Below are 56070 nucleotides of genomic sequence, written 5' to 3' on the forward strand. Positions count from 1 at the left end.
CGCCCTGTGCGGTCTCGCCCTGATTGCCGCCGCCGCCCTCCCGATGGCCGCAGCCCCCGCCACCGCAGCACCCGCCCCGTCCCAGACCGTTTCGGCCGAGGCAGCTGCCGCGACCAAGCCGGTACCGAAGCTCGGCTTCTCGACGCAGACCGTCAGGACGCTGAACATCGACTTCCAGTACCAGCAGACCGGCTACTGGTGCGGGCCGGCCGCGACCCGGATCGCGCTCTCGGCCCGGATCTCGCCGCCGAGCCAGCAGCAGTTGGCCAACGAACTGCCGACCACGACCAACGGAACCGACTGGATCGGCCAGGTCACCCGCGTGCTCAACAACCACGTCGGCACCGGCTGGTACGAGACGAAGGAGATGCCGAACGACCCGCCCACCCAGGCGCAGCGTGACCTGCTCTGGCGGGACGTCGTCCTCGACATCAACAACAACTACCCGATCGTCGCCAACATCGTTGCTCCGGCCAGCAACCACCCGCCGGGCTACCCGAACTACACGATCTACCACTACTTCACGGTGATCGGGTACGACGACAGCGACCAGACCGTACTGATCGCGGACCCGGCCGGGTTCGCGCCGACCGCGACGTACTGGCTGACCTTCAACCAGCTCGCCACGCTCATCCCGCCGAAGGGCTACTCAGCCTGACTGCGCTGTCCCTCGTCACGGCGAGATACCTTGTTCGCCGTGACGAGGGAACCGCGGTTGGAGATCGAGTACTGCACCCAGTGCCGGTGGCTGATGCGGGCGGCCTGGACCGCTCAGGAGCTGCTGACCACGTTCCCCCAGGAGCTGGGGGAGGTGGCGCTGGTCCCAGGGGCCGGTGGGGTGTTCGACATCGGCTTGGACGGGGAGCTGCTGTGGTCGCGGAAGGCGGAGGGCGGGTTCGCCGAGATTCCGCTGCTCAAGCAGATGGTGCGGGACCGGATCGCCCCGGACCGCAAGCTCGGCCACTCCGACCGCAAGCCCGCTGGTGACGCGGGTCATGGGATGTGAATTTGTGAACGGTCGACCGGCCTTGCGACAATAGATCGGTTATGACTACCTCCCTTCCCCTTGTGTTCGATGAGCCGCGCCGCGCCAAGAAGCCGCCGCGGCACCTGGCCGACCTCACGGGGGAGGAGCGCCGTACTGCGGTTGCCGCGCTGGGTGAGCCCGCGTTCCGGGCCAACCAGCTGTCCAACCACTACTTCTCCCGGCTGGTGTCCGACCCGGCCGAGATGACCGACCTGCCGGCCGCGACCCGCGACAAGCTGGTCGCCGACCTGATGCCGCCGCTGCTGACCCGCGTCCGCGACCTCGAGTGCGACAACGGCGAGACCCGCAAGACGCTGTGGAAGCTGCTCGACGGCTCGCTGGTCGAGTCCGTCCTGATGCGGTATCCGGGCCGCGTGACAATGTGCGTGTCCTCGCAGGCCGGTTGCGGGATGGCGTGCCCGTTCTGCGCGACCGGCCAGGGCGGACTGACGCGGAACATGTCGACCGCGGAGATCGTCGAGCAGGTCGTCGACGGTGCGCGGGCGCTGGCGCGCGGCGAGGTCGCCGGCGGGCCGGGCCGGGTCAGCAACATCGTGTTCATGGGTATGGGCGAGCCGATGGCCAACTACAAGGCCGTGATGGGCGCCGTACGCCGCTTCACCGATCCGTCGCCGGAGGGGCTGGGGATCTCGGCTCGCGGTGTGACGGTGTCGACGGTCGGGCTCGTGCCGCGGATCAACCAGCTCGCGACCGAAGGGATCCCGGTCACGCTCGCGCTGTCGCTGCACGCGCCGGACGACGAGCTGCGCGACGAGCTGGTGCCGATCAACAACCGCTGGAAGGTCGACGAGGTCCTCGACGCGGCCTGGGGGTATGCGCGGCAGACCAAGCGGCGGGTCTCGATCGAGTACGCGATGATCCGCGACATCAACGACCACGCCTGGCGGGCCGACCTGCTCGCGGAGAAGCTCAACGCGCGCGGCGACTGGGGCTGGGTGCACGTCAACCTGATCCCGCTGAACCCGACCCCCGGCTCGAAGTGGACCGCCTCGGACCCGGCCGACGAGCGCGAGTTCGTCCGCCGCCTCGAGGCCGCCGGCATCCCCACCACCGTCCGCGACACCCGCGGCCAGGAAATCGACGGCGCCTGCGGCCAACTCGCCGCCGCAAGCAAGTGACCGAGCCCGCGGACTTCACCCGCGTCCGCTGGCGCGAGGGGTACGCGATACCTGAGGTGGACGAGTTCCTCGACATCGCCAGCGGCTGGCTCACCAACCGCTAGGCCGTCGTCAGGACCTTCGCCAGGGCCGTGGGCTGGGAGAACATCGGCCAGTGACCGGTGGGCAGTTCGACGAGTTCCCAGTGTGGTGACTTGAGCTGCTCGGCCACGTCGGACGACGGTGTCGCGCCGTCCATCAGGCACTTGAGGTACGTCGTGGGCAGCTCGCTGAGGGGGCGGACCAGGTGCGCCGGCTCGGTGATGGAGCGGCCGGGATGCGGCGTACCGCGCTCCAAGATCATCGCGATCTCCTCGTTGGAGAGGTCTTGGCCGACGTAGTCCTCGGCGGTGAGCGGCGGCCAGTACCCACCGGACGACTCCAGCTGGTCCTGGACCCACGCCTGCCCCTCGGCCGACCAGCCGTCGACGAACGACTTCCCGTCGGTCGGGATGTTCGAGTCGACGTACACCACCCGCCGCAGCCGATCGCCGATCCGCCCCGCCGCCTGACCGACCGGTATCCCGGAATAGCTGTGCCCCACGAGCACGACGTCGCTCAGGTCCTGCGACTCGATCACAGCCACGATGTCGTCGACATGCTGCTGCTGACCGGCGTCTTCGTCCCGCCGCTCAGCCAGCCCGCTCAACGTCACGGGATAAACGTCCTGCCCCTCGGCCCGCAGTACAGCGGCCACCTCGTCCCACGCCCACGCACCCAGCCACGCCCCCGGCACCAACACGAAGTTTGTCATGCCGCGCACGCTAAACCCCACCACCGACAAACTGGAGGGGCGGCCAACATCGACGCTCGTGGGTTCTACCGGCGCCTCGGCTTCGAGGAGGAGGACGTGAAGTTGACCAAGCGGGTGGATGGGATGATCGAGGGGTGAAGATCCTTTCGATTCAGTCGGCTGTTGCGTATGGGCATGTGGGGAACTCGGCGGCTGTGTTTCCGTTGCAGCGGATCGGGGTCGAGGTGCTGCCGGTTTATACGGTGAACTTCTCGAACCACACCGGGTACGGGGCGTGGCGTGGGCCGATGATCAGCCCGGACGACGTACGCGAGGTTCTGCTGGGGATCGAGGACCGCGGTGTCCTTCCGCAGATCGACGTGGTGCTCTCGGGCTACCAGGGCGGCGAGGGGATCGCCGACGTGATCCTCGAGACCGTGCAAAAGGTGAAGGCGGCCAATCCGACCGCTGTGTACTCCTGCGACCCGGTGATGGGCAACGCCAAGTCCGGATGCTTCGTCGCGCCCGCCATTCCGGTGCTGTTGCGCGACCGGGTGGTTCCGGCGGCCGACATCATCACGCCGAACCAGTTCGAGCTGGGCTTCCTGACCGACACCGAGCCGGACACGCTCGAGTCCACGCTGGCCTCGGTGGAGCTGGTGCGGGCGACCGGCCCGCGTACGGTGCTGGTCACCAGCGTCGAGCGCCCCGACCGCGAGGACGGCACGATCGAGATGCTCGCCGTCGACGACAGCGGTGCATGGATCGTGCAGACGCCGCACATCCCGATGAAGGCGAACGGCTCCGGAGACGTGACGGCCGCGCTCTTCACGGCGCACTACCGGAGTACGGGCGATCTCGCAGAGGCTCTCGCACGTACGACGTCGAGCGTCTTCGACCTGCTCACCCGCACCCACGAGTCCGGCGAGCGCGAGCTGCAGCTGGTCGAGTCGCAGGACGCGTACGCCAACCCGCAGATGCAGTTCAAGCCACAGCGAGTCAGCTGACCAGACCGGCAGCCTCGTCGATGGTCTCCACGAGGTGGATCGGCATGGCGTGGTCAGCTGCCAGAGCCTGCAGGAGCGGCCAGACGGGCAGCTCGGTGGTCCAGTAGTCGGTGCCAACCAGGATCAGCGGGATCTGGGTCGCCGCATCACCGTAGTAGTTCGGGGTCACGGCCTGGAAGATCTCCTGGACGGTGCCGGCGGCGCCGGTCAGGTAGACGATGCCGCCGTGCGCCCGGCCGAGGAGAACGTCCTCGCGCTGGGCGTTCGAGAAGTACTTCGCGATCGCCGACGCGAACACGTTCGGCGGCTCGTGGCCGTAGAACCAGGTCGGGATCGACACCCCGCCGTCGCCGGGGAAGCGGGAGCGGACGTTCATGCCGGCGGTCGCCCACGCGCCGATCGACGGGCGGAAGGACGGTACGGCGGCCAGCTCCGCGAGAGCAGCATCGACGGCGGCATCGTCGTACGACGCCAGCGAGGCGCCGAGGTTGGCGGCCTCCATCGCGCCCGGGCCGCCGCCGGTGACGACCATGCGGCCCGCGCGGGAGAGCGCACGGCCGAGCAGTACGGCGGAGCGGTAGTCGGCGGTGCCCCGCAGTACGCCGTGGCCGCCCATCACGCCGACCCAGGGCTTGTCGTCGGGTAGTTCGGTGAGGGCGTCTGCGATGGCGTGGTCGTGAAGGGCAGCGGCCAGGGTGCGGCTGGTGTCACCCTTCTCGTCCTGCTGGCGGGACCAGGCGTAGATGCGGGCGTCCGGCGTGGCGTCGTATCCCTGCTCGAGGCCGGCGTACAGCTCGTCGGCGTCGTACAGGCGCCCGCGGTACGCGTCGAAGGGGAGCGCCGGGATCGCCGGGAACACCAGTCCGCCGCCGTCGCGGACCCAGGCGTCCGCCTTCTCCTCCAGCACGCAGCCGAGGAACACCGAGCCCATCGGCTTCAGCCCGGTGATCTCCGCAGTACGCCGGGTCAGGTCCACCGACTGCACCCGCCAACCGGTCATCGCGGTGGCCCCAGCCGCCAGCAGACGGTCGAAATGCTCCAGGGACTCGATGTCCACATGCGGGATGCTCGGCAACGTCACGGAGAGAACGGTAATAGACGTGCACTATGACATGAGGTAATGGTTGGACCATGACACACGCGCGGACACATGCGGAGCTCTGGGAGCGTCACAAGGCCGTCATGCCGGCTTGGCTCGCGTTGTACTACGAGGAGCCGATCGAGATCGTGGAAGGTTCCGGCCGCCGGGTCACCGACGGTGAGGGCAACACGTACCTCGATTTCTTCGCCGGCATCCTGACCAACGCGATCGGGTACGACATCGCGGAGATCTCGGACGCGGTGCGTGAGCAGCTCGGCACCGGCATCGCGCACACCTCGACGGTGTACCTGATCCGGAAGCAGATCGAGCTGGCCGAGCAGATCGCCGAGCTGTCCGGGATCCCGGACGCGAAGGTGTTCTTCGCCAACTCCGGCACCGAGGCGAACGAGACGGCCCTGCTGCTCGCCACCCAGAACCGCCGCTCCAACCAGGTGCTGGCGATGCGGAACTCGTACCACGGCCGCGCGTTCGGCACGGTCGCGATCACCGGCAACCGCGGCTGGTCCGCGAGCAGCCTGTCGCCGGTGAACGTGCAGTACGTGCAAGGCGCGTACCGGTACCGCAGCCCGTTCCGCGATCTGTCCGACGCTGACTACATCAAGGTCTGCGTCGACGACCTGCGCAACGTCATCGAGACCACGACCTCCGGCGACGTCGCCTGCCTGATCGCGGAGCCGATCCAGGGTGTCGGCGGGTTCTCGTCACCTCCGGACGGGCTGTACGCCGCCTTCAAGGAGGTGCTGGACGAGTACGGGATCCTCTTCATCTCCGACGAAGTACAGACCGGATGGGGCCGGACCGGTGACCACTTCTGGGGCATCCAGGCGCACGACGTCGTACCGGATGCGATGACGTTCGCGAAGGGACTCGGCAACGGGTTCGCGATCGGCGGCGTGGTCGCCAAGGCCGAGCTGATGGACAGCGTCAAGGCGAACTCGCTGTCCACGTTCGGCGGCAACCCGATCTCGACCAGCGCGGCGAAGGCGACGATCGACTACCTGCTCGACAAGGACCTGCAGGCGAACGCGGCCAAGCGCGGCGCCCAACTCGTCGACGGTCTGCGCGGGATCTCCGACGAGTTCCCCGAGCTGGGCGACGTCCGCGGCAAGGGCCTGATGCTCGCCGCCGAGATCATCAAGCCGGACGACAACACCCCCGACGCCGCCAGCACCGCCAAACTCCAGCAGGAGACCAAGAACCGCGGCCTCCTGGTCGGCAAGGGCGGCCTCTACGGCAACGTCCTCCGCATGGCACCCCCCATGACCCTCACCGAAGAGGAAGCCGCCGAAGCACTGGAAATCATCCGCGACTCCTTCAACACCCTCCGCTGAAGACGACTGAAGGCCCCTCGCACAAGCGAGGGGCCTTCAGTGTGTTCTAGAGCGGGGCTTCCGCCGAGGTAGCTGCCTCTGCGGCAGACGGTGGCGGGGCGCCGGTTACCTTGCGGCGGCGGCGGGAGCGGCCCTCGAGGTACTTGGCCAGGAGCGACAGCAGCGAGCACAGGCCGATGTAGATGACCGCGGTGACGATGTACGTCGGGATGTACGGGAAGCCGTACGTCAACCGGCCGCCCATCTGCTTCGCGACGTACAACAGCTCGCCGTAGGTGATGATGAAGCCGAGCGCGGTGTCCTTCAGCAGCACGACCAACTGGCTGACGATCGCCGGCAGCATCGCACTGATGGCCTGCGGCAACAACACCAGCCGGACCACCTGGTTCTTCCGCAGACCCATCGCGTACGCCGCCTCGCGCTGACCCTTGGGTACGGCGGCGATGCCGGCGCGGAAGATCTCCGCGAGGACCGAGCCGTTGTAGAGCGTCAGACCGAAGACGACCGCCCAGAACGGGCCGAGGCCGAGGTTGAACTGGATGTTGCCGAAGTAGAAGTAGAACATCAGGATCAGCAGCGGGATGGCGCGGAACAGCTCGACGATCAGCGTCGCCGGCGTCCGGAGCCACTTGCGGTCACTGATCCGCGCGGCGGCGAACACCGCACCGAAGAGCATCGCCAGTACGGCGGCCAGGCCGGCCGCCTTCAGCGTGTTCAGCAGGCCGTCGAACAGTTGCCGCTGGATCGACGAGTACTGGAACTGACGCCACAGCCGTCCTTCGAACTGGCCGTAGATGTACATCCGGTGGATCAGCCAGGCGATCACGCCGGCCAGCACCACCAGCACGATGATGTTGGAGATACGGTTCCGGAGCTTCGCGCGCGGCCCGGGGGTCTCGTACAGGACTGAGCTCATCAGGCCACCGCCGTCCGTCGTTCGGCCCACCGTTGCAGGAAGATCAGCGGCACGATCAGGATCAGGAACCCGATCGTGATCCACATCAGCGTGAGCAGCTGGTTCTCACCGCGCTCGGACATCGCGGCCGGGATCGCGCCGGCCTCGGCGACGGAGAAGCCGGCCGCGATCGTGGTGTTCTTCAGCAACGCGATCAGCACGCTCATCAACGGCGGGATGATCGCGCGGAAGGCCTGCGGCAGTACGACGATCGTGAGCACCTGGAAGAACGACATGCCGACCGCGCGCGCTGCCTCGGACTGGCCCGGTGAGATCGTGTTGACACCCGACCGGACCACCTCGCAGATGAACGCCGACGTGTAGATCGTCAGCGCGCCGACCGCGGTCCAGTACGGGTTCGGCAGGGACAGGTGCATCTTGGCGGCGCCGAAGAACAGGAACGCGAAGACCAGCGTGAGCGGCGTGTTCCGCAGGACGTTGACGTAGCCGGTGCCGACGCCGCGGAGCGCGGGCACCGGGGACACCCGGAACGCTCCCAGGATGGTGCCGAGTACCAGACTGAGCACACCGGACACCACGAACAGCCTGATGGTCAGCCAGAAACCGTCCCGGAACAGCGGCCAGTTGTCGGTGAGGACCGAGAACATCGCGACCTTCCTCTTGCCTTGCAGCTAAACGACAGCTAACGACAGCTAACGACTCATAACGACACAGCCCGGCCGCGGCGCCCGTCCAGGACGCCGCGGCCGGCTGCGGGATCAGTACTTCTCGAGCGGCGGCGGGGTCGAGTCCGAACCCGACTTGCCGAGCGTCTCGTCGTAGATCGCCTTCCAGGTGCCGTCGGAGGCCGACGTCTCCAGGATCGAGTTCACCTTGTCGCGCAGCGCCTTGTCGGCCAGCGGCAGGCCGATGCCGTACTTCTCGGTGCTGAACGGCTTGCCGACGACCCGCAGCTGGTCGGGCGCGCTGGCCGCGTAGCCCTTGAGGATGGCGTCGTCGGTGGTGAGCGCGTCGACCTTCTGGTCGAGCAGCTGCGAGACACACTCGGAGTACGTCTTGAACTCGGAGATGTTGCTGGCCTCGGTGAGGCCCTCGTCCTTGACCCGCTGGATCGGGGTCGAACCGGTCGCCGAGCACACCTTCTTGCCCTTCAGCGCGGTCTTGCCGGCGTCCATCGAGGTGTCGTCCTTGCGGACCAGCAGGTCCTGACCGGCGATGAAGTACGGACCGGCGAAGGACACCTGCTTCTTGCGCTTGTCGGTGATCGAGTACGTACCGACGTAGTAGTTGATCTCACCGCCGGCGATCGCGGTCTCCCGGTTCGCCGAGGGGATCTCCTTGTACTCGATCTTGTCCGGGTCGAGGCCGAGGCCGGCCGAGACCATCCGCGCGACCTCGATGTCGAAGCCGCAGCGCTTGCCGTTAGCGTCCTTGTAGCCGAGGTTCGGCTGGTCGGCCTTGACGCCGACGGTCAGCTTGCCGGCCGACTTGATCTTGGTGAAGGTCGGGCTGCCGGCCACGTCCACGCCGCTCGCGGTGGTGAACTTGTGCAGCTCGCCGCAGGAGTCGGTGGCGTTGCCGCCACCGCCACCGCTGGCGGCGGGCTCGTCCTTGCCACAGGCAACAGCGGTCAGCGCGAGCGCTCCGACGCCGAGAGTGGCGACGAGGTTGCGCATTCTCATGATCTGGTTCCCCTTCGTTGGTTACTACAGCTACAGCCGCGGGCGGGAGCTCAGTGCTTCAGGATCTTGCCGAGGAAGTCCTGGGCCCGCCGGGAGGTCGGGTTGGTGAAGAAGGTCTCCGGGTCGGCCTGCTCGACGATCTCGCCGTCGGCCATGAACACCACCCGGTTCGCCGCGGTGCGGGCGAAACCCATCTCGTGCGTGACCACGACCATCGTCATGCCCTGCTTGGCCAGATCGATCATCACCTCGAGGACCTCCTGGATCATCTCCGGGTCGAGCGCCGAGGTGGGCTCGTCGAAGAGGATGACCTTGGGGTCCATGGCCAGCGCCCGCGCGATCGCGACGCGCTGCTGCTGGCCGCCGGACAGCTGAGCCGGGTACTTCGAGGCCTGGTTGGCCACCCCCACCCGCTCCAGCAGCTCCAACGCCCGCTTCTCGGCCTGCTTCGGGTCGGTCTTGCGGACCTTCAGCGGGCCGAGGGTGACGTTCTGCAGGATCGTCTTGTGCGCGAACAGGTTGAACGACTGGAACACCATGCCGACGTCGGCACGCAGCCTGGCCAGGGACTTGCCCTCGCTGGGCAGCGGTTCGCCGTCCAGCCGGATCTCGCCCGTGTCGATCGGTTCCAGCCGGTTGATCGCGCGGCAGAGCGTTGATTTTCCGGACCCGGACGGGCCGATCACGACGACGACCTCGCCCTTGGCGATGGACAGGTTGATGTCCTTCAGGACGTGCAGCTCGCCGAAGTGTTTGTTGACACCGGACAGATCCACCAGCCCGGTTTTCGTCAGAGTGCCGGAATCGCTCATGGCCAGAACCTACTGGAGCCGGGGGTGCGGTCGCAGGCCCGGGTGGTACCCCCTTGGTAACGATCTGCAATATACCGGCGCTGACCGTAGCCGGGTGATCACGGACTGCTGGCGATTGTTCGTTTGTGAGCGACCCGGCCGCTCAGGTGACGATTCCGTACTCGCGGATCTTCCGATAGATCGTCGCGCGTGACATTCCCAACGCGGCCGCGGCGGCCTTCTTGTCCCCGTCGTACGTCGACAGCGCGTCGACGACCGCGTCCCGTTCGAGGGCCTCGATCGGGGTCAACTGCCGGCGCGTGGTGGCCCTGCACTCGGGCGGCAGGTCCGCGAGCTCGACCACTCCGGAGCGGCGTCGCCTGGCGACCGCGGTGAGGACGGCGCGCAGGTGGGAGATGTTTCCCGACCACGGCAAGCGCATCAGCTGGTTCATCGTGGCAGTGGAGAAGGTGAGGCCGCTGATGCCTGCCTTCGCCAGCAACGACCGGACCAGGGCCGGAACATCCTCGACGTGATGCCGCAGCGGCGGCACTTCGACGGTCCGGGGGAAGAACGCCAATAGCTCGTCGGCGATCTCGGACCGGTCGGCGGGCAACGTCAGCGCGACCCAGGCGTCCCCGGCGATCGCGCCGTCACGGACGTTCTGCAGCAACTCGGTCAGCCCGTCGAGGACCTCGCGGGTCAGCAGATGAGCCCGCCGGATGATCAGGTCGGCGCCGGAATCCAGCTCGGCGCGTGCCTCGGTCAGCAGGTCGTCGCCCATCGCCTCGGGATCGAGTACGACGAGGCGACGCTCGGGCGCCACATGCCGGCGTACCGCACGCAGCATGGAGAGCTTGCCCGTCCCCGGTTCGCCGTCGGCGATCAGCCACTCGGACCGGCTGCACGCCTCCAGCAGCTCCTGCGTGACGTGCTGCCAGACAGCACTCGTCCCCGTCGTCCCGGGAATCAACGGCGCCCGGGCGATCTGAGGACTGCGGACCGGAGCCCGTTGCTCCTTGATCTGGATGACGCCGCCGGCCAAGGTGTCGCCGAGGAAGGTCGGGCGATAGGCCAGTCGCGCGGTGGTCCCGCTGGGTAGATCGGTAATGAATACAAGCGGTTTGGTCCCGCCGCGGGCATCCCGCGTGCGGTCGATGAGTGCCGCCTGGTCGATGGCGTCGAACCGTGCCTGTGCGTAGGCGTTCATCATGAACACCTCGTCGCCGAGCGCCAGCACCGGACCGCCGCTGTGCCGGCAGGCCGCGTAGTAGTCGCTCAGCAAGGCGTGGTCCAGCGCGTTCGCTTCCTCGACGACCCGTTCGTGGATCCGCCGCGCGGCGAGCTTGGCGAACGACAGCAGGATCGTGTTCGAGTTCTTCGCCTGCGTCGTGATGTCGAGTACGCCGAGCAGCCCGCCGGTGACGGGATGCGTGATCGTCGCGCCGGCGCACGAGAACATCCGCAGCTTCCCGTTGTAATGCTCGGCTCCGTCGATCTGGATCGGTCCGCCCACCTCGAGCGCGGTACCGATCCCGTTCGTGCCGACGGTGGACTCGACGTACTGGAATCCGGGTGCGAGGTCGACCGAATCCAGTCGCCGGAGCAGCGACGGATCGCCGCCGCGACGGTCGAGGACGACACCCTTGGCGTCGGTCAGGATGATGCAGACCGGCTCGTTGTGGAGCTCCGACGACAGTGCGTCGATGACCGGCCGGGCCGCCCGGATCAAGGTGGTCTCGCGGTCGATCCGGTCGAAGTACTTCGGAGCGGGGCGGTCGACGTCGACCTGTGACGCCTGTGAGCGCTCCCACGACACTCGGATCGGATCCCGGACCGGCTGTGCAGCGCCCATAGCGGTCTCCTTCACGTCCGTCACCAGCGGAACTTCGACCAACGGTAGCTCGCTCGGCTGTGACCGCCATCTCACATTGAGACACGGAGACGTCCATCAGGCGGCTTTCATCTCCTATCAACCCCGATGATGGAGGCCCACATTGAGCAGGCAGAGTCTCACCAAGGCCCACGCCAAGATCACTGAGCTGTCCTGGGAACCGACGTTCGCGACCCCCGCGACCCGGTTCGGCACCGACTACACGTTCGAGAAGGCGCCGAAGAAGGACCCGCTGAAGCAGATCATGCGGTCCTACTTCCCGATGGAGGAAGAGAAGGACAACCGCGTGTACGGCGCCATGGACGGCGCCATCCGCGGCAACATGTTCCGCCAGGTCCAGCAGCGCTGGCTGGAGTGGCAGAAGCTGTTCCTCAGCATCATCCCGTTCCCGGAGATCTCCGCGGCCCGGGCGATGCCGATGGCGATCGACGCCGTACCGAACCCGGAGATCCACAACGGGCTCGCGGTGCAGATGATCGACGAGGTCAGGCACTCGACGATCCAGATGAACCTCAAGCGCCTGTACATGAACAACTACATCGACCCGGCCGGTTTCGACATGACCGAGAAGGCGTTCGCGAACAACTACGCGGGCACCATCGGCCGGCAGTTCGGTGAAGGGTTCATCACCGGTGACGCGATCACCGCGGCGAACATCTACCTGACCGTCGTCGCCGAGACCGCCTTCACCAACACGCTGTTCGTGGCGATGCCGGACGAGGCCGCGGCCAACGGCGACTACCTGTTGCCGACGGTCTTCCACTCGGTCCAGTCCGACGAGTCGCGGCACATCAGCAACGGGTACTCGATCCTGCTGATGGCGCTGGCCGACGAGCGCAACCGGCCGCTGCTGGAGCGCGACCTGCGGTACGCGTGGTGGAACAACCACTGCGTCGTCGACGCCGCCATCGGCACGTTCATCGAGTACGGCACGAAGGACCGCCGCAAGGACCGGGAGTCGTACGCCGAGATGTGGCGCCGGTGGATCTACGACGACTACTACCGCAGCTACCTGCTGCCGCTGGAGAAGTACGGCCTCACGATTCCGCACGACCTGGTCGAGGAAGCGTGGAACCGGATCACCAACAAGGGCTACGTGCACGAGGTCGCGCGGTTCTTCGCCACCGGCTGGCCGGTGAACTACTGGCGGATCGACGCGATGACCGACAAGGACTTCGAGTGGTTCGAGGAGAAGTACCCAGGCTGGTACTCGAAGTACGGCAAGTGGTGGGAGAACTACAACCGGCTCGCGTACCCCGGCAAGAACAAGCCGATCGCGTTCGAAGAGGTCGGTTACCAGTACCCGCACCGATGCTGGACCTGCATGGTGCCGGCGCTGATCCGCGAGGACATGGTCACCGAGAAGGTCGACGACCAGTGGCGCACGTACTGCTCGGAGACCTGCTACTGGACCGACGCGGTCGCGTTCCGCGGTGAGTACGACGGCCGGCCGACCCCGAACATGGGCCGCCTGACCGGCTTCCGCGAGTGGGAGACCCTGCACCACAACAAGGACCTGGCCGACATCGTGCAGGACCTCGGGTACGTACGCGACGACGGCAAGACGCTGATCGGCCAGCCGCATCTGGACCTGGACGACCCGAAGAAGATGTGGACCCTCGACGACGTCCGCGGCAACACGTTCATGAGCCCGAACGTGCTGCTCAACGAGATGTCCGACGCCGAGCGCGAGGCCCACATCGCGGCCTACAAGGCCAACGGAACTGCCTCGACCCACACGGCAGCCTGAGGAGGACCCGGTGGCCGACAAGCACCGTATCCAGTTCGAACCGGTCGGCATCGAGATGGAGGTCGGCGAGGAGGAGAAGATCCTCGACGCCGCGTTCCGGCAGGGGATCCATCTGATGCACGGCTGCCGGGAAGGGCAGTGCTCGGCATGCAAGTCGTACCTGCTCGAGGGTGACATCCAGATGGAGCGCTACTCGACGTTCGCCTGCAACGACGCGGAAGTGGCCGAGGGTTACGTGCTGCTCTGCAAGTCGCACGCGTACAGCGACTGCACGATCGAGTTGCTCAACTACGACGAGGAGGAGCTGCTCGGCGGCATCCCGATCCGGACCGTCGGCACGCGGGTCGCGGCGATCGAACCGGTCACCCGCGACATCGTGTCGCTGCGGCTCGAACCCGCCGAGCAGTTCGACTTCAAGCCGGGGCAGTACGTCGACATCACCATCCCCGGCACCGACGAACACCGCTCGTTCTCGATGGCGACGACCCAGTCGACACCGGGTGAGATCGAGTTCCTGATCAAGAAGTACCCGGGCGGCCGGTTCTCCGCCCTGCTCGACGGCGAGCTCGCGGTCGGCGACGAGCTGTCGCTGACCGGGCCGTACGGCTCGTCGACGCTGAAGGACGGCCACGTGCTGCCGGTCGTCTGCGTGGCCGGCGGGGCGGGGATGGCGCCCATCCTGTCGATCCTGCGGCACCTGAAGGAGACCGGCAGCACGCGTCCGGTCCGGTTCTACTACGGCGCGCGGACGGCGGCCGACCTGTTCTACCTGGAGGCGATCAAGGAGCTCGGTGCGGACCTGACCGGGTTCGAGTTCATCGCCTGCCTGTCCGAGTCGGCTCAGGACTCAGACGGGCTCCAGGTGGAGGAGGGCAACGTCACCGAGATCGTCGAACGGCGCGAGGCCGAGCTGCACCGCAGCGAGGTCTACCTGTGCGGTCCGCCGCCGATGGTCGACGCCGCCCTTGCGTTGCTGGAGGCAAGCAACGTGCCGAAGGACCAGGTCTTCTACGACAAGTTCACCAGCCCAGCTACCGATGGAGCCTGAGATGACCGAAACCACACAGACGAAACAGCGCAGTTTCCCGAGCATAGAGTTCACCGACTCCGAGGCCGGCGCGCTGGAGTTCCCGAGCTCGCAGAGCCGGTCGTACAACTACTACAAGCCGGCCAAGCTGCGGGCGACGATGTACGAGGACGTCACGGTCGACGTCCAGCCCGACCCTGACCGGCACCTGAGCCAGGGCTGGATCTACGGCTTCGGCAACGGCCCCGGCGGCTACCCGAAGGAGTGGACCGCCGCGAAGTCCTCGAACTGGCACGCGTTCCTCGACCCGAACGAGGAGTGGAACCAGACGATCTACCGGAACAACTCCGCGGTCGTCCGCCAGGTCGACCTCGGCCTGCAGAACGCCAAGCGGGCCAGGGCGTACGACGCCTGGAACCCGGCCTGGCTGAAGTTCGTCGAGCGCAACCTCGGCGCCTGGATGCACGCCGAGAACGGGCTCGCGCTGCACGTCTTCACCAGCATCCAGCGCTCCGGCCCGACGAACATGATCAACACCGCGGTCGCGGTGAACGCCGCGCACAAGATGCGGTTCGCCCAGGACCTCGCGCTGTTCAACCTCGACCTGTCCGAGGCCGACGTACCGTTCGACGGCTCGGCGCACAAGGAGGTCTGGCAGAGCGCGCCGGAGTGGCAGCCGACGCGTGAGGTGGTCGAGCGGCTGACCGCCGTCGGCGACTGGTGCGAGCTGTTGTTCGCCACCAACATCGTGTTCGAGCAGCTGGTCGGGTCGTTGTTCCGGACCGAGCTGGTGATGCAGATCGCGGCCCGCAACGGCGACTACATCACGCCGACGATCGTCGGCACCGGCGAGCACGACTACGACCGCGACCTGTCCTACAGCCGCAACCTGTTCCGGCTGCTGACCCGGGACGCGGAGTTCGGCGAGAGCAACAAGGTGCTGTTCGGCGAGTGGCTCGCCCTTTGGGTGCCGCGCTGCCTCGACGCCGCGCACGCCCTGCAGCCGATCTGGTCGCAGCCGGCCGACAAGTCGGTCACGTTCGCGGACAGCCTGGACGCGGCCAAGCAGAAGTTCCGTTCCCTGCTCGAGGACCTCGGGCTCGACACTCCGAAGGAGCTGGACCAGTGAGCATGCAGTTCGGATCTGAAGCCGAGTTCTCCAACAAGACCGGCGTGACCCTGATGAACACCCCGATCGGCCGCGTCGTCGCGCAGGTGATGGGCGCGAAGGACGGGGTCGAGCTGACGGAGTACCCGTCGATGATCCGCGTCGACGGGACCGGGCTGCTCGACTTCGACTACGCGGAGCTGTCCGACGCGCTCGGGATGGAGTTCGACGGGTCGGTGTTCGAGGAGATCTCCTCGACGCACTACGGCCGGATGGTGCACCTGGACGACAAGACCATCCTGTTCGCGAGCCCCGAGGACGCCGCCGAGTACATCGGCTTCGACCTCACCACGAAGTGAGCGCGCATGTACGAGAAGAACGGTGAGAAGTACTACATCTGCGACGCGCACATCGCGTTGTGGGACGCGCGCCCGGAGAACCAGCGCAACATCCACGGCAAGCAGTTCATCGACTGCTTCTACGACTACCACAAGAACCTCAGCCCGGCCGAGGTCGTGTGGGACTACGACACCTACACGTACTACGGCGAGCAGCGCCTGCTGAAGGACCTCTTCGAGGACGGGTACGTCGATCACGCGATCTTCCAGCCCGCGATCCTGAGCGACTTCTACAAGCGCGGTTTCGGCCAGACCGAGGACGCCCTGGCGTTGACCAAGGCGCACCCGGACAAGCTGACCTACAACCACGCGTGGGACCCGCGCCACGAAGAGGCCGGGCTCGAGCAGCTCCGCAAGGACGCCGACCGGATGGGCCTGAAGGGCGTCAAGCTCTACACGGCCGAGTGGAACGGCGACTCCCGCGGGTACAAGCTCGACAGCAAGTGGTCGCGGCGCTATCTCGAGGAGTGCCTGAAGCTCGGTATCAAGAACATCCACGTGCACAAAGGCCCCACCATCAGGCCCTTGGACCGGGACGCCTTCGACGTCGCTGACATCGACCAGGTGGCGACCGACTACACCGAGCTGAACTTCATCGTCGAGCACGTCGGCCTGCCCCGGCTCGAGGACTTCTGCTGGATCGCCACCCAGGAGCCCAACGTGTACGGCGGTCTCGCGGTCGCGATGCCGTTCATCCACAGCCGGCCCGGGTACTTCGCGCAGATCATCGGCGAGCTCCTCTACTGGATCGGCGAGGACCGGATCCTGTTCTCCTCCGACTACGCGCTCTGGACGCCGAAGTGGCTGATCGAGCAGTTCGTCGACTTCCAGATCCCGGCGGACCAGACCGAGTACGCGCCGATCACGGTCGAGCAGAAGAAGAAGATCCTCGGCCTCAACGCGGCGAGCCTGTACGGGCTCGACGTACCGGCGGAGCTGCGGCTGTCCGAGGCTGTGGCGTCATGATCGCGGTCGCCGCGTCGCCGGCACAGTCGCCGGAACTGGAAGCCGACATCACGGCGGCGCTGGCGACCGTCGTGGATCCCGAGCTGGACCAGCCGATCACCGAGCTGGGCTTCGTTCGGTCGGTGCTGATCGACGACGACGGCGTGACCGTCCACCTGCGGTTGCCGACGTCGTTCTGTGCCCCGAACTTCGCCTACCTGATGGCATCCGACGCAGGTGATGCCCTGCGTCGGGTGCCGGGCGTGGGCACGGTGACCGTACTGCTCGACGATCACCACGACTCGGACAAGATCAACGCCGGCCTGGCCGCGAACGCGGGCTACGTCGGCACCTTCGGCAACGAGGCCGATCAGGACCTCGACGAACTGCGTCGTACGTTCCAGCGCAAGGCGCACACCGCGGCGATGGAGCGGTGCGTGATGGCCCTGCTCCGATCCACCGGCAAGACCATCGAACAGATGCCGGGACTCACGCTCTGGCACCTGCCCGGCGGTCCGCAGAAGGACGCACTGCTTCGCCGGCGGACCGACATCGGGCTCGGGATCCGGCCGGAGGATCTCGTGCTGGTCGACGACGACGGCGTACCCGTCCCGCCGGACGCGGCGCCGATGCGACTGCGGTTCGCCAAGGCCGTCCGGATCTCGGTCGAGGGCAACGCGCACTTCTGCCGTGGCCTGCTGACGACCCGGTACGACGACGACGAGCCGCTGGCAACCCGGATCACCAACACGAGGAGGACCCGATGAAGGCCGTACAGGTCGTCGGCTATCACAGCAAGCTTCAACTGGCCGATGTTCAGGAGCCGAAGATCACCGGGCCGCTCGACGTCGTCGTGCGGATCGGCGGCGCCGGGGTGTGCCGGACCGACCTGCACATCCTCGAAGGACAGTGGGCCGAGAAGAGCGGCGTACTGCTGCCGTACACGATCGGGCACGAGAACGCAGGCTGGGTGCACGCGATCGGCGACGCCGTCACGAACGTTGCCGTCGGCGACAAAGTGATCCTGCACCCGTTGATCACCTGCGGACTCTGCCGGGCCTGCCGGTCCGGCGACGACGTGCACTGCGAGGCGTCGGCGTTCCCCGGCATCGACACCGACGGCGGGTACGCCGAATACCTGCGGACGACGGCACGCAGCGTCGTCAAGATCGACGACTCGCTGGAGCCCGCGGACGTCGCGGCCCTCGCAGACGCGGGGCTGACGGCGTACCACGCGGCGGCGAAGGCGGCGCGCTCCCTCCGGCCGGGCGCTGTCTGCGTGATCATCGGCGCCGGCGGACTCGGCCACATCGGCATCCAGGTGATGAAGGCGATCTCGGCCGCGACCCTGGTCGTCGTCGATCGCAATCAGGCCGCGGTAGACCTGGCCGTCGAGATCGGCGCCGACCACGGAATCGTTGCCGATGGCACCCATGTGGAACAGGTCCGGGCGCTGACCGGACGGCACGGCGCGGAAGCGGTGATCGACTTCGTCGGCGAGGGCGGTGCCACCGCCGACGGGATCGAGATGCTGCGCCGGGCCGGCAACTACTACGTCGTCGGCTACGGCGAGAACCTCGACGTACCGACCATCGACATGATCTCCACCGAGATCAACTTCATCGGCAACCTGGTCGGGTCGTACAACGACCTGCAGGACCTGATGGAGCTCGCGGCGCAGGGCAAGGTCGCGCTGCACACCACGAAGTACCCGCTGGAGGAGTTCCAGCAAGCCCTCGACGACCTCGACCGCGGCAAGGTCCGCGGCCGGGCAATCCTCATCCCCTAACACTTCTCTGGCAGGAGGCAGACCATGGCGAAGGAACTGCGGTTCAACACCGACGCCCGGCGGTTGCTCGAATCCGGTGTGAACGCGCTGGCCGATGCGATCAAGGTGACGCTCGGCCCCAAGGGCCGCAACGCGGTGCTGGAGAAGCTGACCGGCCCGCCGACGATCACGAACGACGGCGTCACGATCGCCCGCGAGATCCAGCTGCGCGAACCCTTCGCGAACATGGGCGCCCAGCTGGTCAAGGAAGTCGCGATGAAGACCAACGGCGTGGTCGGCGACGGCACCACCACGGCCACCGTGCTGGCCCAGGCGATGGTCCGCGAGGGCCTGCGCGAGGTCGATGCGGGCGCCAACCCGATGCGGGTACGCCGCGGCATCGAGCGGACCGTCCCGGTCGTGGTCGAGGCGTTGCGCAGCTGTGCCGTCGAGGTCCGCGGCCGCGAGCAACTGCAGCACATCGCGACTCTGGCGGCCAGTGACGACGAGGTGATCGGCACGGTGATCGCGGACGCGGTCGACTGGGTCGGCCGCAACGGCGTCGTCACCACCGAGGAGTCGGACACGCTCGGGATGTCGGTGGAGGTTGTCGACGGCATCGAGTTCGACCACGGGTACGTGTCGGCGTACATGGTCACGGACCGGGAGCGGATGGAGACCGTCTACGACCGCCCGCTGATCCTGCTGACCAACAAGAAGATCACGCAGGTGCAGGAGATCATGCCGACCCTCGAGGTGGCGCAGCGCGCGGACCGTCCGCTCGTGGTGCTCGCCGAGGAGGTCGACGGGCCGGCGCTGCAACTGCTTGTCGGCGGCAACATGCACAACACGATGCGGTCGGTCGTCGTCCGGGCGCCCGGGTTCGGACACCGGCGGATCGCCGAGCTGGAGGATCTGGCGACCGCGCTCGGCGGTGCGGTGATCGCGAAGGACACCGGGCTCGACCTCACCGACGTGACCCGCGAGCACCTCGGCACCTGCGACCGGATCACGATCACCGAGGACACCACCACGATCGTCGGTGGGCACGGGGACGCGTCGCTGGTGGAGGCGCGGATCTCCCAGCTGGAGAAGCAGTTCGAGCGGGCCAAGATCGACGCCGACCAGGACAGCCTGCAACTACGGATGGCGCGGCTGGCCGGCAAGGTCGCGGTGATCCGGGTCGGCGGCGCGACGAGTGTCGAGCTGAAGGAACGGATGCTGCGCGTCGAGGACTCGCTGGCCGCGACCCGCGCCGCTCTGGAGGAAGGCATCGTCGCCGGCGGCGGGACTGTACTGGTCCAGGCCCAGGCTGCTTTGTCCGAGCTGGAGCTGAGCGGCGACGAGGCGATCGGTCGCGAGGTCGTACGACGGGCGCTGCCGGAGCCGCTGCGCTGGATCGCGATCAACGCCGGGTACGACGGCGACGAGGTCGTGGCACAGGTCGCGTCGTTGCCGGCGGGGCACGGTTTCAACGCGCTGACCGGTCGGTACGGCGATCTCGTCGAGGACGCCGTGATCGATCCGCTCAAGGTCACTCGCGCGGCGCTGGAGAGCGCGGCCTCGATCGCCGCACTGATCCTCACCACCGAGACCGCGGTCGTCGAGGAGATCATCGGCAACCCCGGCGCGATCATGGCGCCCGGCTTCGGTGATCTCGCCGAGGGCATGGTCCGTCCGTCGAACATCTATTGAGGAGCCGGCGATGAACCGACGGCACCAACTCCTGGAGACCTTCCTGCACCGAGTTCTCGGCGTACCCCTGGACGAGGTGCACGGGGAAGCGCTCCTGCTCGAGTACGGGTTGAGTGATCGGCTCGAGGAGCTGATCGACGCGGCGCTCGGGTATCCGGCCCGGGACCCGTTCGGGGAGCCGATCGAGCCCAAGGTACGGGTGTGATCGAGCCGACCGCGCCACAGCTCGCCACCGCGGCCAGGACTTTCGGCCTGTTGCTGGCGCCGGTCCGACTGCACCTGGTCGCGTTGGCGAGCTGTGGTGAGTACGACGTCGGCACGCTGGCCGCCCGGGTGGGTGTCAGCGTGCCGACGGCGAGCCAGCACCTGGCCAAGCTCCGCCTGGCCGGGCTGGTCAGCGCACGACGCGAGGGACGGCGGCAGTTCTACACCGTCGACGACCCCCACGTCGTGGCCCTCGTCGAGCAGATCTTCGAGCATGTCGCGCCAGACGGCACGCTCGCACCTGACCCGCCCCGACGAGCGCTCAGTGGTTGGATCGGCCGCAGCAGCCGCCGGCTGCGAGTGCCTTCGCCGCGGGCGGCGCCTTGACGGCCGCTTCGACGTCGGCCAGCATCCGCTCGCGTTGCGCGGGGGAGATGACCCGGCCGCGGGTGACCACGGTGTGGATCTTGCGGCTGTTGCGGATGTCGGTCAGCGGGTCGGCATCCAGCACGACCAGGTCGGCGATCTTCCGCGGTTCGACCGAGCCGAGGTCCTTTGTCAGTCCCAGGAACTTGGCCGGCTCGACGGTTGCGGCGTACAGGGCCTGACGCGGCGTGGCTCCGGCACCGACCAGGTGCTCGAGCTCGTCGTGCAGTGCGAACCCCGGCACGGAATACGGCGTACCGGTGTCGGTTCCGGCCAGGATCGGGACGTCGTGGGCGAGCAGTTCACCCACGAATCGTTGCCGCCACGCCCACATCTGCCGCTGATGCGAGATCTCTTCAGCGGTCCGGTTGGGGGTGTACAGGGTCTGGATCGCGTAGTTGTAGACGTCGATCTCGTCGGAATTCATGTACTTGGCCAGTGCGGGATCGAGTTGCGTGTAGTCGGGTTGGTCGAGGACGTTGTGCATGGTCAGTGTCGGTGTGACCCGGGTCCGGTTCCGTCGGAGTGTGCCGAACACGTCGGCGGCCCGGGCCGGGCTGTACGTGTTCGCGGCGATCCACTCGATCGGGTGCATCTGCCGGAACCAGCTGTTGTAGTCCCCTTTCTGCACGGTGATCGCGAGGACCATCCGCCGTACCTCGGACTCGCGGGTGGAGACCGCGAGCCCGATCGAGTGGATGTGCTCGATGCTGCGTTGCCCGGCGTTGCTGACCTCCTTCGTGGTCAGCTGGTCCGGTCCGTGGCCGTGAACGGTCAGGCCGACCTTGCGGGCCTCGTCGATGAGGCCGGCGTACGCCGCCCGGCTCAGCCGCGAGTACGCCTTGACGAAGTCGGCGCCTTCGGCGTGCACCCGGCGTACGGCGGCCCGGGCGGACTGCTCGTCGCCGGCGACGATGACCGGGGTCAGGTTCGGGTCCCACAGGGTCGGGTCGCCGTCGATGATCTTGCTGCCGACCACCATCCGCGGCCCCAGGAGAGTGCCGGCGGCGATCCGGTCGCGCCACTCGTACAAGATCGGGTCCGTGCCGGCCATCTCGCGGACCGTGGTCAGCCCGTTCGCGAGGTACAGCGGCGGCGAGACGTGCTCGTCGCCGAGGCTGTGGACGTGCATGTCGGCGAGACCGGGGATGACGTACTTGCCGGTGAGGTCGATCGTCGTTGCGTTGTCGGGGATCGGGAGGCGGCCGACGGCGACGATGCGTTCGCCGCTGATCAGGACGGTCTGGTTGCGATCGCGGCGACCGGTGGCGACGTCGATGACGGTGACATTGGTGAGCGCGGTGATCTTGCTTGGTTTGACCACGGCCGAGGCGGTGGTCGTGGTGAAGCTACCTCCCGCGAGGACAGCGGCTCCGGCGGCGGTACGGGCGAGGAACTGACGGCGAGAACTGTTCATGCCCCTCACTATTGTTCTGCGCGCCGGTCGGCACACGGGTCGCAGCCCGCCGGTCCCAGGTAGGGATTTGTCTACCCCGGCACGTACTCTTGGTGGCTGTTATGCGTACTTATGAGGTCCGCACTTACGGGTGCCAGATGAATGTCCATGACTCCGAGCGGTTGCGCGGGCTGCTGGAGGATGCGGGCTATGTCCGCGCGCCCGAGGGTGACGAGGCCGATGTGGTCGTCTTCAACACCTGCGCGGTCCGGGAGAACGCCGACAACAAGCTGTACGGGAATCTCGGCCACCTGGCGCCGGTGAAGGCCCGTAAGCCGGGGATGCAGATCGCCGTCGGCGGGTGTCTGGCGCAGAAGGACAAGGCGTCGATCGTTCGCAAAGCCCCCTGGGTGGACGTCGTGTTCGGCACCCACAACATCGGCTCGCTGCCGGTGCTGCTGGAGCGGGCCCGGGTGGCCGAGGAGTCCCAGGTCGAGATCCTGGAGTCGCTCGACGTCTTCCCGTCGACGCTCCCGACGCGGCGCGAATCGGCGTACTCCGCCTGGGTCTCGGTCAGCGTCGGATGCAACAACACCTGCACGTTCTGCATCGTCCCGTCGCTGCGCGGCCGTGAGAAGGACCGCCGGCCCGGTGACGTGCTCGCCGAGGTCGAGGCGCTGGTCGCCGAGGGCGTGCTCGAGGTGACGCTGCTCGGTCAGAACGTGAACTCGTACGGCGTGGAGTTCGGCGACCGGTTCGCGTTCGGCAAGCTGCTGCGCGCGTGCGGGGAGATCGACGGGCTGGAGCGCGTGCGGTTCACCTCGCCGCACCCGCGGGACTTCACCGCGGACGTGATCGAGGCGATGGCCGAGACGCCGAACGTGATGCCCTCGCTGCACATGCCGCTGCAGTCCGGGTCGGACACGGTGCTGAAGGCGATGCGTCGTTCGTACCGCCGCGACCGCTACCTTCGCATCATCGAAGACGTGCGGGCTGCGATGCCGGATGCGGCGATCACGACCGACATCATCGTCGGTTTCCCGGGGGAGACCGAAGAGGACTTCCAGGGCACGCTCGACGTGGTCCGGCAGGCGCGGTTCGCGGGCGCGTTCACCTTCCAGTACTCGAAGCGTCCTGGTACGCCGGCCGAGTCGATGGAGGACCAGGTCCCGCGCGACGTCGTACAGGATCGGTACGAGCGGCTCGTCGCGCTGCAGGACGAGATGGCGTGGGACGAGAACAAGAAGATTGTCGGCCGGACCGTCGAGGTGCTCGTCGCGGAGGGGGAGGGGCGCAAGGACGCCAGCACCCACCGGCTCAGCGGCCGTGCCCGCGACAACCGGCTCGTCCACTTCGCGCTGCCGGCGGAGGTCGAGAAGCCGCGGCCGGGCGACGTTGTGACGGTCGAGGTCACGTACGCCGCGCCCCATCACCTGAACGCGGACGTGTTCGGCGAAGTACGTCGTACTCGCGCCGGCGACGCGTGGCAGCGCGCGCAGGACGCGCCTCCTGCTGCGCCCGGCGTGATGCTCGGGATGCCGACCGTCGGTGCCAAGCCGCTCGAGCCCGCGACGAACGGCTGCCAGGTCGGATGACGGAAACCCCCGCCCCGCAGGATCCTCCGGTCGCCACCCTCTCCTCGCTCCTTCCGCCCGGCGCCGAGCCGTTCGCGTTCGGCCGCGACGCGGACGTGTACCACGTGGACGACCAATGGGTGCTGCGGCGCTACCGCGACGGGCACCCGGTTCGCGACGAGGCCGACTTCATGCGGCACGTCGCGAAGTACGGGTACCCGGTCCCCGCCGTCCGCGAGATCGAAGGCGCGGACATGATCGTCCAGCGCCTCGACGGCCTGACGCTCGGCGACGCCGCGATCGCCGGCGACCTCACCGCGACCGAGATCGGAACGATCCACGCCGACCTCCACCGCCAATTGCAGGCAATCCCGGCCCCGAGCGGTACGCCCGGCCTCGTCGTCGTCCACGGCGACCTGCACCCACTCAACGTGATGGCCACCGCCGCCGGCCCGGTCGTCATCGACTGGCGCAACGCCCGCGAAGGCCTCGCCGAGTTCGACGTGGCACTGACCGCAATCATCTTCGCCCAGGTCGTCTTCGACCCGGCATACGCCGACCTCGCCGCCCTACTCCGCGAGGCCCTGGGCGTCTACCTAGCCGCCTCCATCGACCCCACCCCCGGCCTCCCCGCCGCCCTCGACTACCGCGGCAACAACCCGACCCTGACACCGGCGGAACTATCCCTCCTCCCCGCCCAGGAAAAGCTGATCCGGTCGTATCTGCGCTAACGACAGGAGGTAGTCGCCTCCGAGGCGCCGCGGCAGCCTGGTGCACGCTCACCGATCGTGGCCCGGGCGCACTACCTCCTGTCGTTAGCGGTCAGGCGTTGAGGAATTGGGACGGTTTGAGGGCGCGGGTGACGATGCGGAGTTCGCCGATGTTGCCGGCGAAGCCCTGGTCGACTGTGTTTGCGTAGTGGCCGGCGCCGACGAGCCATGGCTTGCCGGCGGTTGCCAGCCCGTTGGACGGGGTCGCCGGGTTGCGTAGCAGCTCCGAGGAGTCGACGTACACGATGCTGTGCCGGCCGTCGTTCACGATCGCCAGGTGGAACCAGCGGCCGGCGACCATCTCGTGGCCCCAGTTGGTGAAGGTGTCGTTCTTGTCGAACGGGTACACCGCCCACTGCACCTCACGCCCACCTGAGAACCCGAGCTTCACCGTCGGCTCGTCGGGGTCGCTGCCGGTCTTGCCCGCGTCGCGTCCGGTGCCGAGCCGCGTGAACAGACCCTCCCACGAGTGGTCCTGCCCGTCGTCGGCCAGCTTCACGAACGCCTCGATCGTGTAGCCGCCCTTGAACGTCAGCGCATTGAGCGGCGCGCTGTCGGCGGTCTGCAGGTACCCGCCGCGGGCCGGGTTCTTGTTGCCCGGGAACAGCCAGCTCGCGTGCCCCGGCTGGTCCGGGTGGAACTCGGCGCTCGCCGTCAGCGCATCGCTCGACAGCTGTTTGCGGGTGAGGTGATTGCCCTTGCCCGACTGGTCGATCACCTGATCTGTGACCGGTCCGTCGAAGCGCCAGTACGCCGCCGTACCCGGAATGACGAGCTGGGATGCCGGCCGCGCCGGGCGGACCGCTACCGGTGCGAACCCGGAGAACCGCTCGTCGAAGTCGATCGGGATGCTGAAGCGGTTGATGTCGTCGGTCAGCTCGATCTCGTGCTCTTCGAGTTCGTTGCGCTTGGCCGGGTCCTGGCCCATGATCCACGGCGAGATCGTCTCGACGTCGATCGTGTTCCGCGCCAGGTCGAAGTGGTACAGCCGGACCATGCCCGATCCGCCGTAGAACCGGTCCTGGTAGTTGGTGATGTGCAGGTGCACATCGTTGCCGGCCGCGTTCTTCCGCGTGACCCGGCCGGGCGGCCAGTAGTGCCCGTTCATCGTGATGAAGATCTGGTCGTTGTTGTCGATCAGCTGGTCCCAGACGCGGTTGCCCTGGTCGCTGAAGTAGGCGGTCGGGTCGCCCGCGTCGGCGTACACGATCTCGTGCGTGGTGAGGATGACCGGCAGCTTCGGATGCTTGGCGATAACGTCGCGGGCCCAGGCGAAGCTCGCGTCCGACGGCCGCCAGTCCATTGCCAGCAGCAACCATTGCCGGCCGGCCGCGCGGAACACGTGGTACGAGTTGTACCCGTTCGCGGTCGATCCGCCGTACGTCGGCATCCAGCGGAACCGCTTCGGGTTGAACGTGTCGAGGTACGGCGATGCGCCGCGCGTGTCGTCCTTCGACCCGTCGATGTCGTGGTTGCCGGCCAGCACGGAGTACGGGAAGCGGGCCCGGTCGAGGATCTTGAAGACCGGGTCGGCCTGCGCGAACTCCGACGCGAGCGCGTTCTGCACCACGTCGCCGAGGTGCGCGATGAAGACGATGTTCTCGTCGGTCCGGTTGTCGATCAGCCAGTCGAAGGTCGCCGTCAACGGCGCGGGATCGCCCCGATCCTCATCGAACTGGTACTGCGTATCCGGCACCACCGCGAGCGTGAACCGCGGGTGCTCGGTGTCGATCCGACCAGCCGTCCTGCTGCCGCCCGGCGTAGTTGCACGGGCAGCCGCGCTCGTGCTGCCCGTCGCCGCAGCGTTCCCCGCGCTCAGGGCGCCTGAGGTGAAGACCGCACCCGCGCCGAGCGCCCCCGCCTGCAACAGTTTCCGCCTGCTCGTCCCGTCGTACCGCTCGTTCATTGCCCCACGCTCCCAAGCTCGCTGACACCGCAGCGAACACTAGGGCGAAGTGAGGCTAACAACGGTGAACTCAGGCGAAACCCTGGGCGATCACCGCAGGAAGCCCACGCCCGTCCGCCACCGCCGCCAGCACCCGCGCCTCGTGCGGCACCAATGGCTCGGGCAGCTTGTCCAGCGAGTACCACTCCAGTCCCGCAGCCTTCTCCGGCTCCATCAACCGCGGCTCGCCCGACCACTTCGACGCCATGAAGAAGAAGTCCACCCGCTCATCGATCGGGTCCCCGTTCCCACCCGTCCGATGCATAGCCGTCACCGGCACCAGATCCGCCGGCTCGACGTCGATCCCCACCTCTTCCTTCAACTCCCGCACCGCAGCCGCGATCGCCGACTCGCCTTGCTCCACATGCCCCGCCGGCACCGCCCAGTACCCGTCCATATATCCGGTATTGGCCCGCAGCAACAACAACACCTCATCCCCCCGCCGCACCACCACATAAGCCGCCGGCACCACCCGAAACCGATCCATGCCAGCACCCTAGACAACCCGACCGACAGTGGGACGTGAAGGTCAGGCGGCGGGGACTGTCTTGGTCATGACGGTGTGGTTTTTGCCTTTGGGGCGGAGGTAGGTGAAGCCGGCGTGTTCGAAGAGGGAGCGGGTGCCGTTGTAGAGGAAGGAGGCGGTGATCTTCTTGCCGGCGGTGTCTTGCGGATAGGCCTCGACGACTCCGCCGCCGGACTTCGCGATCAGGTCCAGGGCGCCTTGGAGGGCCAGGGCTGAGACGCCTTGGCGGCGGTAGTTGCGGTCGGTGAAGAAGCAGGTCAGGCGGTAGTCCGGCGGGCGGTCCATGCCGGCCTCGTAGTCCTTGCGGTGGTTGATGTTCGGCAGCTCGACCGGCGGCCCGTACTCGAGCCAGCACACCGCGAGCTCACCGTCGAACACGAGCGCCGCATGCGCGCGCCCCTCCATCACCAGGCGGTGCTTGAGTTCGCGGTTGCTGTCCGCGTCGAACGTCTTCTCTTCGTGCATGGTGTGGAAATAGGTGCACCAGCACCCGCCCCACACTCCGTTGTGGCGTTCGGCCAGCGCCGCGAACGCATCCCACGTCTCAGGCCCGAGAGCCCGGACCGTCAACTGCTCAACGTCCACCTTGACCTTGACCATGCCCTGAGAGTACGACGCTATCCGGACAATCTGCGTCCGGAAGTCAAATGACGTGGGCCGCAGGTGTGTAGGCATGGCGAAGGGCCGCAAGCGGGTGCTTGCGGCCCTTCGGGGGATCAGGCGTTCGGCTTGTCCGGGATGTCGTCGTTCTGGCCGTCCAGGTTGTCCAACCCTTCCTTGGCCTTCTCGACGCCCGTGTCGATCTTGTCGCCGTACTTGCCGCCCGTCTTCTCGTCGACGAAGTCGCCGGCCTTGTCCAGACCTTCACCGACCTTGTCGCCGTGCTCGTTGACCAGGTCAGTGGCCTTGTCCTTCAGGTCCTCGGCCTTGCCCTTGAACTTGTCGAAGATGCCCATCTCGGGGGCTCCCATTCCTGCGTAGTTGAGTGCTTACAGACAGCTAGCGGTGATCTTCGCACCTGCAACACCGGATCTGTGGGATCTCCGCGAGCGCCATGCTGACGCGCGTCGAACGGGTGTCAGGCAACCGCTCAGACGCCGTCGCCCGACGGTTCCGACTCTACGTCGCCGCCGCTGTCTTCACTCTCGTCACCGGTGGATTCGACATCGCCACCGCTGAACTCGACGTCGCCGCCGCTCTTCTTCGCCTCGACATCGCCGCCGCTGCGCTTCGCGGCCGCCAGGTCGTCGACTTCTTCCCCCAGGCCGAGCGCGTCCTTGGCCGCGTCCGACTCTTCCTCGAAACCGTTCGTCACGTGTGTTCCTCCCGTAGAAATGTTTCCAACTCTCCGTGTTCTTACCGAAGATTCCGGGTCATCCACAAGGCAGGTCCATACCTCTTGGCCAAGTCTTCGTAGGGCCGACCGGGGTGGTGGGGCGGGGAAGGAATCTGCACTGCCAGACTGGACCGATGTCCGATCCACTCGTCGTCGCGGTCGTCGGCCCCACCGCGGCCGGGAAGTCCGACCTGGCCGTCGCGCTGTCCGAGCACCTGGACGGCGAGGTCGTGAACGCGGACGCCATGCAGGTGTACCGCGGCATGGACATCGGTACGGCGAAGATCAGCGCCGCCGAGCGCGCCGGCGTGCCGCACCACCTGCTCGACATCCTCGACGTCACCGAGACCGCGACCGTCGCCGAGTTCCAGCAACTGGCCCGAACCGCCATCGACGACTGCATCGACCGCCGGCGCACACCGGTCCTGGCCGGCGGATCGGCCCTCTACATTCGCGCGATCCTGGACGACTTCGTCTTCCCCGGCACCGACCCGGTCGTGCGCGCCCGCCTCGAGGCTGAGCTCGAAGCGCACGGCTCCGGCGTACTGCACAGCAGGTTGCAGGCGATCGACCCGAAGGCCGCCGAGCAGATCCTGCCGAGCAACGGCCGGCGGATCGTTCGCGCGCTCGAGGTCGTCGAGATCACCGGCGGCCCGTACGTCGCCACGCTGCCTGAGCACCGCTATGTGTATCCGGGCGCGATCCAGCTGGGTCTCGACGTACCGCGCCCCGAACTGGACGCGCGGATCGACCTCCGGGTGGACCGGATGTTCGACGCGGGTTTTGTCGCCGAGGTGCGAGGACTGCTGGACAAGGGTTTGATTGAGGGGAAGACGGCCAACCGCGCACTCGGGTACTCGCAGGTGATCGCGTTGCTGAACGGTGAGATCGACGAAACGCAGGCCCGGGAGCGGACCGCCCAGGCCACGCGCCGGTTCGCGCGCCGGCAGGACTCGTGGTTCCGTAAGGACCAACGCATTACTTGGCTGCAGTACGACGACCCCGACCTGGTGGAGAAGGCAATTCGAGTGATAGCCCAAGGCAACCGCAGGGGGACCGGCGGCGTAGTCGGGGTGGAATCGAATGCGAGGGGGTGACCGTGAGGCCGAGTTCCGTGAGTACCTGCTCGCGGACCGCACCAGGCTGATGAGAACGGCGTTGCTGCTCACCGCGGGTGATGTGCACACCGCTGAAGATCTGGTCCAGACCGCCTGCACGCGGGTTTACGTGCACTGGCACCGGATCAAGCACGAAGGCGCGGGCCCGTATGCACACCGCATCCTGGTCAACGCCTTCCTGGACGAGCGCCGCCGCGCCGGCCGCCACCCCGAGGTGGTGACCGCGGAGACGCTCGAGCCGCGCCTGACCGACGTACCTGATCAAGCCGACACCCTCGCCATCCGGGACGCGTTGCTGGACCTCGCGCCGCGGCAGCGGGCGGTGCTGGTGCTGCGGTACTTCCAGGATCTCGATGTCGCGACCTGCGCCCGGATCCTGGAGTGCACCGAGGGCACGGTGAAGAGCCAGACGGCGAAGGCGCTGAAGCGGTTGAAGGACCTGATGACGGAAGAGACGGATCGTACGACGGGGAGTGGCTGAGAACACCGATGGACGACGTGAAGAGACTGTTGGAGGGGTTCGCGGATCGCGCGGCCGATGCGCTGCCGGATGCTGACATCGAGGCCGATGTCACCCGGGGCCGCCGCGCGCTGCGCCGGATCAAGCGCCGGCGTCGCGTCACCGGGGTGTTGTGCGTCGCCGCCGTATCGGCCCTCGCGCTCGCGATCGGCAACCAGGTGAAGTGGTGGGGGAACACCACTGAAGTCGCCGGCGGCACGAGCGAGCCGGAAAAGACCGCCGCGAGCCCCGCGACGGCCGAGGCGGCCAAACCGTCGAGCGCCGAGACGATGTCGATGTTCGGGGCGTCCGTCGTCGAGTTGGTCGCCAACAACCAGCCGTGGAGCACGATCGATTGCACGCTGACGCCGAAGGGCTGGACCGCGGAGACCCCGATCGCCGCCAACCGCGTCGTACTCTCCCAGCCGGCGATGCGTACGGCGGACGCCGCCGCGAAGGTGGTTGTCCAAGCGGCCCCGGACGCTCGTGGCCTGTCCGCGGTCCGGGTCACCGACGGCAGCGGCAAGACCTTCCACATCGGCACTCTCGACGGCCGCCTGGCCGGGCAGGTGAAGCTGTCCGACCAATGGCTGCTGGTCGAGCTTCCGGTGGGCACTGTCGAGTGGCCGGACGACGTACTGCGCCGCTTCATGGACTCCTGCACAGTGAACTAGCACTGGCGCGATCGCCGTCGGTGAGATAGCAAGGGCATGTCCCTGTCACCGACGCCCCGCGGGAGTACTGGTGAAGAAGCTGGTCGCATCGCTGTCTGCAGGTGCCCTTGTCCTGGCTGGTCTGAGTTCGAGCGCCGCTGCTGGTCCGCCTCAACCGCCGGTGAAGACCCCGACCGCGATCGGATTCGGGGGAGCGGTGTCCTCGGTCGACGCGGACGCGACCGCCGCCGGTCTCGGCGTACTGCGGCGCGGCGGCAACGCGGTCGACGCAGCCGTCGCGACCGCGGCCGCCCTCGGCGTGACCGAGCCGTACTCCGCAGGCATCGGCGGTGGCGGGTACTTCGTCTACTACAACGCCAAGAGCCACAAGGTTTCCACGATCGACGGCCGCGAGACCGCGCCCGCGACGATGCCGTCGGACGCGTTCATCGACCCTGCCACCGGCAAGCCGTACAACTTCACGCCCGAGCTCGTCACGTCCGGTGTGTCCGTCGGTATCCCCGGCACGCTGGCGACCTGGGACTCGGCCTTGCGTCAGTGGGGTTCGCTGTCGCTGGGCAACGCGCTGACCCCGGCTGCCGATCTGGCCGATCGCGGCTTCGTCGTCGACAGCACGTTCAACCTGCAGACGCAGGAGAACAAGGCCCGGTTCTCGGCGATCGTGCCGACCGCCAAGCTGTTCCTGCCCGGCGGTGACGCGCCGAAGGTCGGCACGGTGTTCAAGAACCCGGAGCTCGCCGACACCTACCGGATGCTCGGCAAGAAGGGCCTTTCGACCTTCTACGGCGGCGCTCTCGGCGCGGAGATGACCGCGGTGGTCAAGAACCCGCCGAAGACCGCGACGACCACTCTGCCGGTGATGCCGGGCTACATGACCACCGGCGACCTCAAGAAGTACAAGCCGCTGGACCGCGTCCCGACGAAGGTCCGGTACGACGGCCTGGACGTCTACGGGATGGCGCCGTCATCGTCCGGCGGCACCACGGTCGGCGAGGCGCTCAACATCCTCCAGCCGCTGCACCTCAAGCAGCTGAGCACACCGCAGTACCTGCACAGCTACCTCGAGGCGTCCGCGCTGGCGTTCGCGGACAGGGCGGCGTACGTCGGTGATCCCGGCTTCGTGAAAGTGCCGACCAAGGAGCTCACCTCCAGCGGCTTCGGCGCCGAGCGGTCCTGCCAGATCGACCCGGCCAAGGCGGCGGTCAAGCCGGTGCCGGCCGGATCGCCCGACGGCAAGTACCAGCACTGCGCGAAGGGTGCCGCGACGACGCAGCGGCCTGATCCTCGGCCTGATCCTCGGCCTGATACCGAGGGCAAGTCGACAACGCACCTGGTCACGGCCGACAAGTGGGGCAACGTCGTCTCGTACACGTTGACGATCGAGCAGACCGGTGGCAGCGGCATCACCGTTCCGGGCCGTGGCTTCATTCTGAACAATGAGCTGACCGACTTCTCCGGCGTTTACGACCCCGCCGACCCGAACCGGATCCAGCCGGGCAAGCGGCCGCGGTCGTCGATCTCGCCGACGATCGTGCTGCGCAGCGGCAAGCCGTTGCTCGCGCTCGGTTCGCCGGGTGGCTCGACCATCATCACGACCGTCCTGCAGACGCTGACGAACCGCCTCGACCGCGGCATGACCCTGCCCGAGGCGATCGCCGCACCGCGGGCGTCCCAGCGCAACACCGCGTCGGTGACGGCTGAGCAGTCGTTCATCGACAAGTACGGCGCCGCGCTGGCGACGTACGGCCACACCTTCACGCCGGCCGGTGCTCCCGGATCCTCGGCGGCCGAGATCGGTGCGCTCGAGGGGCTGGAGTTCCTGCCCGGCGGCGCGATCCTCGCCGCCGCGGAACCGACGCGGCGCGGCGGCGGATCTGCCGGGGTCGTGTGGCCCAGATAGCCATGCAGGCCCCAACGCGAGTGGATATCCACTCGCGTTGGGGCTTCTCTGCTGATGTGCGAGCGGAGAACCCACAACAGCAGGGGATATCCAGCTGACCACTGAGGTGCGGCACTAGATAGTTGTGATGATCGCGGCGACCAGGGCGACGCGGTCGGGGAGGCTCGTCGCGACGATCTGTTCGTGGACGGCGTGGGCGCCCTTGCCGACAGGCCCCAGGCCATCGAGGGTCGGGATCCCGAGCCAGCCGGTGAGATTGGTGTCGGCTGCGCCGAACGCGGCTGCACCGCCGACCTCCTGACCGACGGATCGTCCGGCCTCGATCACCTTTGCCAACAACTCATCGGTCGCCGGCGACGGCTGCCACGCCGGGCGGTTCGACATCACCCGCACCGTCAACTGAGCGGGTCGCACGGGCTGCAGTTCGGCAACAGCTGCCAGCACGGCCTCTTCGGTCGATGGATCGACAAAGCGGAACCCGATATCAGCCGACGCAGATCCCGGTACGACGTTCGTCCGCCCGCCACCCGTGATCGTGCCGACGTTGCACAACACCTCGTCGTACTGCGCGACGATGCCCCGCACCGCGACCAGCTGATCGACGAGCTCGTCGATCGCGGAGATCCCGCTGTCAGGATCGAGCGCCGCGTGCGCCTCGCGTCCGGCGATCTCGATGCGGACCCGCGTGCTGCCCCAGCGCGATGTCTTCAGATCGCCGTTCGGATGCGGCGGCTCGAGCCCGAAAGCGGCGTACACGCCGGCTGATTCGGCCGTCACGAGTTCGCGGGCGGAGGGTGAGCCGACCTCCTCGTCGGCGACTACTACGACGCGCACCGGCCGATGATCGTGCACCTGCTCCAGGGCGGTTTCGAGGACGACGAGTCCGCCCTTCATGTCGAACACACCCGGGCCGTAGATGACGCCGTTCTCCTCGCGCCACGGCATCGCGTCGGCGAGCTGGCCGATCGGCCAGACAGTGTCGTGGTGGGCGAGGAACAGCAGGGGAGCCTCACCGGCCCGGCCCGGGAAGTCCGCGACCAGGTGGTCGCCGGTCGGCGCCGGCACGCGGCGGACGGTCGCGCCGAGTCCGGCGTACCGCTCGGCGAGGCGGTCGGCGAAGGCGTTCAGCGCGGCCGTGTCACCGGTCGGGGTCTCGGCGCCGACGTACTCCTGGAGTCGCTCGATGATCATGGATAGTCAACGTATCATCATCTGATCACCGATTGACTCCCTTGAGAACAATGGGATCTACTCAAGATATGAATCGTATCTCCGAGGTGAGCTTCCGTGCGGTCTCGCTCACCACGGCGTCCAGGTTCGCCGAGGCCTCGGAGCTGTACCGCGCGGTCTTCGGCTACCTCGACCCGGCGTACGGGCTGAATCCGCGACTGCTCGGCGCGCTGGCGAGCAACGGCGGATCGGTGGTCGGCATCCTCGACGGGAGTGACAAGCTGGTCGCGTTCGCGTACGGCTTCTGCGGCACCGACCGGCGCGGTTTCTACCACTACTCGCAGTCGGCCGTGGTCGCCGCCGACCAGCAGGGGCACGGCCTCGGCCGGATGCTCAAGCACGCCCAGCGAGAAGTTGCCCTGAGCCACGGTATGTCGCGGATGCGCTGGACGTACGATCCGATGCAGCTCCGCAACGCGCACTTCAACCTCGACGTCCTCGGCGCCCGCGGTCGCTGGTTCGCCCCGGACATGTACGGTCCCGGCACCGACCGCGTGATCGTCGAGTGGGACCTGACCCGCGAGCAGCCCGCCATCCCCTCCGCGTTGACCGAGTTGGTGTTGCCGTCCGACTCGGCCGAGCTCCGCAGGTCCTTCGAAGGTCTGCTGGCGCAGGGACTCGTCGCCGTCTCGTGCCGTCGCCTCCCGGACGGCAACGGCGCGTACTACTTCGGGCCGGCCGACGATGCCTGACGACCCACGCAACCGCGAGCTCGCCAGCCCCCACGAGCGGTACGACGCCCGCCTGCAACGGCGATCGTCGACGCTCCTGCAGCGTCGCGTGGTCGAGCAGGAGCGCGCCTCGATCGACGAGGCCCTCGACCAGATCGTCACCGACGAGTCGATCGCGCAGGCCGCGGCGCGGATTGTCGCTGCCCGCCGGCGCTTCATCGTCGGATCGGCGAAGTCGTTCTCGTACGCGTCCTTGCTCGCGTTCGACCTCGGCGCCGGCCTGTCGCAAGTGACGTTGATCGACGGCACGGTCGTCCGCGGCGTCGACGTACTGTCCGATGTCCGGTCGAACGATCTGATGGTCGCGTTCTCCTTCCGTCGGTACCGTCGCGACACGGTCGAGATCGCGCGCCGGTTCGTCGAGGCCGGCGGTGAGCTGGTCGCGGTCACGGATTTCGAGGACGCGCCGCTGGCAAAGATCGCCGACCAGAGCATCTACGTCGCGACCGGGAGTGCGTCGTACGTCGATTCGCCGACCGTCGTCGCCTCTGTGCTGCATGTGCTCGCGACGCTGACGACGGCGAGTGCGAAGGGTGCGCGGCGGCGGCTGCTCGAGCGCGATCGGCTCAACACGGAGCTGGGGCTGTATGTCAACTGAACTGAAGATCGTCGCGGCGCGGCTGCATCGGGTGCGGATGCCGTTGGTGCACGAGTTCCAGACCAGCTCGCACCGCAAGGCGTTCCTCGATCACATCCTGGTCGAGCTGGAGGATGCGTCGGGCGCGACCGGCTGGGGCGAGATCGCGTCGTCCTCCGATCCGTACTACGCACCGGAGACGGTCGAGTCCTGCTGGCACATCGCCTCGCAGTACCTTCTGCCCGCCGTCCTCGACCGCCCGTGGACGCATCCTGACCAGCTGGCGGCCGTCTGGTCGAAGGTCCGCGGCAACAACTTCGCGAAGGCCGGCGTCGACACCGCCGCCTGGGTGCTGTACGCCGGGGCCAACTCCGTGCCGCTGGCAACAGCCCTGGGTGGAAAGCGGACCGAGGTTGTCGCGGGTGTCTCGCTCGGCATCGAACCGACGATCGACGACCTCCTCACCCAGGTCGACACTCAGGTGGCCGCCGGTTACCCCAGGGTCAAGCTGAAGATCGCGCCCGGCTGGGACGTGGAGCCGGTGCGGGCGGTGCGTGCGGCGTACCCGGACCTCGATCTGCATGTGGATGCCAACGGCATCTATACCGCGGACGATCTCAAACTCTTGCAAGAGCTGGACGAGTTCGGCCTGACGATGATCGAGCAACCGTTCGCCCCGCGCGACCTGCTGACTCATGCGCGGCTGCAGCGCACGATCGAGACGCCGGTCTGCCTCGACGAGAGCATCGAGACGGTCGACGACCTGCAGACGGCTCTCCAGCTAGAAGCGTTGCAGGTCCTCAACATCAAGGTGTCGCGGATGGGTGGCCTGACCCCAGCGCGTGAAGCGCATGACCGGGCGCAGGCCGCCGGCATCCCGGTCTGGTGCGGCGGCATGCACGAGTTCGGCATCGGCCGGGTCGCGAACGTCGCACTCTCCAGTCTCGCCGGGTTCACCCTCCCATCGGACGTGTCCGCCTCGGAGAAGTACTACGCCCGGGACGTCATCGAACCCGCCGTCGTCGCCGTCGAAGGCGTCGTACAGGTGCCTGGGGGAACCGGTCTCGGGCATGCTGTGGACCGGGCGCTGATCGAGGCGAACACGGTCGCCGAGTTCGCCCTCGGTCCAGAACAGGAGTGACTCGGTGCGAGTGACGGGGCGGGTGGCATTGACCGGCGGCCTGGTTGCCGACAGCACCGGCTCGGAACCCGTCCCCGGGACTGTGCTGATCGACGGCGATCGCATCACCGCGGTGCTGCCGCCCGGTGCGAGGCCGTCCGGGGCAGAGGTTATCGATGCCACAGGCAACATTGTTGCACCGGGATTCATCGATCTTCACTCACATGCGGATTTCAGTCTGCGCACAAGTCCGGCCGCCGAGTCCCAGCTCGCGCAGGGCGTGACGACGCTGGTCGCGGGCAACTGCGGCTGGTCGCCGTTCCCGATCACCGACCTCGAAACCCTCCGGGCGGGTACGGCGTTCCTCGGGCCCCAGCACGACTGGTCGTGGACCGATCTCGCCGGCTTCGGTGCAACGTTGGAATCCGCGGTGAACCTGGCTCTTCAGGTCGGCCACAGCACGCTGCGGATCGCGGTGATGGGAAACGCACGGCGGGCGCCGTCGCCGGACGAGCTCCGGCGGATGCAGGACCTGCTCCGGGCGGCTGCCGGCCAAGGCGCGGTCGGGTTCTCGACCGGGCTGATCTATGCGCCGGGCGCCTACGCTTCGCCGGAGGAGGTGGCTGCGCTCGTCGCCACCGCCGCCGAATGCGACCTGCTGTACTCGACCCACATCCGCAACGAAGGCGCCGGCCTGCTCGCGGCACTGGACGAGGCGATCTCAGCGGCTCGCGCCGGTGGTGCGCGCCTCGAGATCTCCCATTTGAAGGCAGTCGGCAAGGCGAACCACGGGCTGGTTTCCGCAGCGCTCGAACGTCTCGAGCAGGCCGATGACCTCGACATCGGCTGGGACGCCTACCCGTACACCGCGACCAGCACCACGCTCACCACCCGCCTGCCCACCTGGGCGCTGGCCGACGGCACGCTGCTCGACCGCCTGGCGGATCCAGCTGAACGCAAGCGGATCGCCGAGGCCCTCCGCTCCGACAACCTCCTGTCGCCGGACTCGGTCGTCATCGCCTCACTGCCACCCGGTCCCTACGAGGACAGCCGGGGCCTGAGCCTCACCGAGATCGCCCAGCGCGACGGGGTGGACGCCGCCGAGATCGTCCTCCGCATCCTCGAGAACCACCAGGCCGCCGTCAGCGTCGTCAACCACGCCATGAGCGAGGACGACGTCATCACGGTCCTCGAACACCCCCGCACAGCAGTCGCCAGCGACGGCTGGATCATGGACGCCACCGGCCCCGGCCACCCCCACCCCCGCAACTTCGGCACGTTCCCCCGAGTCCTGGGCCACTACGCTCGCGACCTGGGCGTTCTCAGCCTGGCCGAGGCCATCCGCCGCATGACCTCCCTGCCCGCCTCCCGCCTGGGTCTGACCGACCGCGGCACGATCACCCCTGGCGCTGTGGCCGACCTCGTAGTCCTCAACCCGACGACGATCGCCGACAGGTCGACGTACGACGCCCCCTGGCAACTCTCCGTCGGCGTAGAGCACGTCCTGGTCGCAGGCCAACCGGTCCTGACCAACGCCGAGCCCACCGGTAGGCGCCCCGGCCGCGTGCTTATTTGAAGCGTTTGGGTTCCTGGGGGAGCGGCGCGGGCGCACCACCTACCTCATTCGTCCCCGTCTCGAGCCATCCGTCGTGCTCGGCCACAACCCGCTCCGCATCGGGATGATCAACGGCGACCACCCACGGGTGGTCCTCGTCGTCATCCTCCCCATGGAAGCGCCCACGCCGTACCTCACCGCCGAGTAGCTCAGCGACGGCCTCGGCGTCCTCCTGCTCCCAGAAGTAGGCGAGCTGCACCGTACGATCTCCTTCATGAGCACGTTTCCCTGGTTGAAGGGTCATGGTACGGAGAACGACTTCGTGATCCTCCCCGATCCCGACGGTTCCCTCCACGGCGAGTTGGACGCGGACCTCGTGCGATTTCTCTGCGACCGCCACGCCGGCCTCGGCGCCGACGGCGTACTGCGGGTGATCCAGGGCGACAAGCAGTCGTACGTCGAGGACGGCGGCGACTGGTTCATGGACTACCGGAATGCGGACGGTTCGATCGCGGAAATGTGCGGGAACGGCGTCCGCGTCTTCGTGAAGTACCTCGCGGACGCGGGCCTGATCGACGATAAGCCCGTCCGCGTCGGCACCCGCGCCGGTATCAAGGAGGTCTCCCAGAACGACGACGGCACGCTCACCGTCGACATGGGCGAGCCGACGCTGCCCGGTCCGGCCGGAATCGTGGTCGAGGCCAACGGTCACCAGTGGCCCGCAGTACACGTCGACATGGGCAATCCGCATGCTGTCGCGTTCGTCGACAACCTGGGTGAGCCCGGCAACCTCTGCGACCAGCCGACCTGGTCGCCCACCAGCGCTTTCCCGCACGGGGTCAACGTCGAGTTCGTCGTACGCCGGGATGCGCACGACGTACAGATGCGGGTCCACGAACGCGGATCGGGGGAGACCCGGTCCTGCGGCACGGGTACCTGCGCCGTGACCGTTGCCGCGGCACGGCAGGCCCGCGACGAGCTGCCGGTGACGTACCGCGTCGGCGTACCGGGCGGTGACGTGAGCGTGACTTGGCGTGCTGACAACCATCTCGAGCTGACCGGACCGGCCGTTCTGCACGCTCGCGGGGACTTCGATCGGGCCTGGCTACCCGCCTAGACCGGGAATCCCAATGCCGCGTGGGGCGTTGACGGAGGTAAACGGGTCGCTTGTACTGGAGGCCCGTGCCACCATGGAAGGTATATGACGACCCATTCACATGCATACGACGAGACCACCGACGTTGAACTTGACCTCATCGAGGGCGAGGACTCCGGCGATTCGTTGTCGGGTCACGATGAGTATGACCACGAACTGAGCACCGAGGGCCTCGACCTGGAGGAGCGCCAAGCGCTTCGCCGCGTGGTCGGGATGTCCACCGAGCTGACCGACATCAGCGAGGTCGAGTACCGCAAGCTGCTGCTCGAGCGGGTGCTGCTGGTCGGCGTCTGGACCGAGGGCAGCGCCGAGGACGCGGAGAACTCGCTGGCCGAGCTGAAGCTGCTCGCCGAGACCGCCGGTTCCGAGGTTCTGGACGGCGTGATCCAGCGGCGGAAGAAGCCCGACGCGGCGACGTTCATCGGTTCCGGCAAGGTGTCCGACCTGCGCAACCTGGTCGCGTCGCTCGGCGCGGACACGGTGATCGCCGACGGCGAGCTGGCCCCCGCGCAGCTGCGCAACCTGGAGGACAAGCTCAAGGTCAAGGTGGTCGACCGGACCGCGCTGATCCTGGACATCTTCGCGCAGCACGCGAAGAGCAAGGAAGGCAAGGCCCAGGTCGAGCTGGCGCAGCTGCAGTACATGAAGCAGCGCCTGCGTGGTTGGGGTGGCAACCTGTCCCGCCAGGCCGGTGGACGCGTCGGTGCGGCCGGTGGCGGTATCGGTGGTCGTGGTCCCGGTGAAACCAAGATCGAGACCGACCGGCGCCGGATCAACACCAAGATCGCCAAGCTGCGCCGCGAGCTGAAGAGCCTCAAGGGCAAGCGTTCGACCCTGCGCCAGGAGCGTCGCCGCAACCTGGTCCCGTCGGTCGCGATCGCCGGGTACACCAACGCCGGCAAGTCCTCGCTGCTGAACAAGATCACCGGCGCGGGCGTGCTGGTCGAGGACGCGCTGTTCGCGACGCTGGACCCGACCACCCGTCGTACGACGGCCTCGGACGGGCGCGTGTACACGCTGACCGACACCGTCGGGTTCGTCCGGCACCTGCCGCACGACATCGTCGAGGCCTTCCGCTCGACGCTGGAGGAGGTCGCGGACGCGGACCTGCTGCTGCACGTGGTCGACGGTTCGCACCCCGACCCGATGGCGCAGATCCAGGCCGTGCGCGAGGTACTGACCGAGATCAACGCGATCGACGTGCCGGAGATCATCGTCATCAACAAGGCCGACCTGGCCGACCCGATGACGCTGGCGCCGATCCTGCACCGTGAGCCGCACGCCATCGTGGTGTCGGCGCGCACCGGTGAAGGCCTCGACAAGCTCCGCGAGCTGATCGAAGGCGGACTGCCGCAGCCGCAGGTCGCCCTCGACGTCCTGCTGCCGTACGACCGCGGCGACCTGGTCTCCCGGATCCACTCCGAGGGCTCGGTCGAGCAGCTCGAACACACCGCCGACGGCACACGGGTGACGGCCCGGGTCCACCCGGCTCTGGCCGGCGACCTGACGCCGTACCAAACGGCCTGAGACGTAGAACAGCCCCCGAGGTCAGCTGACCTCGGGGGCTGTTCCACGTTCACTTACGCTTCGAGACCTGGACCTTCATCGAGGTGCCGGTCTTGGAAACGACCTTGATGTTGACCCCGTTGTTCGGGACCTTGACGCTGCTCGTCGGCTGGTCCGCGGTCCAGTACGACTTGCTGTCGTTGAACGTCGGAACGGCGTTCTGACCACGGATGTAGCTCGCCTGCCCGTTGACGTGCAGGCTGAACGAGTCGGCCTTCTCCAGGCTGAACGGCGCATCGTACGCCGCGACCCGCGGACGCCAGATCTGCCCGTCGAGCCGGTTGATCGGCGTCGGGTGCGAGTCGATCGGAAGGATCAGACCCTCACCGGGGTGCTCGTTGGTGTTGTTGTCCTCCTGCGAGGTGTCCCAGTACCAGATCAGCAGACCGTCCTGGTACGGGAAGTGCTCGACCTTGTCGGCCAGCGTGCTCGCCCAACCGAAGTTGTACGGGCCGGTCTGCAGGTTCTTGTCGTAGTCGACGTAGTTGATGTTCGACGCCAGGTAGTAGTTGTCGTGCTGAGTGGTGAACGACGAACCTGCCGCCGCGAAACCGTTCAGCGTCCAACCGTCCGGCGACGTCTCCGCACCGGAGGTGACCACCGTGGTCGAGCCTGACGTCACCTTGATGTCGTCGGCGAAGAAGCCGATCCCGCCGGCCGCCGGGTCGGTGGCGTAGCGGAACTGCAGCGTGATCGTCTTGCCGGCGTACGCCGACAGGTCGAAGGTCGCCGGCACCCAGCCGTTGCTCTTGCCGTCGATACCGTTGCCTTCGGCATCCTTCGTGATACTGCCCTTGATCGTCTTGAACCCGCTGCCGTCGTTCACGTCGACGTACGCGTAGTCACACGGGTCCGGACCGCAGTCCTCGATGTCCCAGTTGGCCTGGAACGTGAGGCTCGCGGGCTGACCGGCCGGGAGAGCGACCTGCCGGCTCATCGTGTGGGTGAAGTTGTTGCCCTCACCGCTCCACCAGTCCTTGGTCCCGACCGGCGGCTGGACGAGCTGGTGCTCGACCTCTTTCTTCGGCAGCGTCACCACCAGCCCCTGGGCCTTCTTCGAGTTGTACTCGTGCGGGCCGAGGTCGACGGTACGGTTCTGGCCGGCGGTCACGATCTCGTAGTCCAGCCAGCCGAGCTGCAGCTTGTCCCACGCGTTGAAGTCGGCCGCCTGCTCGCCGATCCCGCCGTCACTGGGCTTGCTGACGCGGCTCTGGGACATGATCGTCCACCAGTTCACGCCGTTCTCGACCGCTGCGCCGGAGGTGTCGTACTCGTCCGGCAGACCGAGGTCGTGGCCGTACTCGTGCGCGAAGACGCTGATGCCGCCGTTCTCCGGCTGGATCGTGTAGTCACCGACGTACATGCCGGTATCGCCGATCTGCGCGCCGCCGCCGGTCGGGTTCGTGACCGGGCCGCCCGGGAAGCCGGCGAACCAGCGGTGCGACCAGATCGCGTCCTCGCCCTGCCACGGGTCGCCGTCGGCCTGGTCGCCGCCGGCGTGCACGATCTGGAAGTGGTCGATGTAGCCGTCCGGCTCGTTGAAGTTGCCGTCACCGTCGTAGTCGTAGCGGTCCCACTGGTCGAACGACTTCAGGTCCGCGGTGATCTGCGCCTTGGTCCGGCCCTTGGCCTCCTGGTCGGTGACCCACTGGTTGACCGCGTCCTGGATCAGGTTCCAGGTGTTGTTGCAGACGTTGCCGCCGCACGGGTAGCCGTTCGAGCGGCCGTACCGCGCCTCGTTGTACTTGACCTTCACCCAGTCGGTGACCTCGCCGGACACCGAGTACCGGCCCGACGACTGCTTCTCGTAGTACTTCTTCACCGAGTTGCCGTTGCCGAAGTACAGGTCCTGGAAGTGCTGCTGGGTGTAGTCGGCCTGCCAGACGGTCGAGTTGTCGACCGAGCGGTCCGGCGCCGGGATCTGGTTGTGCAGCGGGCCGTCGAAGCGCGCCGGGCCCGGGACGGCCGGTGCCGTGTCCTGGTCCGGGTACCTGGGGTCGCGCTCGTTGCCGAACTCCGCGAGTACGACGAAGATCCGGTCGGTCTTCTCCCGGCTGAGCTCGACGTACTGGTCGACCTTGCCCTTGGCGTTCTTGGTGCCCTTGGCGCCGTTGGCCTTGGCACCGACCTTGACGACAGTGCTGCCGTTGCGCTGCTCGGGCGTGGCCTGTCCGTTGATGACCTGGGTCAGGGCTTCCTGCCGCAGCTCGCGACGCTTGTCCTCCTGCGGGCTGGACAGCTCGTCCGGCGCCGGGGCAGCCTCACTGGCGATCGGCGCCGACCCTTGTTTGGGCGGTGTGGCGGCGTTCGTTGCCGAGGCGGCGGCCATGCCGAGCCCGGTCGTCGCCGCCAGAGCCAGGCTGAACAGCCCGGCGGGTAGCTTGCGCACGATTCCCCTCCGTGTCTTGGTAACGCAGTGTGATCAAAGCTCCCCCGAGCGTGTTTTGCGCGAGAGTACGGGGAAAATCCGCTGAGCTGAAGGAGAAACTGAGGAAAACCTGTGAAGGTGCGGGGAAACCTGCACCCTGAGTAGAACGGCTCACGCGCTCGGCTAGCGGTCCTTGGCAGACTGTGGCGCGTGGAGCGCGAGACGGTCGACCTGCTGCAGCCGCTGTGGCGTGCGCTGGTGGTGTTCCGCATCATCACCTGGGGCTTCGCCTGCCTCGGCGTGTGGACCCGGTGGGACGGCATCGTCCGGCCGACCGGTGCGTTGCTCCAGCTGGCCGTGATGGGAATCTGGACGCTGATCTCGTCGCTTGGGTACAGCCGGCGCTGGGGCCGCCGCAACACCCGGCTCGCGTTCGCGGACCTGATCGTCACGGTCGGCTGCATGTACGCGACCTTGTGGGCTCAGCCGCTGATCGACATCCGCGGGGGAGCCTCCGTGCTGACCTCGGTCTGGGTGGCCGGCCCGGTCATCGCGCTGGCGATCTCCCGCGGTCGCGACGGTGGCCTGCTGGGCGCGGCGACGATCAGCCTGGCGCTGCTGTCGCTGCGCGGCGTCGACAACGCGTCGAAGATCCTCAGCAACGTCCAACTGCTCCTGGTGGCCGGTCTGGTCGTCGGGTACGCCGCCTCGACCATGCGCCGCGCCGGTGCCCGGCTCCGGTCGGCGATCGCGGCGGAGAGCGCTACCGCTGAACGGCTGCGGCTCAGTCGCTCGATCCATGACGGCGTACTGCAGGTGCTGGCGCAGGTCCAGCGCCGCGGTACGGCGATCGGCGGCGACGCGCTCGAACTCGCCCAACTGGCCGCCGAGCAGGAAGTTGCCCTCCGCACCTTGATGTCGACGCGGCCGGCCGTCGCGGACGGCGATCGCGTTGATCTGTGCGGCTTGTTGTTGCCGCTGGCCACGACGCGGGTGGACGTCGTCGTACCGGCCGCACAAGTGCTGTTGCCTGCAGCCACAGCTGACGAACTGGTTGCCGCGGTCAAGGAAGCGCTGAGCAACGTGTCCAAGCACGCGGGTCCGGATGCACGCTGCTGGATTGCTGTGGAGGACCTTGGCGAGGAGGTCGTGGTGTCGATCCGTGACGATGGAGTCGGTACGACGCCTGCACGGCTGGAGCAGGCCCGTGTGGACGGGCATCTGGGCGTCAGCCAGTCGATCCGCGGCCGGATCGCCGATCTGGGCGGCACTGTCACCGTCCGCACCGCCCCCGGCGAGGGGACCGAATGGGAGCTGAAGGTATGACACGGGTGATGATCGTGGACGACCATCCCATGTGGCGCGAAGGCGTCGCACGGGACCTGGGAGGCCGCGGGTACGACGTCTGCGCGACCGCCTCGGACGTCGCGAGCGCGGTGAAGATCGCGCTGGCGACCCGTCCGGATGTGGTGGTGATGGATCTGCAGCTGGGCTCCGGCTCAGGCGTGGACGCGACGCGCGAGATCACCACGGCGCTGCCTGACACGCGCGTGCTGGTGTTGTCGGCCAGCGCCGAGCAGGACGACGTACTCGCGGCCGTGAAGAACGGGGCTTCCGGGTATCTGGTGAAGTCCGCGTCGTTGGACGAGTTCGACGACGCAGTACGCCGTACCGCCGAAGGCGACGCCATCTTCAGCGCCGGCCTTGCCGGACTGTTGCTGGGCGAATACCGCCGGCTGGGCGCCACCGGCCCTGAGGTCCCCCAACTCACCGACCGCGAAACCGAAGTCCTCCGCCTCGTAGCCCGAGGCCTCACCGCCAAACAAATCGCCACCCGCCTGGTCCTCTCCCACCGCACCGTCGAGAACCACGTCCAAAACACCCTCCGCAAACTCCAACTCCACAACCGAGCCGAACTAGTCCGCTACGCAATAGAACACGGACTGGACACGTAACCCACACCCACTAAGCAACCGCTCCCTGCGTCGGCGCCGCGCTCCGCGCAGCGCGGAGTACACCGATGACCGCACCGATAAGCCACAGTCCGAACGCCGCGGACGCCATACCCCCGCTCCAGAAGCCGGACAGGCACAGCAGGACCACCGCGTACGACGCCCAGGTCGCCCACGTCGGCAGGGCGTGTGCCTGACGGGCGATCCGCGTCGTGACGGCAACTACCACACCGCAGCCGATCAGCCCGGTGAGTGCGAGGATCTGTCCCGCCATGCCGAGCGAGCGGGCGGTGTTCGGGTCGGGGGTGAATTCGTCTGACCACGCCGCGAACGCACTTCCCAGGTCGAGCGAGACACCGGTGATCATCAGCGCGCCGAACATCGCCGCGGCCGGCACGATCACGTGCGTGAGCGGGTCACCGCCGGATAGCCGCTCGAGCACCCGCCGCAGACCAGCAGCGAACCAGAGCAGCAGCGCGACCCCCGCAGCGAGCACAGGCGGCGCAAAGCCAGCGGCGGCCTGCCGCCCGTCGTCGTTGAGTCGCTCGAGGATGTCCGAGTCCGACATGCTCGCGTCGTCGACACCGACCAGGTAGCCCAACGCCACCGCAGCAACGAGCAGCACGAGCGAAGCGGCACCTGCCCACCCCGCGCGCCGAAGTGCCCGCGATTCGTCCATCCCGCCCTCCCCGGTCGGGGTCCCGGGCGCAGGCACCACGTCCTGCCCCGCGCCACGACGTACCCCAATCCGAGTGTGCACCCACGCCTGACCACCAACAAAGCCCTGCAGCGGCTGATGTCGTCGCGTACGCAGTGTCGGATCGGTGGTGAGGTGTTCGTGGTAGGTGTGAAAGGCCGCCGACGACGGCGCCCACTGAACTCGAGGAGAACACCATGAGCGCCACCTTCACCTTCGACATCTTCTCCAGCTTTGACGGCTACGGTTCACCGACCGGCCCGTACGGCGGTTACTGGGGCAAGCAGGGGCCCGAGTTCCTCGCGCATCGCCTCGCGCAGTTCGGTGAGAAGCAGCGGATGGTCCTCGGTGCCAACACCTATCGGCTGATGGCGTCGATGCTGGCCTCGCACCCAGCTGGATCTGAGGTGCACGACTCATGGGTCAGCCGGATGACGAACCTGCCGACGACCGTGGTGTCGAACAGCTTGCAAGGACCACTCGACTGGCCGGATGCGAACGTTCTGACCGGCGATCCGATCGAGGCCGTCGCGCGCCTCAAGGAGGAGTCGGACCTGCCGCTGCGGTCACACGGCAGCCTGACGCTGAACCGGGCGCTCCTCGCCGCCGGCCTGGTCGACCTCGTCCAGGTGACGATCTTCCCGGTGATCAACAGCCGGGGCCAAAGCGCAGAGGACCGGATCTTCGAGGGCACCGGCGACTTCGACCTGGAGTTGATCGAGAGCAACACTCTCGACGGTCACACGCAAGAGCTCATCTACCGCCCCACCCCGCGGAACTGAGATGCGGGTGGCATCCCACCTCCGAGAGGGGATGCCACCCGCGCTGGTCTAACGTCTAGCTCATTCCTCCCACTGGAACTGCCAGCCCGGAGCGCAGGGCCACTCGGGTGCGCAGGTCGAGTTCGGATCGTGGTACCAGACGTCGGACACCGCGTACCCGTAGTGCCGGTACACGTTCTGCTTCTGGATGCACTCGTCCTGGGTCGCGCAGGTGACGGTGTGGATGGTCTGCGTCTGAGCCTGCGCCACCGTCGCCCCACCGGCAACCACAGCCACCGCGGCCGCACCCATCGCAACCATTCGCCCGATCGATCTCATGAAGCATCTACCTTTCGCATCAATTAGATCGTTGCCCAATGCAACTCTCCGTCACGCTAGTACCGGCGTCGATCCCCAAGCAAACGTTTCAATCTCAGCCGAATCCCGTTTGACGATTGAGTGCCGTGGGCAACAACACTCGGTGGTCCGTCTCCTTCCGGCCGCCGGTCCGCGGGGAACACCCGCCACCCGCGACCCAGTCGCTTGTGCATTTGTTCGTCGTGGCGCTTGAATGGCTTCGTACACTGTGCGTCCACGCTTGCGTGGGTGCTCTCTGTCACGACATCCGCACCGCGGGTGCCCACCTCCGGAGGCTTCGGTGAACCGGTCATCCCTTGTCCGTGTACTCCTCGCGTTCCTGGTCCTCGCCGCGTCGACGTACGTCACGTTGACCGCGAAACCACAGCTCGGTCTCGACCTGCGCGGCGGGACGCAGATCGTGCTCGAGGCCAAGGATTCTCCGACGGTCAAAGCGACCAAGGAGACCACCGACAAGGCCACCCAGGTGCTGCACCGGCGGATCGACGCGCTCGGGGTGAGCGAGCCGAACGTGACCCGCCAGGGCGAGAACCGGATCATCGTCGAGCTGCCCGGCGTGCAGGATCCGCGCGAGGCCGCGAAGGTGATCGGCAAGACCGCGCAGCTCACGTTCCACGAGGTCCTCGACCAGGTCGCGCAGAAGCCTGCCAAGCCGGCGGCCGGCGACCTCTATCTGCCCAGCGAGAGCGGCCAGGGCTTCCTGAAGCTCGCCAAACCCGCGATGACCGGCGAGCTGGTCAGTGGCGCGGAGGGCCGGCTCGACCCGCAGCAGGTCGCGCAGGGCTGGTTCGTCGAGATGAACTTCAAGGGCGACGGCGGCAAGATCTGGTCGTCGATCACCGGCAAGGCCGCTTGCAACCCGGTCAACACCGCGCCGCGGCTGATCGCGATCGTGCTGGACAACGAGATCATCAGCTCGCCGCAGGTCGACCCGAACGGCGGCAACCAGCTCTGCAACATCGGCATCACCGGCGGCAACACGACGATCTCCGGCGCCTTCACCGAAGAAGAGGCGAAGGACCTCGCCGCGCTGATCTCCGGCGGCGCGCTGCCCGTCCCGGTCCAGGTGATCGACCAGCGGACAGTCGGCCCGTCGCTCGGCCAGGACGCGATCCAGGCCAGCGCCCTCGCCGCGATCATCGGTCTCGCGCTGACCGCGCTGTTCATCATCGTGGTCTACCGCCTCGTCGGGCTGATGGCAGTCCTCGGCCTCCTTGGGTACGCCGCGATGTCGTACGCCGCACTGACCGTGCTCGGAGCAACTCTGACCTTGCCGGGCCTGGCCGGCTTCGTGCTGGCGATCGGTATGGCGGTCGATGCGAACGTCCTGGTCTTCGAACGCGCCCGCGAGGACTACATAGCCGGCCGGACAGACGGCCTCCGAAGATCACTCCGCAGCGGCTTCCAGAACGCCCTGTCCGCGATAGCCGACTCCAACATCACCACGCTCCTCGCCGCCGGTCTGCTCTTCTTCCTGGCCGCCGGCCCGGTCCGCGGCTTCGGCGTCACGCTGTCGATCGGCGTCCTCGCCTCGATGCTGTCCGCGCTCGTCGTGACAAGAGTGCTCGCGGAGTTCGCAGTGTCGCGCGGCTTCGTCCTGCGGCGCCCACGCCTGAGCGGAATCGCCGGCCACGGCAAGGTTCGCACCTGGCTCGAGTCCAGGCAGCCGGCGCTGATGAAGCACAGCCGCCGCTGGCTGGTGATCACAGCCGTCGCCATCATCGTGAGCGTGGCCGGCGTCGCCGTACGCGGACTGAACCTCGGCATCGAGTTCACCGGCGGACGACTGATCGAGGTCAGTACGACGCAACCGGTCACGCCCGACCAAGCACGTGCCGCCGTGGGCGAAGCCGGGTACCCGACCGCGGTCGTGCAGGCGTCCGGAGCCGACGACATCACCGTCCGCACCGGGACGATCAGCGACGACGAAGCCGAGAAGATCAAGGAGTCGATCTCGCGGATCGGCGGCGGCGCGGAGGTGATCCGCAACGAGAGCATCGGCCCGTCGCTCGGTGAGGAACTGCGGAACAAGGGCCTGATCGCGCTCGGCATCGCCCTGCTCGCCCAGTTGGCGTACCTCGCTGCAAGGTTCCGCTGGACCTTCGGCGCCGGCGCAGTACTCGCGCTCGTGCAGAACGTCGCGGTCGTGGTCGGCGTCTTCGCCTGGACCGGGAAGCCGATCGACGGCATCTTCCTCGCCGCGATCCTGACGATCATCGGCTACACGGTGAACGACTCTGTCGTCGTCTTCGACCGGATCCGCGAGACCCGCAACGCCCGAGCGACGGACAACCTCGGCAAGGTCATCGACACCGCGATCATCAACGTGCTGCCACGGACCATCAATACGGGAATCTCCACCCTGTTCATCCTCAGTGCGTTGCTGTTCCTGGGCGGCGACTCATTGGCCGACTTCGCCCTCGCGCTGCTGCTGGGCATCCTCGTCGGCACCTACTCGTCGAACCTCACCGCAGCGCCTCTTCTGCTCGAACTCGAACGCCGCTACCCGGCCCCGCCGCCGCGGCCCAAGCGCCCCCAGGTCGACCGCGACGCCCAGCCCGACCGCGGCGCCGTCGTCTAGGCTGGGGTACCACACAGGGTTATCCACACCCTCGCCCGCCGGACCGGAAATCTGTCGGTCCATCGGGCTAGGGTGTGGCGGTGGGTGTTGATGTGCGGGATCTGCTGGAAGCTGCCGTGGCCGGGATCGCCGGTCAGACACGGCCTGGGCAGGTGGAGATGGCGCAAGCCGTGGACACCGCGATGCACGACGGATCGCATCTGCTCGTGCAGGCCGGCACCGGCACCGGCAAGTCCCTCGGATACCTCGTGCCCGCGCTGCTGCATGCGATCGAGGACCGCCGCGTGGTCGTCTCCACCGCGACCCTCGCATTGCAGTCGCAGCTTGTCGACCGCGACGTCCCGGCGCTCCTCGACGCGACCGAGAAGCTCCTGCCGCGCAGACCGAAGTACGCGATCCAGAAGGGGCGGAACAACTACGCCTGCCTGCACCGGATCCGCGAGGGCGCGCCGGACGACGACGGGATGCTCGTCGATGTGCCGCCGCCGGGCGAGGTCGGTCGCCAGGTCATCGAGCTCCGCGACTGGGCCGAGCAGCAGCTGGCCGACGGCGAGGCGGGCGACCGCGACCACGCGCCCTCCCATCAGTACCAGGCCTGGCAGCAGATCGCGATCGCCGCGCGCGAGTGCCTCGGCGCGCAGAAATGCCCGTACGGCGAGGAGTGCTTCGCCGAGAAGGCCAAGGAGCACGCCCGCAAGGCCGACATCGTCATCACCAACCACGCCCTGCTCTCGATCGACGCCTTCGAGAACCGCACGGTTCTGCCCGAGCACGACGTCGTCATCGTCGACGAGGCGCACGAGCTGCCCGCCCGGGTCACCGGTGCCGCGGGTGACGAGCTGTCGCCGCAGATGGTCGAGCGCGCCGCCAAGCGGGCCCGCCGGTTCGTCGACGACGACAAGGCCGACGACCTGATCGACGCCTCCGACGCCCTCCGCGCAGCCCTCGACGGCACCCGCGAGGGGCGGATCGAGGCATCGAACGGGCCCGTCCTCGAGGCCGCTGCCTTGGTCCGCGACGCGGCCCGCGGGATGTACTCCGACCTCAACAAGAAGTCCGACGACAAGGACGACGACCCGGACGGCGCCAAGCGGCAGTCCAAGGGCGCGGTCAAGGAGATCTTCGACGTCGCCGAACGCGTCGCTGCGCTGAGCGACCTCGACGTTGTCTGGATGATCGACCGCGACCGCTTCGGCCGCGAGCTCCGGATCGCCCCGCTGACTGTGGCCGGCCTGCTTCGCGAGCTGGTGCTGCGCGACCGCACCGCCATTCTGACGTCCGCGACGCTGACGCTCGGCGGTGACTTCGATGCGATCGCCCGCCAGGTCGGTCTCCGGCCCGCGGACAAGCTCGCTGACGACGACGAGATGCCGGAACTCGACTCCGACGACGAAACCGCCCCGCTGCCGTGGCGCGGTCTCGACGTCGGCTCCCCGTTCGAGTACGAGAAGCAGGCGATTCTGTATGTCGCGAAGCACCTGCCGCCGCCCCACCGCGACGGCCTGGGCAAGAAGCAGTTCGAGGAGATCATCGACCTGATCACCGCGGCGGGCGGCCGGACGCTCGGTCTGTTCTCGTCCCGCCGCGCCGCCGAGGCAGCGACAGCCGCCGTACGCGAGGCCACCGACCTGAAGGTGCTGTGTCAGGGCGATGCGCAGCTCGGGGAGCTCGCCCGCGAGTTCGTCGACGACCCGGAGACCTCGCTGTTCGGGACGCTGTCCCTGTGGCAGGGGATCGACGTGCCGGGTTCGACCTGCAACCTGGTGATCATCGACCGCGTCCCGTTCCCGCGGCCCGATGAGCCCCTGATGGCGGCCCGCCAGCGCGCGGTCGACGAAGCGGGCGGCAACGGGTTCATGGCCGTGGCCGCGACGCACGCCGGACTGCTGCTCGCGCAGGGGACCGGCCGGTTGATCCGCCGCAGTACCGATCGCGGCGTCGTCGCGATCCTCGACCCCCGCATCGTCACCCAGCGGTACGGCGCGTTCCTGCGCGCCTCCTTGCCCCCGATGTGGCCGACCGCCGATCGTGAGAAGGTGCTCGGCGCCTTGAAACGACTGCAGTCCACATGAGTCCGGCCGGTCCGCCCGTGCTGCCGATGATGGCGTCGCTGGGGCAGATGCCATCAGGTTCGGGCTGGTCGTACGAACTGAAGTGGGACGGCATCCGCGTGATCGCCGAGGTCGACGACGGCGTGTGCCGGCTCTGGTCGCGCAACAGCCACGATGTCTCCGGCGGGTACCCGGAGCTGCTTGGTCTCGCCGAAGCGCCGGGCCTGCGGCTGCCCGCCGTACTCGATGGTGAGATCGTCACGCTGGACGAGAAGGGCGCGCCGTCGTTCGGCCTGCTGCAGCGGCGGATGCACGTGCGCGATCCACGTCAGCTCAGACATCTGATCACCGAGGTGCCGGTCTCGGTCCGGCTCTTCGACGTCCTCCGCTTCGACGGCAAGTGGTTGCTAGAGGCAACGTACGACGATCGTCGCGGACTGCTCGACTCGCTCGACATCGGCGACCCGTTCTGGGAGATCCCGCCCGCGCTGCAGGACGGTTCGGAGGCCTTGGACCAGTCCGCCGCACAAGGGCTCGAAGGCGTCGTCGCGAAACGGCGCAAGTCCCGCTACCTCCCTGGCCGTCGCAGCTCCGACTGGATCAAGATCAAGCCGGTGCAGACCAGGGATGTCGTGCTGTGCGGATGGCATCCGGGGGAGGGCAACCGCGAAGGGACGATCGGCTCGTTCTACTGCGGCGCGTACGCCGAACCCGGCGGCGAGCTCGTGCTGATCGGCAAGGTCGGATCCGGCCTGGACTTCGCGACCCTCGACATGCTCAGCGCCGAGCTGGCCGGGCTCGAGATCGACCGCCCGTCGTTCGACCCGTCGAGCATCCCGATGACCGACCGGCGGCGGGCACACTGGCTCGATCCCGTCCTGGTCGCCGAGGTCACCTTCTCCGGCTGGGGCGGCGACGGCCGGCTCCGGCATCCGGTCTGGCGTGGATTGCGCCTCGACATCAACCCGGAGACGGTTCTCGTCTCGCGAAACTGACTGTGCAGCTGCATTTGCAGGCCGCCGCGACATGCAGGCAGCAGCAGGAAATGTTCGAAATGCGGAGAAGATTCTGAGGTGCTGCGACGCCTTCTGTTCAGCTGTCGCAGGAATTCAGCAAGCCGACAGTTGCGTACGGCCCCGAATCGCGGTCAGGGTCAGTCGTTCGTTTCCCGCGACGGTGCCGGCACCGCCAGTGCCGCCTCGATCTTGTCGGCCAGCTTCTCCGGCGAGTGGGTGGGCGAGTAACGCGCGATCACCCCGCCGTCGCGGCCGAGCAGGAACTTCGTGAAGTTCCACTTGATCCGGCCGCCGAGCAGGCCGCCCTGCTCGCGTTTCAGCCAGTTGTACAACGGAATCGTCCTCGATCCGTTGACATCGATCTTGGCGAACATCGGGAACGTGACGTGGTAGATCGTCGAGCAGAAGTTCGCGATCTCGTTCTCGTCACCGGGCTCCTGGTGGCCGAACTGGTCGCAGGGAAAGCCGAGCACCGAGAAGCCCTGCCGGCGGTACGTCCGGTAGAGCTTCTGAAGACCTGTGTACTGCGGGGTCTGGGCACACTGCGACGCCGTGTTCACCACCAGGAGCACCTGGTCGCGGAAATCGGCAAGAGACTGTTCATTGCCTTCGATCCGCGTGGCGCTGAAGTCATAGACAGTCGTCATAGCTCAATGCTGACACGACACGCCGGACTTCGCTCGCCGTCTGACATGTCAGACTCGGCGCAGAACTGTTACGACCTTTCCGAGAATGACGGCGTCCTTACCGTCGATCGGCTCGAAGGCCGGGTTGTGCGGCAGCAGCAGGATCTCGGTCTTGGTCTTCTTGAACGTCTTCACGGTCGCCTCGCCGTCGATCATCGCGGCCACGATGTCGCCGTTCTCCGCGGTCTGCTCCTGCCGGACGACGACCCAGTCGCCGTCGCAGATCGCCGCGTCGATCATCGACTCGCCCTTGACCTTCAGCATGAACAGCGTGCCCTCGCCGACCATTGCCTTAGGCAACGGGAAGACCTCTTCGATCTCCTGCTCGGCCAGGATCGGGTTACCGGCGGCGATCTGGCCGACCACCGGCACGTAGACCGCGTCCGGATGCGCGTCGCCGGCACCGGTCTCGTCGTACGTCGTCTGCCGCACCGAGCCGAGCGCCGAACGGCGGGCGGCCGCGTCGACCTCACCCGGGTAACGGACCTCGATCGCCCTTGGCCGGTTGGGATCGCGGCGCAGCAGACCCTTCTGCTCGAGCACGCGAAGCTGGTGTGACACCGAGGAGGAACTGGTCAGCCCGACCTTCTCGCCGATCTCGCGCATCGAGGGCGGGTAGCCGCGGCTGTCCACCGAATCGCGGATCACGTCCAGCACGCGGCGCTGGCGCGGGGTCAGACCGGTCGCGTCGGCCGGCCCGTCGGGCAGCTCGCTCACGGTCCGGTCCGCAGCCTTGTCCGCAGCCTTGTCCGCACCGGTGCGCGCGGGTCCTTGCTGTCCCGCCCCGCCACCCCGGTCATCCTTGCTGGGTCCGCTCGGCGTCCTGGCCATCGGTGGTTGCTCCTCGGGTCGGGCCGGCGATCACACCACCGGCCGAAGCTTGCTCGACTGTGATGACCGTAGACCGAATTCTGAGATTCTTCAAACATCTGTTCGAAGGCGTGTCGGTTCGCACATCTGTTCGTGTGTCAGGTTATAAGCCGCACGCGGGCAACTTCGGCGTCAGGGAATTTCGCGGGCGTGTCCTGGTTGGAAGTGGTTGCGCGACGGGTGCCTGTCGGTTAATCATTCGTACAGACGTTCGATCGAACAGGTGTTCGGTCGGGGCCGGGCCGGCCGAACTTCAGAAACTGTCGGAGGCGGCCGGTAGACAGGACTCAACACCGCAGGACGCGCACTGACCGAGGTCTGGAGGATCCGATGAGCACAGCAGCTCTGGCGGCAAACCCACTGGCACCACACCGCTCACCCGAGCCCGCCGTGGCGCCGGTGACCACACCGGTGACAGCGCTGCGCCGTCGGCCGCGCATCGACGGAGCGACCGACTCGCTTCCGGTCCGGGCCTGCTCCGGCGAGGCGCTCGGCCGCCACGCCACGCCGACCCGTCAGCGCCCCGAGGTCGAGCCGTCCGCCCTCCGCCTGACCCGCCGCGGGCGCATGCTGCTGACCGCCGTGTCGGTCTTGATCTTCGGCTCGGCGATCGTCGTCCTGGGTCTCCGCGTCACCGGCGTAATCGAGCCCGGCCCACACTTCACCCACACCGTCCCGGTCCAGGTGGCGCCCGGTCAGACCCTCTGGTCGATCGCGCAGAACACCAACCCCGCCGAGGATCCCGCGACGATCGTCGAGAAGATCGCCGACCTGAACAAACTCTCCAGCCCGGCCGACATCACCCCGGGGGAGACGCTCCAGATCCCGATCGCCGGCTGAGCTTGGTGGCGTAGCCCAGGTAGGACAGATCGATCCGCCGCACCTGACCGATATCCATCCGCCGACTCGCCTCGCCGAACGACAGCTGCCCGAGTCGCACCCGCACGAAGTTCCACCCCAATGACGCCAGACCTGCTCGCGGCCCGAGTCCGACGATCTCGCCCAGCCGCAGGCCGTGCCGCCGCAGAATCGCCTCGAGTTCGAGCGGCTTGATGAACATCGCCCAGGAGTGGACGCCGGTGTCGACAACCCGCGTCAATCTCCACTCCTGTAGCAGCTTGATGAAGAACAGCTTCGAGGCCCGAGTCCGGTTGATCGTGTCGAACAGGTAGACCCCGCCGGGCTTCAGCACCCGGGCCGTCTCCGCGACAACTTGATCCAACTCCGCGACATGCTCGAGCACATCACAGCAGTACGCGATATCGACGCTCTCGTCCTTGAGCGCAAGCCGTTCGCCGGCATTCACGACGTACCCGATCTTCAGCCCGGACGCCGTTGCGTGCTGCCGCGCCGTCCTGATCGACACCTCTGACGGATCGACGCCGAGGACTCGGCATCCGATGTGCGCGAACTCCTCGGCCAGGAAGCCACCGCCGCATCCGACGTCGACGGCGCGCAGGCCGGCCGGATCGAGTCCGAGTCGATCGAGTACGTCGCGGAAGTACGCGAACCGCGCAGGCGTGAAGCTGCCGTTCAGCGCATTCAGTGGATTCGACTCGTCCCACCAGCCGCTGCCCAGCCGGTCGTAGATCGCATTGTCAATCGGCATCACGCCAATCGTCCTCCCGCAAGGCGTACACGTACTCGTTCGCCCATTCGCCCTTGAACTGGAGTGCGTCGATGAAATGCGCCTCCCGACGCATCCCCAGCCGCTCGAGCAATCGAGCCGACGCGTCGTTCCGATCGTCCAGCACCGCGACGATCCGGTGCAGCCCGAGCTCCTCGAACCCGACCCGCAACATCTCCCGCGCCGCCTCCGCCGCCAGCCCTTTGCCCTGGTACGCCGTGTGCAGCGCGAACCCGATCTCGCCCTGACGATCGATCTCGCTCTCCCACTTCAGCAGGACCTCGCCGATCACGGTGCCGCTCTCGCGAAGCTCGATCGCGAGCACCAGCCACTGGCCCGACTCCGTCAGCTCGCCCTGCGAGAGCTTCTTCTCCAGCGCGACCCGCGTCTCCTCGCGATCGCGCACCGGCCACGGCGTGTACCGCACC

Annotated in this window: 57 protein-coding genes (2 of these 57 running past the window's edge); 35 read left to right on the forward strand and 22 right to left on the reverse strand. The window is 67.5% G+C overall.

The genetic code is table 11. The features are described from left to right. The 4 genes in view from EV645_RS37715 to EV645_RS37730 are tightly spaced (at most 41 nt apart) and all read left to right on the forward strand, a layout consistent with a single transcriptional unit that may run on beyond the window. Positions 1-658, forward strand: partial view of a C39 family peptidase gene (locus EV645_RS37715; protein WP_198682124.1) — the 3' portion only. It extends 26 nt beyond the left edge of the window; 658 of the gene's 684 nt are visible here — the last part of the coding sequence; the start codon falls outside the window, past its left edge; the stop codon is at positions 656-658. A gap of 39 nt (positions 659-697) precedes the next feature. Further along, the gene (locus EV645_RS37720; RefSeq protein WP_130449311.1) at positions 698-1006 is read left to right on the forward strand and encodes an Rdx family protein; all 309 of its coding nucleotides are present in this window, start codon (positions 698-700) and stop codon (positions 1004-1006) included. 41 nt (positions 1007-1047) lie between these two features. Continuing rightward, positions 1048-2166 carry a dual-specificity RNA methyltransferase RlmN gene (gene rlmN, locus EV645_RS37725; protein ID WP_130449313.1) on the forward strand — a complete coding sequence of 373 codons (1119 nt, stop codon included), beginning with the start codon at positions 1048-1050 and terminating at the stop codon, positions 2164-2166. Further along, the gene (locus EV645_RS37730; RefSeq protein ID WP_130449315.1) at positions 2163-2270 is read left to right on the forward strand and encodes a DivIVA domain-containing protein; all 108 of its coding nucleotides are present in this window, start codon (positions 2163-2165) and stop codon (positions 2268-2270) included. Before rlmN ends, EV645_RS37730 begins: the two co-directional genes overlap by 4 nt. Here the strand turns inward: EV645_RS37730 and EV645_RS37735 are convergent. Further along, positions 2267-2959 carry an alpha/beta fold hydrolase gene (locus EV645_RS37735; protein WP_130449317.1) on the reverse strand — a complete coding sequence of 231 codons (693 nt, stop codon included), beginning with the start codon at positions 2957-2959 and terminating at the stop codon, positions 2267-2269. The genes EV645_RS37730 and EV645_RS37735 overlap by 4 nt on opposite strands. Before the next feature lie 134 nt (positions 2960-3093). On the opposite strand from EV645_RS37735, the gene pdxY reads away from it, so the two are divergent. Beyond that, positions 3094-3945, forward strand: coding sequence for a pyridoxal kinase PdxY (pdxY, locus tag EV645_RS37740; protein WP_130449319.1), 852 nt, complete (start codon positions 3094-3096; stop codon positions 3943-3945). Here the strand turns inward: pdxY and EV645_RS37745 are convergent. After that, positions 3938-5026 carry an LOG family protein gene (locus EV645_RS37745; RefSeq protein WP_130449321.1) on the reverse strand — a complete coding sequence of 363 codons (1089 nt, stop codon included), beginning with the start codon at positions 5024-5026 and terminating at the stop codon, positions 3938-3940. The two genes, pdxY and EV645_RS37745, sit on opposite strands and share 8 nt — an antisense overlap. 50 nt (positions 5027-5076) lie before the next feature. Here EV645_RS37745 and EV645_RS37750 point away from each other — a divergent pair, with 50 nt between their 5' ends. After that, entirely contained in the window at positions 5077-6378 is a 1302-nt protein-coding gene (locus tag EV645_RS37750) for an aspartate aminotransferase family protein (RefSeq protein WP_130449323.1), read from the forward strand. A 46-nt stretch (positions 6379-6424) separates the two neighbouring features. Here the strand turns inward: EV645_RS37750 and EV645_RS37755 are convergent, their stop codons facing one another. The 5 genes from EV645_RS37755 to EV645_RS37775 form a co-directional block, all read right to left on the reverse strand. Beyond that, a complete protein-coding gene (locus EV645_RS37755; RefSeq protein WP_130449325.1) occupies positions 6425-7294 on the reverse strand; it encodes an amino acid ABC transporter permease in 870 nt (289 codons plus the stop codon). Beyond that, positions 7294-7941, reverse strand: a complete 648-nt coding sequence (locus EV645_RS37760; protein ID WP_130449327.1) for an amino acid ABC transporter permease — start codon at positions 7939-7941, stop codon at positions 7294-7296. The genes EV645_RS37755 and EV645_RS37760 overlap by 1 nt, the downstream gene beginning before the upstream one ends. Before the next feature lie 111 nt (positions 7942-8052). Then, the gene (locus tag EV645_RS37765; protein WP_130449329.1) at positions 8053-8976 is read right to left on the reverse strand and encodes a glutamate ABC transporter substrate-binding protein; all 924 of its coding nucleotides are present in this window, start codon (positions 8974-8976) and stop codon (positions 8053-8055) included. A gap of 50 nt (positions 8977-9026) precedes the next feature. Continuing rightward, positions 9027-9788: an amino acid ABC transporter ATP-binding protein gene (locus EV645_RS37770; RefSeq protein ID WP_130449331.1), complete on the reverse strand. Its 762-nt coding sequence runs from the start codon at positions 9786-9788 to the stop codon at positions 9027-9029. Positions 9789-9930: 142 nt separating this feature from the next. Beyond that, the gene (locus EV645_RS37775) at positions 9931-11622 is read right to left on the reverse strand and encodes a sigma-54-dependent Fis family transcriptional regulator (RefSeq protein WP_130449333.1); all 1692 of its coding nucleotides are present in this window, start codon (positions 11620-11622) and stop codon (positions 9931-9933) included. Between the two features lie 142 nt (positions 11623-11764). Between EV645_RS37775 and EV645_RS37780 the strand changes: the two genes are divergently transcribed. Genes EV645_RS37780 through EV645_RS37825 form a run of 10 tightly spaced genes read left to right on the forward strand, consistent with a single transcriptional unit; the run spans position 11765 to position 20943 of the window. Then, positions 11765-13411: a ferritin family protein gene (locus EV645_RS37780; RefSeq protein ID WP_130449335.1), complete on the forward strand. Its 1647-nt coding sequence runs from the start codon at positions 11765-11767 to the stop codon at positions 13409-13411. Between the two features lie 10 nt (positions 13412-13421). Continuing rightward, a complete protein-coding gene (locus EV645_RS37785) occupies positions 13422-14459 on the forward strand; it encodes an FAD-binding oxidoreductase (RefSeq protein ID WP_130449337.1) in 1038 nt (345 codons plus the stop codon). Between the two features lies 1 nt (position 14460). Then, positions 14461-15567, forward strand: a complete 1107-nt coding sequence (locus tag EV645_RS37790) for an aromatic/alkene monooxygenase hydroxylase subunit beta (RefSeq protein WP_130449339.1) — start codon at positions 14461-14463, stop codon at positions 15565-15567. Positions 15568-15569: 2 nt separating this feature from the next. Beyond that, entirely contained in the window at positions 15570-15905 is a 336-nt protein-coding gene (mimD, locus tag EV645_RS37795) for a propane 2-monooxygenase effector subunit MimD (protein ID WP_130449341.1), read from the forward strand. Positions 15906-15911: 6 nt separating this feature from the next. Beyond that, entirely contained in the window at positions 15912-16910 is a 999-nt protein-coding gene (locus tag EV645_RS37800) for an amidohydrolase family protein (RefSeq protein WP_130449343.1), read from the forward strand. Then, the gene (locus EV645_RS37805) at positions 16907-17656 is read left to right on the forward strand and encodes an iron-sulfur cluster assembly protein (protein WP_130449345.1); all 750 of its coding nucleotides are present in this window, start codon (positions 16907-16909) and stop codon (positions 17654-17656) included. Before EV645_RS37800 ends, EV645_RS37805 begins: the two co-directional genes overlap by 4 nt. Then, on the forward strand, positions 17653-18678 hold the full coding sequence (locus EV645_RS37810) for an NAD(P)-dependent alcohol dehydrogenase (protein WP_130449347.1): 1026 nt from the start codon (positions 17653-17655) through the stop codon (positions 18676-18678). The genes EV645_RS37805 and EV645_RS37810 overlap by 4 nt, the downstream gene beginning before the upstream one ends. A gap of 24 nt (positions 18679-18702) precedes the next feature. Beyond that, entirely contained in the window at positions 18703-20352 is a 1650-nt protein-coding gene (gene groL / locus EV645_RS37815; protein ID WP_130449349.1) for a chaperonin GroEL, read from the forward strand. Between the two features lie 10 nt (positions 20353-20362). Further along, entirely contained in the window at positions 20363-20557 is a 195-nt protein-coding gene (locus tag EV645_RS37820) for an iron dependent repressor, metal binding and dimerization domain protein (protein ID WP_130449351.1), read from the forward strand. Beyond that, positions 20554-20943, forward strand: coding sequence for an ArsR/SmtB family transcription factor (locus tag EV645_RS37825; RefSeq protein WP_130449354.1), 390 nt, complete (start codon positions 20554-20556; stop codon positions 20941-20943). Before EV645_RS37820 ends, EV645_RS37825 begins: the two co-directional genes overlap by 4 nt. Here EV645_RS37825 and EV645_RS37830 read toward each other — a convergent pair. Beyond that, complete coding sequence (locus EV645_RS37830) at positions 20879-22399, reverse strand: amidohydrolase family protein (protein ID WP_130449356.1); 1521 nt, start codon at positions 22397-22399, stop codon at positions 20879-20881. The two genes, EV645_RS37825 and EV645_RS37830, sit on opposite strands and share 65 nt — an antisense overlap. A gap of 101 nt (positions 22400-22500) precedes the next feature. Here EV645_RS37830 and miaB point away from each other — a divergent pair, with 101 nt between their 5' ends. Both miaB and EV645_RS37840 read left to right on the forward strand, forming a co-directional pair. After that, positions 22501-23973, forward strand: coding sequence for a tRNA (N6-isopentenyl adenosine(37)-C2)-methylthiotransferase MiaB (gene miaB / locus EV645_RS37835; protein ID WP_130449358.1), 1473 nt, complete (start codon positions 22501-22503; stop codon positions 23971-23973). Further along, the gene (locus EV645_RS37840; protein ID WP_130449360.1) at positions 23970-24683 is read left to right on the forward strand and encodes a phosphotransferase; all 714 of its coding nucleotides are present in this window, start codon (positions 23970-23972) and stop codon (positions 24681-24683) included. Before miaB ends, EV645_RS37840 begins: the two co-directional genes overlap by 4 nt. Before the next feature lie 91 nt (positions 24684-24774). On the opposite strand, the gene EV645_RS37845 is transcribed toward EV645_RS37840, so the two are convergent. The 5 genes from EV645_RS37845 to EV645_RS37865 all read right to left on the reverse strand — a co-directional run bounded on the left by EV645_RS37845 (position 24775) and on the right by EV645_RS37865 (position 28508). Then, positions 24775-26628 (reverse strand): LamG-like jellyroll fold domain-containing protein, encoded by a 1854-nt coding sequence (locus EV645_RS37845; RefSeq protein ID WP_130449362.1) that lies wholly within the window; start codon positions 26626-26628, stop codon positions 24775-24777. A gap of 70 nt (positions 26629-26698) precedes the next feature. Next, the gene (locus EV645_RS37850) at positions 26699-27154 is read right to left on the reverse strand and encodes an NUDIX hydrolase (RefSeq protein WP_130449364.1); all 456 of its coding nucleotides are present in this window, start codon (positions 27152-27154) and stop codon (positions 26699-26701) included. Between the two features lie 42 nt (positions 27155-27196). Next, entirely contained in the window at positions 27197-27793 is a 597-nt protein-coding gene (locus EV645_RS37855) for a GNAT family N-acetyltransferase (RefSeq protein ID WP_130449366.1), read from the reverse strand. A 116-nt stretch (positions 27794-27909) separates the two neighbouring features. Further along, the gene (locus EV645_RS37860) at positions 27910-28149 is read right to left on the reverse strand and encodes an antitoxin (RefSeq protein ID WP_130449368.1); all 240 of its coding nucleotides are present in this window, start codon (positions 28147-28149) and stop codon (positions 27910-27912) included. Between the two features lie 134 nt (positions 28150-28283). Beyond that, entirely contained in the window at positions 28284-28508 is a 225-nt protein-coding gene (locus EV645_RS37865; protein ID WP_130449370.1) for a hypothetical protein, read from the reverse strand. A 155-nt stretch (positions 28509-28663) separates the two neighbouring features. Between EV645_RS37865 and miaA the strand changes: the two genes are divergently transcribed. The 4 genes from miaA to ggt all read left to right on the forward strand — a co-directional run bounded on the left by miaA (position 28664) and on the right by ggt (position 32720). Beyond that, positions 28664-29626: a tRNA (adenosine(37)-N6)-dimethylallyltransferase MiaA gene (gene miaA, locus EV645_RS37870; protein WP_130449372.1), complete on the forward strand. Its 963-nt coding sequence runs from the start codon at positions 28664-28666 to the stop codon at positions 29624-29626. Continuing rightward, on the forward strand, positions 29613-30128 hold the full coding sequence (locus EV645_RS37875; RefSeq protein ID WP_130449374.1) for a SigE family RNA polymerase sigma factor: 516 nt from the start codon (positions 29613-29615) through the stop codon (positions 30126-30128). The genes miaA and EV645_RS37875 overlap by 14 nt, the downstream gene beginning before the upstream one ends. 17 nt (positions 30129-30145) lie before the next feature. Further along, positions 30146-30820 (forward strand): hypothetical protein, encoded by a 675-nt coding sequence (locus tag EV645_RS37880; protein ID WP_130449376.1) that lies wholly within the window; start codon positions 30146-30148, stop codon positions 30818-30820. 70 nt (positions 30821-30890) lie between these two features. Next, on the forward strand, positions 30891-32720 hold the full coding sequence (ggt, locus tag EV645_RS37885; RefSeq protein ID WP_242000908.1) for a gamma-glutamyltransferase: 1830 nt from the start codon (positions 30891-30893) through the stop codon (positions 32718-32720). Positions 32721-32834: 114 nt separating this feature from the next. On the opposite strand, the gene EV645_RS37890 is transcribed toward ggt, so the two are convergent. Continuing rightward, positions 32835-33911 (reverse strand): M20/M25/M40 family metallo-hydrolase, encoded by a 1077-nt coding sequence (locus tag EV645_RS37890; RefSeq protein ID WP_130449378.1) that lies wholly within the window; start codon positions 33909-33911, stop codon positions 32835-32837. A gap of 68 nt (positions 33912-33979) precedes the next feature. Here EV645_RS37890 and EV645_RS37895 point away from each other — a divergent pair, with 68 nt between their 5' ends. Genes EV645_RS37895 through EV645_RS37910 form a run of 4 tightly spaced genes read left to right on the forward strand, consistent with a single transcriptional unit; the run spans position 33980 to position 37954 of the window. Continuing rightward, positions 33980-34642, forward strand: coding sequence for a GNAT family N-acetyltransferase (locus EV645_RS37895; RefSeq protein WP_130449380.1), 663 nt, complete (start codon positions 33980-33982; stop codon positions 34640-34642). Continuing rightward, a complete protein-coding gene (locus EV645_RS37900) occupies positions 34635-35279 on the forward strand; it encodes a MurR/RpiR family transcriptional regulator (RefSeq protein WP_130449382.1) in 645 nt (214 codons plus the stop codon). Before EV645_RS37895 ends, EV645_RS37900 begins: the two co-directional genes overlap by 8 nt. Continuing rightward, positions 35269-36399 (forward strand): o-succinylbenzoate synthase, encoded by a 1131-nt coding sequence (gene menC / locus EV645_RS37905; RefSeq protein WP_242000909.1) that lies wholly within the window; start codon positions 35269-35271, stop codon positions 36397-36399. The genes EV645_RS37900 and menC overlap by 11 nt, the downstream gene beginning before the upstream one ends. A gap of 4 nt (positions 36400-36403) precedes the next feature. After that, complete coding sequence (locus EV645_RS37910) at positions 36404-37954, forward strand: N-acyl-D-amino-acid deacylase family protein (protein ID WP_198682125.1); 1551 nt, start codon at positions 36404-36406, stop codon at positions 37952-37954. On the opposite strand, the gene EV645_RS37915 is transcribed toward EV645_RS37910, so the two are convergent. Next, positions 37947-38192, reverse strand: a complete 246-nt coding sequence (locus EV645_RS37915) for a hypothetical protein (protein ID WP_130449384.1) — start codon at positions 38190-38192, stop codon at positions 37947-37949. The genes EV645_RS37910 and EV645_RS37915 overlap by 8 nt on opposite strands. 15 nt (positions 38193-38207) lie before the next feature. Here EV645_RS37915 and dapF point away from each other — a divergent pair, with 15 nt between their 5' ends. Both dapF and hflX read left to right on the forward strand, forming a co-directional pair. Beyond that, complete coding sequence (gene dapF, locus EV645_RS37920) at positions 38208-39050, forward strand: diaminopimelate epimerase (protein WP_130449386.1); 843 nt, start codon at positions 38208-38210, stop codon at positions 39048-39050. Positions 39051-39134: 84 nt separating this feature from the next. Continuing rightward, positions 39135-40616, forward strand: a complete 1482-nt coding sequence (hflX, locus tag EV645_RS37925) for a GTPase HflX (protein ID WP_130449388.1) — start codon at positions 39135-39137, stop codon at positions 40614-40616. Positions 40617-40665: 49 nt separating this feature from the next. On the opposite strand, the gene EV645_RS37930 is transcribed toward hflX, so the two are convergent. Next, positions 40666-43044 (reverse strand): immune inhibitor A domain-containing protein, encoded by a 2379-nt coding sequence (locus EV645_RS37930; RefSeq protein WP_130449390.1) that lies wholly within the window; start codon positions 43042-43044, stop codon positions 40666-40668. Between the two features lie 189 nt (positions 43045-43233). On the opposite strand from EV645_RS37930, the gene macS reads away from it, so the two are divergent. Both macS and EV645_RS37940 read left to right on the forward strand, forming a co-directional pair. Continuing rightward, positions 43234-44349 (forward strand): MacS family sensor histidine kinase, encoded by a 1116-nt coding sequence (gene macS, locus EV645_RS37935; protein WP_130449392.1) that lies wholly within the window; start codon positions 43234-43236, stop codon positions 44347-44349. Next, positions 44346-44978: a response regulator gene (locus EV645_RS37940; RefSeq protein WP_130449394.1), complete on the forward strand. Its 633-nt coding sequence runs from the start codon at positions 44346-44348 to the stop codon at positions 44976-44978. The genes macS and EV645_RS37940 overlap by 4 nt, the downstream gene beginning before the upstream one ends. Positions 44979-44988: 10 nt before the next feature. Here the strand turns inward: EV645_RS37940 and EV645_RS37945 are convergent, their stop codons facing one another. After that, positions 44989-45654 carry a hypothetical protein gene (locus EV645_RS37945; RefSeq protein ID WP_130449396.1) on the reverse strand — a complete coding sequence of 222 codons (666 nt, stop codon included), beginning with the start codon at positions 45652-45654 and terminating at the stop codon, positions 44989-44991. Between the two features lie 215 nt (positions 45655-45869). On the opposite strand from EV645_RS37945, the gene EV645_RS37950 reads away from it, so the two are divergent. Beyond that, a complete protein-coding gene (locus tag EV645_RS37950) occupies positions 45870-46454 on the forward strand; it encodes a dihydrofolate reductase family protein (RefSeq protein WP_130449398.1) in 585 nt (194 codons plus the stop codon). Positions 46455-46514: 60 nt separating this feature from the next. Here EV645_RS37950 and EV645_RS37955 read toward each other — a convergent pair whose 3' ends face one another. Then, entirely contained in the window at positions 46515-46772 is a 258-nt protein-coding gene (locus EV645_RS37955; protein ID WP_130449400.1) for a hypothetical protein, read from the reverse strand. 319 nt (positions 46773-47091) lie between these two features. Here EV645_RS37955 and secD point away from each other — a divergent pair, with 319 nt between their 5' ends. The 3 genes from secD (at position 47092) to ligD (ending at position 52438) form a co-directional block, all read left to right on the forward strand. Beyond that, positions 47092-49392 (forward strand): protein translocase subunit SecD, encoded by a 2301-nt coding sequence (gene secD / locus EV645_RS37960; RefSeq protein ID WP_130449402.1) that lies wholly within the window; start codon positions 47092-47094, stop codon positions 49390-49392. 74 nt (positions 49393-49466) lie between these two features. Further along, positions 49467-51464, forward strand: a complete 1998-nt coding sequence (locus EV645_RS37965; protein ID WP_130449404.1) for an ATP-dependent DNA helicase — start codon at positions 49467-49469, stop codon at positions 51462-51464. After that, on the forward strand, positions 51461-52438 hold the full coding sequence (gene ligD, locus EV645_RS37970; protein ID WP_130449406.1) for a non-homologous end-joining DNA ligase: 978 nt from the start codon (positions 51461-51463) through the stop codon (positions 52436-52438). Before EV645_RS37965 ends, ligD begins: the two co-directional genes overlap by 4 nt. 158 nt (positions 52439-52596) lie before the next feature. Here the strand turns inward: ligD and EV645_RS37975 are convergent, their stop codons facing one another. Together EV645_RS37975 and lexA are read right to left on the reverse strand one after the other, a co-directional pair. Next, positions 52597-53106, reverse strand: coding sequence for a glutathione peroxidase (locus EV645_RS37975; RefSeq protein WP_130449408.1), 510 nt, complete (start codon positions 53104-53106; stop codon positions 52597-52599). A gap of 48 nt (positions 53107-53154) precedes the next feature. Further along, positions 53155-53976: a transcriptional repressor LexA gene (lexA, locus tag EV645_RS37980; protein WP_130449410.1), complete on the reverse strand. Its 822-nt coding sequence runs from the start codon at positions 53974-53976 to the stop codon at positions 53155-53157. A gap of 369 nt (positions 53977-54345) precedes the next feature. Between lexA and EV645_RS37985 the strand changes: the two genes are divergently transcribed. Beyond that, on the forward strand, positions 54346-54855 hold the full coding sequence (locus EV645_RS37985; protein ID WP_130449412.1) for a LysM peptidoglycan-binding domain-containing protein: 510 nt from the start codon (positions 54346-54348) through the stop codon (positions 54853-54855). On the opposite strand, the gene ubiG is transcribed toward EV645_RS37985, so the two are convergent. Continuing rightward, a complete protein-coding gene (gene ubiG, locus EV645_RS37990; protein ID WP_130449414.1) occupies positions 54815-55624 on the reverse strand; it encodes a bifunctional 2-polyprenyl-6-hydroxyphenol methylase/3-demethylubiquinol 3-O-methyltransferase UbiG in 810 nt (269 codons plus the stop codon). The two genes, EV645_RS37985 and ubiG, sit on opposite strands and share 41 nt — an antisense overlap. Beyond that, a protein-coding gene (locus EV645_RS37995) for a GNAT family N-acetyltransferase (protein ID WP_242000910.1) crosses the window boundary here: on the reverse strand, positions 55614-56070 show its 3' portion. 110 nt of this gene lie beyond the right edge of the window; 457 of the gene's 567 nt are visible here — the last part of the coding sequence; its start codon lies off the right edge, out of view; its stop codon occupies positions 55614-55616. The genes ubiG and EV645_RS37995 overlap by 11 nt, the downstream gene beginning before the upstream one ends.

It is taken from the genome of Kribbella rubisoli, from assembly GCF_004217145.1.
Classification (GTDB): Bacteria; Actinomycetota; Actinomycetes; order Propionibacteriales; family Kribbellaceae; genus Kribbella; species Kribbella rubisoli.

Bases quoted from the DNA above. Each gene is read 5' to 3' on its own strand.
- EV645_RS37775 (WP_130449333.1), bottom strand. From the start codon at position 11,622: ATGGGCGCTGCACAGCCGGTCCGGGATCCGATCCGAGTGTCGTGGGAG.
- EV645_RS37830 (WP_130449356.1), bottom strand. From the start codon at position 22,399: ATGAACAGTTCTCGCCGTCAGTTCCTCGCCCGTACCGCCGCCGGAGCC.
- EV645_RS37810 (WP_130449347.1), top strand. From the start codon at position 17,653: ATGAAGGCCGTACAGGTCGTCGGCTATCACAGCAAGCTTCAACTGGCC.
- EV645_RS37945 (WP_130449396.1), bottom strand. From the start codon at position 45,654: ATGGACGAATCGCGGGCACTTCGGCGCGCGGGGTGGGCAGGTGCCGCT.
- EV645_RS37800 (WP_130449343.1), top strand. From the start codon at position 15,912: ATGTACGAGAAGAACGGTGAGAAGTACTACATCTGCGACGCGCACATC.
- EV645_RS37765 (WP_130449329.1), bottom strand. From the start codon at position 8,976: ATGAGAATGCGCAACCTCGTCGCCACTCTCGGCGTCGGAGCGCTCGCG.
- EV645_RS37790 (WP_130449339.1), top strand. From the start codon at position 14,461: ATGACCGAAACCACACAGACGAAACAGCGCAGTTTCCCGAGCATAGAG.
- EV645_RS37840 (WP_130449360.1), top strand. From the start codon at position 23,970: ATGACGGAAACCCCCGCCCCGCAGGATCCTCCGGTCGCCACCCTCTCC.
- EV645_RS37875 (WP_130449374.1), top strand. From the start codon at position 29,613: ATGCGAGGGGGTGACCGTGAGGCCGAGTTCCGTGAGTACCTGCTCGCG.
- hflX (WP_130449388.1), top strand. From the start codon at position 39,135: ATGACGACCCATTCACATGCATACGACGAGACCACCGACGTTGAACTT.
- EV645_RS37850 (WP_130449364.1), bottom strand. From the start codon at position 27,154: ATGGATCGGTTTCGGGTGGTGCCGGCGGCTTATGTGGTGGTGCGGCGG.
- ubiG (WP_130449414.1), bottom strand. From the start codon at position 55,624: ATGCCGATTGACAATGCGATCTACGACCGGCTGGGCAGCGGCTGGTGG.
- EV645_RS37760 (WP_130449327.1), bottom strand. From the start codon at position 7,941: ATGTTCTCGGTCCTCACCGACAACTGGCCGCTGTTCCGGGACGGTTTC.
- mimD (WP_130449341.1), top strand. From the start codon at position 15,570: ATGCAGTTCGGATCTGAAGCCGAGTTCTCCAACAAGACCGGCGTGACC.
- EV645_RS37860 (WP_130449368.1), bottom strand. From the start codon at position 28,149: ATGGGCATCTTCGACAAGTTCAAGGGCAAGGCCGAGGACCTGAAGGAC.
- EV645_RS37820 (WP_130449351.1), top strand. From the start codon at position 20,363: ATGAACCGACGGCACCAACTCCTGGAGACCTTCCTGCACCGAGTTCTC.
- EV645_RS37890 (WP_130449378.1), bottom strand. From the start codon at position 33,911: ATGATCATCGAGCGACTCCAGGAGTACGTCGGCGCCGAGACCCCGACC.
- EV645_RS37940 (WP_130449394.1), top strand. From the start codon at position 44,346: ATGACACGGGTGATGATCGTGGACGACCATCCCATGTGGCGCGAAGGC.
- EV645_RS37950 (WP_130449398.1), top strand. From the start codon at position 45,870: ATGAGCGCCACCTTCACCTTCGACATCTTCTCCAGCTTTGACGGCTAC.
- dapF (WP_130449386.1), top strand. From the start codon at position 38,208: ATGAGCACGTTTCCCTGGTTGAAGGGTCATGGTACGGAGAACGACTTC.
- EV645_RS37895 (WP_130449380.1), top strand. From the start codon at position 33,980: ATGAATCGTATCTCCGAGGTGAGCTTCCGTGCGGTCTCGCTCACCACG.
- EV645_RS37770 (WP_130449331.1), bottom strand. From the start codon at position 9,788: ATGAGCGATTCCGGCACTCTGACGAAAACCGGGCTGGTGGATCTGTCC.
- miaA (WP_130449372.1), top strand. From the start codon at position 28,664: ATGTCCGATCCACTCGTCGTCGCGGTCGTCGGCCCCACCGCGGCCGGG.
- ligD (WP_130449406.1), top strand. From the start codon at position 51,461: ATGAGTCCGGCCGGTCCGCCCGTGCTGCCGATGATGGCGTCGCTGGGG.
- EV645_RS37900 (WP_130449382.1), top strand. From the start codon at position 34,635: ATGCCTGACGACCCACGCAACCGCGAGCTCGCCAGCCCCCACGAGCGG.
- EV645_RS37855 (WP_130449366.1), bottom strand. From the start codon at position 27,793: ATGGTCAAGGTCAAGGTGGACGTTGAGCAGTTGACGGTCCGGGCTCTC.
- EV645_RS37975 (WP_130449408.1), bottom strand. From the start codon at position 53,106: ATGACGACTGTCTATGACTTCAGCGCCACGCGGATCGAAGGCAATGAA.
- EV645_RS37845 (WP_130449362.1), bottom strand. From the start codon at position 26,628: ATGAACGAGCGGTACGACGGGACGAGCAGGCGGAAACTGTTGCAGGCG.
- EV645_RS37955 (WP_130449400.1), bottom strand. From the start codon at position 46,772: ATGAGATCGATCGGGCGAATGGTTGCGATGGGTGCGGCCGCGGTGGCT.
- EV645_RS37985 (WP_130449412.1), top strand. From the start codon at position 54,346: ATGAGCACAGCAGCTCTGGCGGCAAACCCACTGGCACCACACCGCTCA.
- lexA (WP_130449410.1), bottom strand. From the start codon at position 53,976: ATGGCCAGGACGCCGAGCGGACCCAGCAAGGATGACCGGGGTGGCGGG.
- EV645_RS37735 (WP_130449317.1), bottom strand. From the start codon at position 2,959: ATGACAAACTTCGTGTTGGTGCCGGGGGCGTGGCTGGGTGCGTGGGCG.
- EV645_RS37805 (WP_130449345.1), top strand. From the start codon at position 16,907: ATGATCGCGGTCGCCGCGTCGCCGGCACAGTCGCCGGAACTGGAAGCC.
- EV645_RS37755 (WP_130449325.1), bottom strand. From the start codon at position 7,294: ATGAGCTCAGTCCTGTACGAGACCCCCGGGCCGCGCGCGAAGCTCCGG.
- miaB (WP_130449358.1), top strand. From the start codon at position 22,501: ATGCGTACTTATGAGGTCCGCACTTACGGGTGCCAGATGAATGTCCAT.
- EV645_RS37750 (WP_130449323.1), top strand. From the start codon at position 5,077: ATGACACACGCGCGGACACATGCGGAGCTCTGGGAGCGTCACAAGGCC.
- rlmN (WP_130449313.1), top strand. From the start codon at position 1,048: ATGACTACCTCCCTTCCCCTTGTGTTCGATGAGCCGCGCCGCGCCAAG.
- groL (WP_130449349.1), top strand. From the start codon at position 18,703: ATGGCGAAGGAACTGCGGTTCAACACCGACGCCCGGCGGTTGCTCGAA.
- menC (WP_242000909.1), top strand. From the start codon at position 35,269: ATGTCAACTGAACTGAAGATCGTCGCGGCGCGGCTGCATCGGGTGCGG.